This is a genomic window from Hymenobacter terrenus (assembly GCF_000972495.1).
GTDB lineage: Bacteria > Bacteroidota > Bacteroidia > Cytophagales > Hymenobacteraceae > Hymenobacter > Hymenobacter terrenus.
Map to the genome: position 1 here is coordinate 1 of NZ_LATM01000019.1, position 57,671 is coordinate 57,671.

Below are 57,671 nucleotides of genomic sequence, written 5' to 3' on the forward strand. Positions count from 1 at the left end.
AAGGTATGAAAAACTTTTCGTGATACAAGCAAAAGAAGAAAAATAATTTTGCTTGCCTCTGTTGGTTTTGCCGCCTCATTCACATCAGGCGACGAATCTAACAGCAAGTAGCTGCTTTTTTTGTTCGCTCCCTTTCTCAATTTTTTGCTTCCGATTGAGGCAGTGTTTCAGATTGGGAGTGCAAAAGTACGGAAAGGTTTTTGAAAAGCAAGAAACACGAAGAAAAAAAATTGCTTTTCATTCAGCACACTTGGCTCAATTTAGGTACAAAAGGAGTGCAACTTAGAAGTAGAGTGAGAAGGTGCTGTTAGGATAGTCTATAAAGCTGAATGAGCATTGCGAGGAAGGAGCGACATTGCTTTTGGCGATGCTTGCGGAAGCAGGCTCATTAGTGGCCTTTGTTCGCTTAAATGTTTATATGTTCATGGGTTGAAGTAGCTCGTTAGTGATGCTGGTAGTGAGGTTTTGATCGAGGAGTGTACAACTACCACAGGAATATGTACTGAATTATTCAATGTAAGTATCTGGTATAGTGTAGAATATTCTGCCAGAAGGGGCGGAATGTTATCTCAATTGCTATTCAAAAACAAACATTCGTTAGTTTTATGGTTGTATAAACTTTGCTGCTGTCTGTTTCCTTCCTATCTATGCTTTCCAATTCTGCTATTGAACTAACGTCGCTACTGCGGTGGTGGGCGCTGCAGAGTGTTCTACGGGAGGAGATGGTTTGTGTGAATGCGCGAATGCTTTTCTCTGGGAGCCTGCAGAGGGGGTTGTTAACTCGGCCACCTCTTGGGGGCTGAAAAATATACATGAGCTAAGCCCTATTGAAAAGGCGGAATCGCGGGATAGTTATTCTCTTAGAAGCTGTTTGAATTAATTGAAAATCCTGTTGAAACGGTCATGCTTCGACAAGCTCAGCATGACCGTTTTTGCTAACTCAAACAGCTTCTTAGTCACTTCAGAGGCATTGAAAATAAATTATGTTGTATAGACGATTATGATTCTATCAAGGGTAAGGCTATGGCGGTGGTGTATATAACTTATGACCTGATGCTTTTTGCTGAAGTAGGAGCGTGCCGTGGTAGCCTCGATGAAGTGGCAGTAACAGATTCGTTGTTGCGTGAGTTAGTCCTGCATAAAGCGTTGATTGACGAGCTAGTGCAACCGCATAATTACTTAGTATACTTGAGGGATACTCTCGCTAAGCGAGTAAGGGATGACATCAGGCCTAAGTATGTTGGGCACTCTATTGGGCTCTGGCCAATTGCTACGCATGAGCTACGTAGAAGATGTACGTGATTTAAAGTAAAAACAATTAGACGAAAAAGAACATCCTTCCTTAGTAAACTCAACAGGACGAATAGAGTAGCAGATAGAAAAATGAGCCGGTTTCATAAATTAAAGATTAAGAACATCCGCCGTGAGACGCCCGACTGCGTATCGCTCGCGTTCGAGGTGCCGGCTGAGTTGCGTGAGGCTTTTCGCTACACACCGGGCCAGTACCTAACGTTGCGTCGTGAATACAGAGGGGAGGAACTGCGGCGTTCCTATTCTATATGTAGCAGTCCGTTGGATGATGAGTGGCGGGTTGCCATCAAGAAAGTGCCCGAAGGCCGTTTCTCGACTATGGCCGTGGAGGGGTTGAGCATCGGTGACACGCTGGATGTGATGCCGCCACAAGGGCGTTTCACTGCTAACTTACATTCGGCGCATGCGAAGAGCTACGCGTTGTTTGCAGCGGGCAGTGGGATTACACCTATCTTGTCCATCATCAAGACTATTCTGCTAACTGAGCCGGGTAGCCAGGTGTATTTGGTGTATGGTAACCGGGGACGCAACTCGATTATTTTTAAGGAAGCAATTGAGGGCCTGAAGAATAAGTTTTTGAATCGGTTGAGTGTATTTCATGTGCTGAGTCGTGAGCAGGGCGACAGCGACTTATTTTTTGGCCGACTCGACTATGATAAGACGACGCAGCTTTTGCAAAAAGTGTTGCCCGCTGCTCAACTTAATGAGTGTTTTATTTGCGGGCCGGAGGAAATGATAATGGGCGTAAAGCAGGCGCTGACTGAAGCTGGAGTAACACCGGAGAAAATTCACTTCGAACTATTTGCCTCGACTAGCGGGCAGGCAGCAACGGCCGTCGTGCGCCAGCCAATGGGCAGTGACGACCAGAAAAGTCAGGTGACGGTGCGCCTCGACGGTCGGGCTTATTTGCTGGATATGTCGTATTATGGAGATACCGTGCTTGATGCCACGTTGGCGGCTGGTGTTGATGCGCCTTATTCGTGCAAAAACGGTATGTGTAGCACCTGTCGCGCCCGTGTTACCGACGGCACGGCGATGATGGATGTAAACTTTTCGCTCGATGACCGCGAAGTAGCCGCCGGTTACATTCTCACCTGTCAGGCCCGGCCGACCACGGCGGCGGTGACCGTGGATTTTGACCAATAATGAGGCACTTTTATGGCCGCTCACCTCTTCTATACCTATTCACTTTAATAATTCCCACCCCGTCATGGAAACGCTCGAACAAGTCCTCACTCCAGAAGAACAGTTTCAGGCCCATATCGACGCGGACATTCGCATCGAACCGAAGGATTGGATGCCCGACGCTTACCGCAAGACGCTCATCCGCCAGATTTCGCAGCACGCGCATTCGGAGTTGGTGGGCATGTTGCCGGAGGGCAACTGGATAACCCGGGCTCCTTCGCTCAAGCGCAAGGCCATTCTACTGGCCAAAGTGCAGGACGAGGCTGGACACGGCCTTTACCTTTACAGCGCGGCCGAAACTTTGGGAACTTCGCGCGACCAGATGCTCGCTGACCTGCACTCGGGTAAGGCCAAGTACTCCAGTATTTTCAACTACCCCACTCTGAGCTGGGCTGATATGGGCTGCGTGGGCTGGCTGGTAGATGGGGCGGCCATTCTGAACCAAGTGCCGCTGTGCCGGACTTCTTACGGGCCTTATGCGCGGGCCATGGTACGGGTGTGTAAGGAAGAGAGCTTCCACCAGCGCCAGGGGTTTGAAATTATGCAGACGCTTTGCGAAGGCGCGCCGGCTCAAAAGGAGATGGCGCAGGAAGCCCTCAACCGCTGGTGGTGGCCCACGCTGATGATGTTCGGACCGAAGGATGCGGACTCGCCGAACACGGAGCAGTCGATGAAGTGGCGCATCAAGCGCTTTACTAATGATGAGTTGCGCCAGAAATTCGTGGACATGATGGTGCCCCAGGCGGAGTTTTTGGGCCTGACGGTGCCCGATGAAAAGGTAAAATGGAACGAAGCTCGCCAAGCCTATGATTTTGGGGAGGTCGATTGGAATGAATTCTGGGCAGTGGTGAAAGGCAATGGCTTATGCAACCACGAGCGTTTGCAGGCGCGGGTGCAGGCGCACGAGGAAGGCGCTTGGGTCCGTGAGGCGGCGCTGGCGCACGCGGCCAAACGCAAGGAGCGGGCAGCGGTGACAGCATAGCTTTTTAAATTATGCTGAGTGGTGGTGAAGCATCCCGCGTGCTTCGTTCGACGATAATTAAGGGTAGAGCGTGCGAGATGCGGCGCTCGGCATGACAACAGGAACTCATGAATCAATCAGAATGGCCTCTTTGGGAGGTATTTATTCGTAGCAAGCAAGGACTTGACCATAAGCATGTAGGTAGTTTGCACGCCGCTGATGCAGCCATGGCGGTGCAAAATGCCCGCGACGTGTATACCCGGCGCCTCGAGGGAGTGAGCATCTGGGTGGTTGAGTCGAAATATATTCACGCCTCTAATCCGGATGAGGCGGAGGCTTTCTTCGACCCGGCCGCCGATAAGGTGTATCGACATCCCACTTTCTATGAGGTGCCCGACTCAATCAAGCACATGTAATTCTGGTTGTTTATGTCAGCTACTTTGCCTGAGACTTTAGCCGGTATTGTCCCGGCGGCGCCTAATCTGTTATTCCCTTTTGTGTTGCAGCTGGCAGATACCAGTCTTATTCTAGCTCACCGCTTGTCGGAATGGTGCGGGCATGGTCCCGTGCTGGAGCAGGATTTGGCACTGGCCAATATTGCACTCGACCTGCTGGGCGAGGCCCGCAGCTACTACCAATACGCCGCTGAGCTGGAAGGCCAGGGGCGTACCGAGGACGACTTGGCCTATCTACGAAGTGCCGTGGAATATCGTAACCCGCTGTTGGTAGAGCAGCCCAACGGCGACTTTGCCCACACCGTGGTGCGGCAATTTCTATTTGATAATTTCCACTACCACCTGCTGCAGGCGCTGAAGGAAAGCGCTGATGCGCAGCTAGCCGCTATTGCTGAGAAGTCACTGAAAGAAGCCGCTTATCACCTTAAATGGAGCTCGGAATGGGTGATTCGTCTGGGGGATGGCACTGCTGAAAGTCGGCAGCGTCTGGACAAGGCAATTGCCGCGCTGTGGCGGTTCGCCGGTGAGCTGACTACGCCTACTACCACCGAAACCTGCTTGCAGAGATTGGGGCTGGTGCCTGATTATGCGGCGCTGCTACCCGCGATGGAAGCACACGTAGCGCACGTGTTGGGAGAGGCTACGGTGCCGGTGCCCGAAGCGGTTTTCGCGCAGCAGGGGGGCAAGATGGGCCGGCATTCCGAGCACTTGGGCTACCTGCTGGCGGAACTGCAATACATGCAACGGTCGTATCCGGGTTTGACATGGTAGCGCCCACTATGGCACCAACGGAGGAGCGCATCTGGCAGCTGCTGGAAGAGGTATCGGACCCGGAAGTGCCAGTGCTCAGCATTCTGGATTTAGGTATCGTCCGCGCCGTGCGTGTGGCGGACGATGCGGTAGATGTTACCATCACTCCCACGTATTCAGGCTGCCCGGCTATGAACGTTATTGCTACCGAAATTCGGCTGCGACTGCTGGCGGAAGGCCTTACCAACCTCACCATTCATAATCAACTCAGCCCAGCCTGGACTACGGACTGGATGTCGCGGGCGGGCCGGGAGAAGCTAGAAGCCTACGGCATCGCGCCGCCAGTAGACGGCACCGCAACAGGACATCTGCTCAATTTATTTGGCGAGGACACTGCCGTGCGCTGCCCGGTTTGCAAGTCGGAGCATACGCATCTGGTTAGTCAATTTGGCTCCACAGCTTGCAAGGCACATTATCAGTGCGACGACTGCTTGGAGCCGTTTGACTATTTTAAATGCCATAGCTGATAACGGCCAAGAGTGGTGCTGCTGGTGCGAACTGAGCGGTAGGTCCTCGATTTCAGCATCTTCCACCCTTGCCATATTATAACTTCAGTTTTACGAATGATTATCGGAATTATCGGGAGCGGCGCCATGGGGGCGGGCATCGCACAGGTAGTAGCCACGGCGGGCCACACTGTTCGCCTGCTCGACCAGGACGCTGAGGCATTGCAACGGGCGGGAACCGCTATTCAAGCCAGCCTGCATAAGCTAGCGGAAAAGGGGAAGCTAACTTCAGCCACGGCCGAGGCTATTTTTGCTAATCTGCATTTCACGCAGGCGGTGGCCGATTTTGCCGACTGTGAACTCGTGCTGGAGGCCATTGTAGAAGACCTAGCGGTAAAACAGCAGTTATTTCGGGAGGTTGAGCTAATAGTGTCAGCTAACTGTACTTTGGCAAGCAATACGTCGTCGCTGTCGATTGCTTCCATTGCGGCGGCTTGCCAGCGGCCGGGGCGGTTTATCGGCATTCACTTCTTCAACCCAGCGCCCATTATGCAGTTGGTAGAGGTCATTCCGGCGGTGCAGACGCGGGCGGGGCTGGCCGAAGAAGTGCGGGACTTGGTGCAAGGCTGGGGCAAGCTACCGGTACTGACCAAGGACACGCCAGGGTTCATTGTGAACCGTGTGGCGCGCCCGTTCTACGGTGAGGCAATCCGCATTCTGGAAGAAGGCATTGCTGATATGGCGACCATCGACTGGGCCGTGACGGAGCTGGGAGGCTTCCGGATGGGGCCGTTCGCGCTGATGGACTTTATTGGTCACGACGTGAATTACCGGGTTACTGAATCGGTATTTGCCTCATTTTTCTACGACCCGCGCTTCAAACCATCCTTTACCCAAAAGCGGCTGTTTGAGGCAGGGTACTATGGTCGTAAATCAGGCCGTGGCTTCTACGATTATGCGGCCGGCGCCGTGCTGCCCGAACCAAGCCGTGACGAAATCCTCGGCCGCGCCGTGCTGCACCGCGTTGTGGCCATGCTTATTAACGAAGCAGTGGACGCGCTGGCCCTGAACGTGGCTTCGAAAGAGGACCTGGAACTGGCCATGACAAAAGGCGTGAATTACCCCAAAGGTCTGTTGGCTTGGGCCGACGAGTGGGGGCCTGCTAACGTGCTGACGACTCTCGACGACCTTTATAACGAGTACCGTGAAGACCGATACCGCGCTAGTCCGCTACTGCGCCGCGTGGTGCGAAATAACCAGTATTTTCTCCAGCATGAGCCAGCCACGAGCCAGCAATAGCCTCGCTGAGGCCGTGAAAGAGCACATGCTTAGGGATGATGCCTTTAGTAAGCTGCTCGGCCTGGAAATCGATGAGATTGGCGCGGGCTACTGCCGTTTGCATTTCACGGTGCGCCCCGATATGCTCAACGGTTTTCGGGTGCTGCACGGCGGTGTCACGTTTTCCGCCGCGGATTCGGCTTTTGCTTTTGCCTGCAACAGCCACGGCCGCCAGAGCGTGGGGCTGACGGTGACCATCGACTATCTGGAGGCCGGCGAACTTGGCGATGTGATTACGATGGAAGCGCAGGAGGAGAGTTTAAAACATAAAATCAGTGTTTACCAGATACGTGCTACTAACCAGCACGGGAACCTGCTGGCCCTGTTTAAAGGAACTGCTTACCGCACCAGCAACGAAATTCTGAGCCTTCCTAATCAATAATAAACGCTGTGAAACAAGCCTATTTAGTTGATGGAATCCGCACGCCGATTGGCAACTTCGGCGGCACTTTGGCGACGATTCGACCCGATGATATGGCCGCGCTGGTCATTCAGGAGCTGTTGAGGCGCAACCCAACGGCCGATCCAACGGGCATTGCCGATGTAATACTAGGCTGCGCTAACCAGAGCGGAGAGGACAACCGCAACGTGGCCCGTATGGCATTGCTATTAGCAGGCCTCCCGGCCTCGGTGCCCGGCGAAACCGTGAATCGCCTCTGTGCTTCGGGCTTATCGGCCAGCATTGCGGCAGCCCGCGCCATCCAGAGCGGCGACGGCGACTTATTTGTGGCGGGTGGGGTGGAAAACATGACCCGTGGCCCACTGGTAATTTCCAAAGCCAGCTCGGCTTTCGGCCGCGATTCGCAAATGTATGATTCCAGCTTCGGCTGGCGCTTCATCAACCCCCGGATGGAGGAACTCTATGGCACCGATGCCATGGGTGAAACCGCTGAAAATCTGGCCGAGCGCGACCATATCAGCCGCGAAGACCAGGACCAGTTTGCCTACGATTCGCACCAGCGCGCCGCGGTAGCACGAGATTCCGGCCGCTTCGCCCAGGAAATTGTGCCCGTACCGATTCCCCAACGCAAGGGCGAGCCGCTGCTATTTGAGCACGATGAGTTTATCAAGGCGAACACGACGTTGGAAGGGCTGACCAAATTGCGGCCGGCTTTCCGCAAAAATGGCTCGGTGACGGCCGGAAATTCCTCGGGGCTGAATGATGGGGCGGCGGCCTTGTTGCTGGCTTCCGAAGATGGTCTGAAGCGACACCGTCTCACACCGCGCGCCCGCATCGTGGCAATGGGCGTGGCCGGTGTGGAGCCACGTTTCATGGGCATCGGCCCGGTGCCAGCCAGTCAGCAGGCCCTAAAAAAGGCAGGCCTGACCCTCGACCAAATAGATCTGATTGAGTTCAACGAAGCCTTTGCCGTTCAAACCCTTGCCTGTGTGCGCGGCCTGGGCCTGGCGGGCAATGACCCACGCATCAACCCCAACGGCGGGGCCATTGCGCTAGGCCACCCGCTGGGTATGAGCGGGGCCCGCATTCTGAATACGGCCGCCTTGGAGTTGCATCAGCAGAACAAGCGCTACGCGCTGGTCACGATGTGCGTTGGCGTCGGGCAGGGCTATGCAGTAGTTATCGAGCGGACATAAGCTTACTATCTCCGGTCTCGCCGCTTGATACGCGCAAGGGACTCTTGTTTTAATAAACGCTGTTATCACTTTCAACTAAATCACTGACGCACCTCCAAAGCTATTTGCTATACTAAATAGAAATAGCGGTTTCTCCTCTCCGCGGGAGAGGAGACCAAGGGGTGAAGCACCAGCACTGCCATGACTCCTACTCTCGAAAACTACACTCTCGGCCGCTGGACACCCGGAGCCGCTTCTCCGCAGGAATTGCTCGATGCCAGCACCGGCGAGGTCATTGCTCTGGCTAATACTGAAGGCTTTGATTTCGAAGCCATTCTTGATTACGGCCGCCGCGTGGGTAACCCAGCTTTGCGCAAAATGACTTTCCACGAGCGCGGTCGTATGCTCAAAGCCTTGGCTCTGCACCTGATGGATAAGAAGGAGCAGTTCTACGAGTTGAGCTACCGCTCCGGGGCTACCCGTGCCGATTCGTGGGTTGACATTGAAGGCGGCATTGGTAATTTGTTTGCTAATGCCTCGCTGCGGCGCAAGTTTCCGGACAAGCCTTTTTACGTGGAGGGCGAGCCGGTTGGCCTTTCGAAGGGCGGTACCTTCATGGCGCAGCACCTGATGGTGCCCCGCGAAGGGGTGGCGGTACACATCAACGCCTACAATTTTCCCGTTTGGGGCATGCTCGAAAAAATTGCGGTGAACCTACTGGCTGGGATGCCTGCCGTGGTGAAACCAGCCGTTCCCTCAGCTTACCTAACCGAAGCCGTGGTGCGGGAGATTATTGCCTCTGGCATCCTGCCCGCCGGGGCCTTGCAGTTGGTTGTGGGCTCGGGCCAAGGCATTCTCGACCACGTGACTTACCAAGATGTCGTGACATTCACCGGCTCGGCTATCACGGGGCGCAAGCTGCGGGCGCACCCGCGTATCATCAACGAAGCCGTGCCGTTTACGGTGGAGGCCGATTCGCTCAATGCGGCCGTACTGGGGCTTGATGCCGTGCCCGGCACACCAGAATTCGATTTATTTATCAAGGAAGTGCGCAAGGAGATGACGGCCAAGTGCGGCCAGAAGTGTACCGCCATCCGCCGCGTCATCGTGCCTAAAAATTTGCTGGAAGACGTACAAATTGCTCTGGGCAAAGCGCTGAAGCAAACAACTATCGGCCACCCGCTGGCTGAGGGCGTGCGCATGGGCGCACTGGCCGGACGCGACCAAATGCAGCAGCTGCGCAAACGGGTACAGCAGCTAGCCCAACACACGCCCATCGTGTACGGTGACCTTGAAAATGTGGAAGTGCTGGGCCAGGAGCGCGGCGCGCATGCCAGCAAGGGCGCGTTCATTTCCCCCATCGTACTGCTCAATAACGAGCCTTTCCGCCACCTCGACACGCACGATGTAGAAGCCTTTGGCCCGGTGGTGACACTAATGCCCTACCGCGACAATGACGAAGCCGTGAAGCTGGTGAACATGGGCAAAGGCTCGCTGGTGTGCTCCATTGCCACGAACGACCCGCGTACGGCGCAGGATTTTGTGCTGGGCGCCGCCACGCACCACGGGCGCATCTTGGTGATAAACGAGGAAATGGCCAAGGAAAGTACCGGCCACGGCTCACCGCTGCCGCTGCTCATTCACGGCGGTCCCGGCCGGGCCGGGGGCGGCCAGGAGATGGGCGGTCTGCGCGGTGTGGAACACTTCATGCAGCGGGTAGCCTTGCAGGGTTCACCAAGTATGATTACGGCCATCACCGAGGTGTATCAACCCCATGCAAAGAAGATTGAGAAGGATGTGCACCCCTTCCGCAAGCACTTCGAAGAACTGGAAATTGGGGAGACGTACGTGACGCACAAGCACACCGTGACGGAAGCCGATATCAGCAACTTTGCTAACGTATCGGGGGATAATTTCTACGCCCACGTTGATGCTACCTCACTGGAGGGCACACTATTCACCGGGCGGGTGGCGCATGGCTACTATATTCTCAGCAAGGCCGCCGGCATGTTCGTCGACCCCAAGAAAGGACCAGTGCTACTCAATTACGGGCTCGACGAATGCCGCTTCACCAAGCCGGTTTACCCCGGTACCACCATCGGGGTCACGCTCACGGTGAAAGAGAAAATCGGGCAGGAGAAGCGCGATACGGACGATATTGCCAAAGGCATCGTGCGCTGGTATGTGGAAATTACTGACCAGACCGGTGAAACTGTGGCTGTGGCTACTATTCTGACGATGGTGAAGAAGAAGAACCAGCAGGGTTAATTATGACCAGCCGCACAAATTGTCGAGCCGCGCAAGCTAGCAATGAAGAGTGGTGTGCTGTATAAGCAACCGTAACTGGAATTAAGTAATCAGCTCCTCAAGTAGCCCACCGTGCTACTAAAGAATAGCTTTACTTGGTTTTGCGGAACAGGTAACGCGTCATGAAGATGCCTTGTTGCGACTGCCCGCCCGTGCCCTGAATAGTTTGGGTAAGGGGTGTGGTTTGGTAAAGCTCCCAGCCATCGTTGGTGATGTCTCCCAGGTAGCGTAAAATCAGCTCCTCGTTGCTGCGCACGTTGCCCATATTGATGCCGACCAGCGAAAATAGATTTTCCATGTTCGACTCCTTTGTGCCTTTCCATTCCGGCGTAAAAAGCACCCGTGAGCGTCCTAGGCCGCCCGGTACGATGCTCTCGATGGTGGTCATTTGCAGAAACTGATAGCCGCCTTTGGTTTGAGCGTGGGTTGGGAAGCTAAAACTGAGGCTGGCCAAGAGGAATGAGGCTGCCAGTGCCCAACGAGTAAAAAAGGTTGACATTTATAAAGGAAACCCTGTGGTAAAACAGTACGAATATACTTGCGTAGTTGATTAAGTCCAAGAGTATTACTTCGGCACATGTCCCATACCCACACTTTTACCACTCTGTTGGGCTGCTTTATTGCACGTGGTGCACGCTTCCGCCGCCGCTATGCGAACTGGTTACCTTAGCAGCACCCTTATAGCGCACATCGCTACCACCCGAAGCGCTGGAAGACAGTTCTCCGTCGACGGATACGTTGACGTCGGAGCCGCCACTGGCGCTCACGGTGGCCTTGGTGCTTTGCAGGGCAAAAGCATTGTAATCGGAGCCGCCGCTTACTTGCACAGTCTGGCGCTCGACTCGGCCAGATAGGTCAAGGTCGCTGCCACCGGAAGCCACGCTGGTGAGTGATTTGGCGGTCAGCGTCAACTTCACACCGGAGCCGCCGCTGGCTTCAATCTTAAAGTCATCGACCGTGAAATTCGATTCACCTTTGGCATCGGAGCCACCACTCAGGCTCACGCCCGTGAGCTGCGCGCAGGTGATGTACACGTTGGCTTTTCGTTTGCCGCTGAGCTTACTTCTCCACGAATAATTCGGTTCCCAGCCTATTCTTAGGGTCTCGCCCCGTACTTCAGTTAGCAGGTGGGACTGGGTTTCTGATGGGGCTTCTACAACCACCGAAGTAGTAGGACCTTGGGTCAAAAATACATCAATGCCGCTGCTGGAACTGACCACACGAAAGTTGCTGAGCTGGCGCGGCTGCTTCACCTGGGCCTGTGCCGAGCAGGATATAAGAGCGACAGCGGCCGTAATAGCAAACAAACGAGAATAGTCTTTCATGGCTGCAAGTAACAACATGAATGGCAATGTCCCGACAGACGGCTGGCCCGCATGTGGTTGCCTAGCCATATAGTTTACTTGTTACTTGGCTTTGCGAAACAGGTAGCGCGTTGTGAATACGCCCGTATCGGAAACGGGGTATACGTGCACCAATTCCCACCCTGCGGCGGTCAGCGCTTCGAGCTGTTGCGTAATCAACAGAGAGTTGCCTTTATATTTTTCTAGATTTTTGCTGGTTGAAAATCCGCCAAAAGCCTCTAATTGAATGTCAGACTTGCCTTGAAAATCTGGTGCCAAAAGTATATGTGACAACGATTTAGATTGCGACTCTAAAGTGTTCATCGTCATGAATTCATAGACTTTGGGGGAAGACGTTTGCGCGTGCGCAGCTAAATCTAGCCCAACTACCAAGCCGAAGAATAGCAAAAATCGTTGTGGCGAAATCAGATTAGTGGTGAGCCGGGAAAAACTGCGAGCCATGCGCATAGGGGCAGAAGGTGTAAAAAAGCTGGGAAAAGCAGCTTACACTTTTCCCAGCCAAATCTACTGCCGAGCCGCACATATGAGGCCCTACTCCCGCTTCCCCTTGAGCATGGTTTTTAGCGCCGCTAGTTCATCGCGCAGCTTGGCGGCTTGCAGGAAGTCGAGCTCCTTGGCTGCGGCTTCCATTTGCTTTTCGGTTTGCTTGATGAGCTTCTCCAGTTCCGGCCGGGTCATCATAGCCACCACGGGCTCGGCGGCCAGGGCCAGCGCGCCGCCATCACTATCCGGCCCGGCGTAGCCTTGCGGCTCGATGACGCGGTAGTCCGACAAAGCAGTTTGGCCCAGAATTTCGGCGTGGCTCTTGCGCACCGTGCGCGGTGTGATACCATGCTCCTGGTTGTAAGCCAGCTGAGTAGCGCGGCGCCGGTTCGTCTCATCAATGGCCCGTTGCATGGAGCCGGTGATGCGGTCGGCGTACATGATGACCTTGCCTTTGTCGTTTCGGGCTGCCCGGCCCATGGTCTGAATCAGGCTGCGCTGGTCGCGCAGGAAGCCTTCCTTATCGGCGTCGAGAATGGCTACGAGGCTCACCTCTGGCAAGTCGAGGCCTTCGCGCAGCAGGTTTACCCCAATGAGCACGTCAATTTCACCCAGCCGCAGCTTGCGCAGGATTTCCACCCGGTCCAGCGTTTTCACGTCGGAGTGCACGTATTCTACTTTGATGCCGAGGCGGTCCATATACTTGCTCAGCTCCTCGGCCATGCGCTTGGTCAGAGTTGTCACCAGTACCCGGTCGCCCTGCTTTACCCGCTCGTCCACTTCATCCAGTAGGTCGTCAATCTGGTTGACGCTGGGCCGGATATCAATTTCCGGGTCGAGCAGGCCAGTGGGGCGAATTATTTGCTCCACAATAATGCCGCCGCTTTGCTCCAACTCGTAATCGGCCGGCGTAGCCGACACGTACACGGCCTGCCGGAACATGCTCTCGAATTCGTTAAAGGTCAGCGGCCGGTTGTCCAGGGCAGAGGGCAGACGGAAACCGTACTCAATAAGGGCCGTTTTGCGGCTGCGGTCGCCACCCCACATAGCCCGGATCTGGGGCATGGTGGCGTGGCTTTCGTCCACTACCAATAGGTAGTCATCCGGGAAATAATCGAGCAAACAGAACGGCCGTGCGCCAGGAGTGCGCCGGTCAAAGTAGCGCGAATAGTTCTCGATTCCCGAACAGTAACCTAATTCCCGAATCATTTCGAGGTCAAACTCGGTGCGCTCCATAATGCGCTTGGCCTCAGAATCGCGCCCTTCTTTCGCGAAGTAGGCGTGTTGCTGCACCATGTCATCCTGGATTTCCTTGATGGCGGTATTCAGTGTTTCCTTGCCCGTTACGAATAAGTTGGCCGGATACAGAGCCACGCCGCTGGTCTCATCACTGAGCTTCTTGCCGCTCACGGGGTCAATTTTCTGCACCGACTCAATTTCATCGCCGAAGAAGTAGATGCGAAAAGCGTAGTCCGCGTAGGCCGGAAAGACGTCCACTGTGTCGCCTTTCACCCGAAACGTACCGCGCGAAAACTCCACCTCCGTGCGCGAGTACAGAATCTGCACAAACTGATAGAGCAGGTTATTACGCGTGTAGCGCATGCCCGGCTTCAGGAAAATAACATTTTTAGCAAACTCCTCGGGGTTGCCAATGCCGTAGATGCACGACACTGAGGCAATGACAATGACATCGCGCCGTCCGCTAAGCAGAGTAGAAGTGGTATGTAGCCGCAGCTTCTCTATTTCCTGGTTGATGGCCAGGTCCTTCTCGATAAAAACATCGGTGCTGGCAATGTAAGCTTCTGGCTGATAATAATCGTAGTAGCTGATGTAGTACTCGACAGCATTATTTGGAAAGAATGCCTTAAACTCGCCGTAGAGCTGTGCGGCGAGGGTTTTGTTGTGACACAGCACCAGGGCCGGCTTGCCGGTTTCGGCAATGACGTTGGCCATAGTAAACGTTTTGCCAGTACCAGTGGCGCCGAGTAGCACCTGGGCGGGCTCCCCATTATTCACGCCCTCCACGAGCTTGGCAATGGCCGTAGGCTGGTCGCCGGTCGGCTTAAATTCAGAGGTCAGTTGATACTCCATGCAACAGGAAAGATAGGCCGAAAAGGTCAGCCTACCTTAACCATGAACCAGGATTTTCGGTTTCGTCAAAAGGGAAAAGGGGGCTGAATGAAAGGGGGAGAAAAGGATAACAAAAAAACGTCCTGCTAATCCGTAGAAGCAAGACGTTTTTAAGCCAAAAGAAGAGAAACCCGACTACTTGCCGAACTCTACCCCCATTTCTAAACCAAAGCCGTAAGCGCGGCTCTGGGCCAAATAGCTCTGCGCTGGGTGGGCATTCAGCGGCACAAGGTCCATTTCAGCCACCGGGCCCAGCTTGAAGGCCCAACTGCCAGTGCTGGGGCGATACTGAGCGCCTGCGCCGCCGCGCACACTGGCCAGTAGCCGACGGTAGGGTGCCCCAGCCGACATAAACGAGTAAGTGCGAGTTGCTTCGGGACTGCCTTCTACTTCACTGCGCACGCCGAGTAAGGCACTCACCACACTGCCGAGGCGGCCGTAGAAGCTCCAGCCGCGTTTGACTGGGTTGCTGTAGCTCACCTCAACCGGGATGCCAGCCATGCGGTAGCGGAAGTTGGTAGTGCGCAAGGGACCGGTGCTGGATTGGCCCAGGTCGAGAATTTGCTCGCCCACAAACGCCGACGCTGAGGCTGACTTTGCTGTGGCCTGCGTGAATTGGGCCCCGGTGCTCACGGACCAATGTCCCTTCAGGTGGCGCGTAGCTAGTAAGGCAATGCGCTGACTCAAGCCAGGGCGCAAGTTTTCGCGGTACTGAGCCGCCGCCGCTTCCGTTAGGGCCGGCGAGCCAGCACCGAGCGCGGGGTTATAACCATATTTGGAAGCGATGCCGGTCCGTGAAAAATTGATATTGGGGTTGAAAACACCAGCCGTGTAGCTGGCACCATAACGCCACTTGTGAGCAACGGCACCTGGTAAAGGCTCGGCATCGGCAGGCAGCGACAAAGTGGCCAAACCGTTAGGCAAAGCAGCTGCATCGGTTAGGTTCAGCGCCGCCGACCGTGCGGCCAACGTACCTAATGATTCCGGAACTGTGGTATCCAAAGCCGGCGTATCTGCGGCACTGGTCAGTGCATTCTTGGCCACCGTTACCGAAGCAGGGGCATCTGCCGTTTCAGTAGCTCCGAAAACCCGTCCGGCACTGCCTGTTGGGCCAGCCAAGTCAGTACTCCCAGTTGTTGAAGATTGGGCCGTGCGAGCAGCCAAAGCTGCGCTACTAACACTGCTCATTTCGCCCACCACCCAACGATTAGCGCGCCGCGTGCCCTGAGCCGTAACTAAACCATCTGTCAAGCCGCTACTAATGACTGATACTCGATTCCTCGCGTTTCGCGTTGCAGAGTTTGCCGCTACCATTGGCCGAGTTACTGAGTAAGAAGCATTAGTAGTAGTCTTACGGTTGGCTGCACTACCATTTAACCCGTCATTTGCAGGAGTAGTGGCCGAAGTAGCCGGGGAAGTAGCCGTAGCAAGCGCTTGGGTCGATTGCCTGCCTGACACGCTTGCATGGCGTTCATTTATGGCCGGTAAGGTGGTTTCACTCATGGCTGAGTCGCTCGTGCGCGCATCTGCTGGCCGACTGACCACCGCTACATTGTTGCCACCGAGGCTGGCATCGCGCTTGGCCCACCAGCCCGTACCCGCGAGTGTAGCCAGCAACAGGCTGGCCGCGGCCACCCAGCGCGTGGCTGCAAGCCGGCGCCGGTAGGTTTCGTTCTGGCGGATGAGCAGCGAGTTGTCAATCTGGTCCCACAACATGGGGCGTGGGGGCACGGCGGCCTCCTCGCCCAAGTGGTGGCGGAATAATTCCTCCAGGCTACCGGTGGTTTTAGGCGTAGAATTTTGGTCGATAGGATTAACTGACATGGCGGGTTGCAGTGCCGAGGCGTTCCAGTTTAGTTTGTAAGATGACCCGGGCACGGGAGTATTGCGACTTACTCGTGCCTTCGGTGATACCTAATAATTCTCCGATTTCTTTGTGCGTGTATCCTTCAATAGCGTATAGGTTGAATACCATGCGGTAGCGCGGTGCCAATTCCTGCACCATGTTTAACAGTTCCTGAAAGTTATAATTGCTGAGGGTAAATTCCTCGCTGGCTAGCGTTTCGGGATATTCTCCGTCGCTCACCGCTACCAACGAGGCGTTGCGGCGATGCTGGCGGAGGGCCGCGTTAATCATAATACGGCGAATCCAAAATTCCAGTGGGCACTCGCGCCGGAAGCTGGCCAAGGTGCGAAACACGGTGAGGAAGCCTTCTTGCAATACGTCTTCTGCCTCGAAAGTGGTCTGGGCATAGCGCGAGCATACGGCCATCATTTTGCCCGCGTACTTATCATAAAGCAGCTTATGAGCCAGTTGGCGGCCGCGCAGGCAGCCATCAATAAGCTCCGCTTCGGTGGGGGCGCCAGTAGTCACCGTGCGGCTGGCTGTGAGGCGCGGGGCCGTAGGCGTTTGGTTAGGCAGCACGTCATCGGCACCGAAAGCAAACCAGCTAGCAGCGCTCATGTCAGCAGCCGGTAACCCGTGCCGGTAGGGGAGAATGTAATGAAGGTCATTTTCTGCAGCATAGAAAGGAAGTCAACCTGATAAATACCGGCCCGGAGGCGGCCCACTTCTAGTGGAGACACGTTGACTCCAAAAGGTTGCAATCAATCCGCAAACACATTGGGTAGGCAGGAATAGTAGCCACCACCTACCGCTTTCAACCCCAGCTTTTCATTCCCGGGCTGTCACGGAGCTACTACAAATGTGTCGCCGCGATGCGGCTAACCCATGGATGCTAGCAGCCAAATGCAGATGTTTCGCAGTTGATACGATAAGCGTCCAAAATAATAAGCGCCCAAACAACTGACTGTTTGGGCGCTCTGGTTTTAAAGCATGTGCACATGATTACTGCGCGTGCCAAATCTTCCATGCTTCTTCTGCTTGCAGGCAGAGCATCTCAAACCCGTTTTTCACCTGTGCACCCGCCTCCTTCCCTTTGGCCATGAACTTCGTCTCAGTGGGGTTATACACTAGGTCGTAGAGGTAATGATGGTCTGTTAGCGCTTCGTAAGGCAGGCTGGGATACTCCTCAATGTGAGGAAATGTACCCACCGGAGTGGCATTGATAATAAGTGTGTGCGCGGCAATTAGCTGCGGCGTGAGGTCTTCATAAGCCAAGCCCGCGCCCAGTGGGTTACGCGTTACCGGCCAGTGCGGGATGCCCAATTCCTGCAAAGCCACGCCCACCGCTTTGGCTGCGCCGCCGGTGCCTAGCACCAGGGCTCGAGCAGTGTTATGGGTAGGGAAAAAAGGGCGTAGTGAATCCCTGAATCCTACGTAGTCGGTGTTGTGACCTCGCAGCAGGCCATCGGCCGTCCGCTCAATCACGTTCACAGCTCCCACGCGTTGAGCTGAAGCTGCTAAGTCATCAAGATAAGGCATTACGGCCTCTTTATAGGGCACGGTCACGTTCAGACCAACCAAGTCGGGATTTGCCGCCAGCAAGTCCGGCAGCTCGCTCACCGACGCCAACTCAAATAAGTCGTATTGATGCTCTATCAGATTCAGCGAGTAGAACTTCTGATTGAAATACGTCTGCGAAAATGAGTGGACGAGAGTACGGCCAATAAGCCCAAACTGACGCATGCTAGTGAAAGATTGGTGAGAGAGGAATGCTAAAAGTAGCATAAAAAAACCGCCCTGACCGTAAGTGACGGGGGCGGTTTTAGTGGCAAATGCGTGAGTGATGGAGGATGAAAAAGCGACAGCTTAACGGGCTTCTGCGGCCGACTGCGAATTCATTTTGCTTTTCACAAAGGACCATATCGGCGGCAGGACTGATAGCAGAATGATGCCCAATACCACCAATTCAAAATTCTTCTTCACGACCTCGATAGCGCCAAACAAGAAGCCGCATGTTGTGAGCAACGCTACCCAAAAAATGGCTCCCACGATGCTGTAAGAAGCAAAGTAGCGATACGTCATGGTGCCTACCCCGGCTACAAAGGGGGCAAATGTGCGAACAATAGGCACAAAGCGCGCCATGATGATGGTCTTGCCGCCGTGCTTGGCGTAAAAAGCCTGGGTCTGGTCCAGATACTTGCGTTTCAGAAATTTGAAATCCTCACGGAACACCCGCGGCCCCAAGTAGTCGCCGACCAAATAATTCACGTTGTCGCCAATGAAGGCAGCGGCAATCAATAGCGGAATCAGGACCCACAAGCTCAGGCCAGTTTCGGGACGGGCGGCCAGCGCGCCGGCTGCAAACAGTAGCGAGTCGCCGGGTAGAAAAGGGAAGATGATGATGCCCGTCTCGGTGAAGACGATGAGGAACAGCACAAGATAAGTCCAGGTGCCGTAGTCATGTACTACATCCACCAGGGTCTTGTCGAGGTGGAGAAATAAGTCGAAGAAATGCTTGATGGTTTCCATGCCAGGCGTAAGTGAACCACAAAGAAAACCGGTTGTCGCCGAAGTGTCCGCTCTTTCGTGGGAACAACTGCGGAATTACGACAAGTTTAAGGGCTCTCCGCTAGCTTCAAGCGCTGGCTGCTCTGGAGTAGCAGCCAGCCTTATGAAGTGTTACGTCGTATAAATTTCGGTTACTGCTCTGGCACTAGCAGCTTTTACCATTTGCTAAACAACCAGTCACAAGAGGATTTATAAGTGTTTAAATAATTGCTTATTCAGCGAATAATATTGCTCTGTGAAGGTATGCATTGTTTGAATGCTAAATAGTCGGGCCTACTGTAAATATCTCAGTTGAGTCAGCGTAGATATTCATTACCGAAGCATAGCACAGCCTGTGATAGGGGAGCAACAAGGTTAGCGGCTTGCTATCATTTAAAGAGGTCATAGTTAGGTTTTAGATAGCCTAACCTCTGCTAGCGCTTTGTCGTTGCAGGATCTTAATTTTTACTTGTTTCAATGATAGTTTACCAAGGTGGAGACTGGTGGAAAGCCTTGTGGCATTTCCACACTTCAGCAGTAATTCGTTTGCTGCTAAAAAGAGTGGCCTTAGTAGGACTCTACGGCTGTGTTATTGCTGTAGTAAGCATTGATTTTCATACGCTTAATATTAAAATTGGCAGAGAATATCTGTCTATTTTAGGTATTCTGCTCAGCTTGCTGCTTGTATTCCGGACCAATACGGCTTATGACCGGTACTATGAAGGCCGCAAGGTGTGGGGCATTTTGGTATCGCAATGCCGGGGGCTAGCCATGGAGATGAACGCCCTGCTGCCCCGCGAGGCCAAATCCAGTCGCCGATACTTCGCCGCTCTCATCTCCAACTTCCCCATTGCTGTTGAGGGCAGCCTGCGCAACCGGGTGCGCTTCGATAAGATGGAAGCCACGCCCGATATCATCGAGCGCCTGCAAAAAGCTGAAAGCGTGGCTTCTACTATAATTGCTGTGCTCATGGAAAGTGTTGAGCAACTACGCCAAGTACAGATTTTTGACCCCATTCACCTCATCAATATCAAGCAGCACTACCTGGCTATGATGGCGGTGAATGGAACCTGCGAGCGCATCAAATCAACGCCAATTCCTTACTCGTATAGCTTTTTTATCAAGTGCTATATCACGGTGTTTATCATGATAATGCCCCTGGTATTAGTCGATTCCTGCGGTTGGTGGATGGTGCCCATCACCATGATTGGAGCTTATGCGATGCTGGGTTTGGAAATGATTGGAAACGAAATTGAGAACCCGTTTGGCTACGATAGCAACGACCTTCCCATCACCCAATTATCTAATAAAATACGGGTAAGTGTACACGATTTGCTCGGTGTGGAGCTTCCGGCTGAAAAAAAAGCATTAGCCAGCGTTCCGTACAGCATTGTGCATTAATCGGACAACTAAGGCAGTTCAACGAGCAGATATTAGGGTCTAACGTGATATAGCCAAAAATCTGCAAAACACTGTTTTTGAACAGAATCAACATGTTTTTTAATTATTAGCTAAGCAACAGACCTTTTTTTTAACTCTGCGTATATGCGGCTCATTACTACACGCCTTTAATGCGTTTTAACCTTTTTTACATCCAATTCCTACGTCCATGAAAAAGCTAATCTTTACCCAGAAGCTCTTCCGACAGCGTCCTTACCTAAGTTATTTATTTGCTCTTCTTGTGAGCCTCGGCGCCTCACATTCCGCGTTAGCACAGCAGACATACCTTTTTTCGAATGTTACTATTACCGCGAAGACGACGTCCTCAGCTTCTTCAACAACGAGTGTGTTGTATGGTAAACGGAACATGGTGGGCCAAACGGCATTTAATGGCGCCAAGCTTGGTGGGCCAGTTGGTGCCGGAGCAGCTATCAAATTTGATCCAGCTGATGGAGCTGTCTTAACCCTCGATGCTTCAAGCGTTCAAGTTTCGGGTTTTGCTGCCAACTCAATAACCTCGTCAAATCTTTTCTACCGGGTTTATCTTGTTGGTACGTCGGTAGGGAACCAGCCTAGCTTCTCTGTGCTGAGCCTAGCCGACCAAGGTAATAAGTCAGATTTTGCTAACGCCGCGGCTGGTATCAATCTGCTTAAGCAGCCTGCGGTGTTAGGTGGAGGAGACTATGTTGTTGAAATCTATTTTGCGACTGATTACAATGACACCTTTAGTGGTCCTTCGTCTGTCAGAGACGGTGGCACCAACTACATTGCTACATTCAGTGTAGTAGCCCCCGCTATAACTCCTCCTGGTGGCTCGACTACGTGGATTAGTACTTCGAATAATGACTGGACTGTTGCCTCAAACTGGAGTAATGGAGTTCCCACGCGTTTTTCTGACGCCATTATCCCCGAAAAAAATAGCAGCAACACCAATACCGTTACGCCGGCTCTCCTCGATTCAGACCCTAACCTGTACGAGGTTAGAAGCTTAACACTAAATGGTACGACTAATGCAACACGAGCGCTGCTCCGGATTGGCCAAACTACTGGGGCCGGCCCCAGTGGAGCAACTCTCAACGTGTATGGTGATTTGAATACCTTTGGCGGCGGCATTCTGGCGGCTACTAGTGGTACGAATGGCACGCCCGACCCCACGACAAACTCTACGATTGTACTCAAGGGCGATAACCAAGTAGTAAGGGGCTTGTTGGCAGTCGTTGATTTCCGTGTAGAAGGAACTGGTATCAAAAGCGTCGTCAACAGCATTACCCCGAGCAATACTTTTGTCTTTGCTCCAGGAACCAGTGCCATCGTTCGTACGGTGAGCGAAACCCGAGATGCAAGTACTGGAAACCCTATTTTCACTCTGAATACAACTAAGACATCGAACGTAGACCTGAAAGGTTCAGGAGTGTTATTGGGGGAAACCAGGACAGCCTATATTGAAGGGGTAACACTCGCTCAGCGTAATCTATCGGCTGGCGTGATGCAGAAATTTGGCAACATTGGTATTGATATCACCCCCAACCGTGACATTACCGGGCCTCCCGTTGAAATCACCCGCACAGTCAACGACCCTCTAAATGGTCCTACCACTGCTTCTGTCAACGACCCAGTAAACCCAAGTGGTGGCGTTGCGGGTGCCAAGCCGGTTCGGCGTCAGTACGGGGTTTCGGGCGATATCAATAATGCGCCTAATGTTTCGACCGTTGTTTTTCACTACTTAGACTCGCCCAGCGAATTGAATGGCATTGACGAGCCAGATTTGCTAATATTCCGGACAACAAACAATGGTATACCATATAATTTAGTCGGCGGAGTTGTTGACGTCACAAATAACACTGTGACTCAAACCGGCGTTAGGAGCATCAACACGGTTACTTTAGGTGACAGAAACAAGCCTCTCCCCGTGACCCTGACCTCGTTTGATGCTAAGCGCGTCGGCGCAGATGCCCTGATAACCTGGCAAACCGCTTCGGAGATAAACAGCAAAGGCTACAACGTGCAGGTGTCAGCCGATGGGAAGGAGTTCCGCACGTTGGGTTTTGTTGGTAGCTATTTGCCCAACAGCTCGCGCCCCACAAGCTACAGCTACACCGATGTCGAAAAGAACAAAGCAGGCTTGCGCTATTACCGTTTGCAACAAATAGATGTTGATGGTAAGACGGCCTACTTTGCACCCCGTACCGTTTCCTTCGATGGAAAAGCCCCTGTCTCCACCGCTGGGCTACTGGCTTATCCTAACCCATTCAGCAGCGATGTTCGCTTGAGCCTGCAATCCTCCGTCGAAGGACAAGGCTTGGTTCTCATCACCGATATGATGGGCCGTACCATTGGCCAGCGCCAATTTGCGCTCACTGCCGGTGATAACGACGTAGCGCTTTCCAACCTGAGTGACCTGAAAAGCGGTTCCTACCTCATGAAGGTTTCATTGCCGACGGGCGAAGTAAAGACTTTGAAAGTAGTGAGACAGTAAGCCTGGCTCCCGCAAAACAAAACGCCGGTCTCTCTACAGAGGCCGGCGTTTTGCATTGATAGCTACGCATACTATCGGCTCTGACGTACGTCATATTAGCCGCGGGGCATGGAGGTACCCGGCTTACCCGTCTTAGCTGCTGGATGAAACATCGGGTCCACCTCATCCATATCGAGGAAGTGGGTGAAAGTATCGCCGCGCAGGCCCAGCCGAATGGTTTCGAGGCTCACCACTTCATTAGGGGCGATGTTGCCCAAATTCACGTTGGCACCCAACAGCTTGATAAACCACACTTGCTGCGCCTTCTGGGGCGCTTCCCAAAGGATTTTCTCAGAAGGAATTTTAGTCAGAATTTCCTCTACCAGACCTGAACGTACCTCGCCGGTGCTCCGGAACAGGCCTACGTTGCCACCTTCGCGGGCCTCGCCGATTACCTTAATAGCCCCGGCTTCCAGTTCGGTTTGCATCTGCAAAATCCATTTGTAAGGCGGAATGATTTTCTCGGCATCCTTCGAGCCTACTTCGCTTAGCACCCGCACCTCCTTACTCAATTCACGGATGTACTCACACTTCCGCTCGTGGGGGAGGTCAATGCTGCCATCGGATACTTCGGCGTACTCCATGCCGTAGATATCCAAGAGGCGACGATAGTCGTCGAATTGATTACGGATGATGAAAGCCTCAAACAGCGTGCCGCCAAAGTACACCGGAATGTTGGCCTCACGATAGATTTCGAGCTTGCGCTTGAGATTGGGCACTACGTAGGAGGTGGCCCAGCCCAGCTTTACCACGTCGGTGTAGCTGCTGCCTACTTCCAGAAAGTCCTCCACTTCGCGCAAGCTCATCCCCCGGTCCATGACCATGGTGTAGCCTTGTTCACGGGGCTTGTCAGTGCGCTCGGGGAGCTTAGAAAGGTCGTAATTCATCGATAATCAACTAAAAAAGAAATGAAGGAGGAAAGGTAGCCAGCAGCAAAGAGGGGTGGGGCCGACAAAGAAAAACCGCCCGTCGGATGACGGGCGGCTACAAAAGTAATCCAATGCGAAATGTTATTTCCGAAACTGTTCAATCAGTCTCTTCAAGCCGGGCTGTTCCCGTAGTTCTGGGAAGTAGTCGAATAGCAGCACATGCTGCTCATAGTTGAGCGTAAGGGCCGTTTCCAGCGTGGTATACGCTTCGCGCAGGCGGCCATCGGCCAGTAAATAAGCGCACAGCATATAATGAAAGTGAGCTTCGTGCGGATGGAGGTTGACCGCGTGGCGCACTAGATCTACGGCTTCGGCAAAATGGCCCTGCTCGTAGAGAATGGCACTCCAGTTTACCCAGCCCTGCACATCGTCGGGCGCCACCTCGGTGGCTTTTTCGTATGATTCGAGGGCGCTGACCACATTGCCCACATGGTTTTCGGCGGCTCCTAGCGCCGACCAGTACTCGCCGCTCTCCGCATACAGTTCGGTGGCCTTACGGAAGTAGTGGATGGCCTCAAACCAACGCCCTTGCTCCTGAAGCAGCACTCCTTGGCCAAACCATGCCTCGTCCATTTCGGGGTTTAGTTCCAGCGCTTGGCGGTAGTACCGCCGCGCTGGCTCCCATTCCCGCAGCTTCTCGTAGCACTCGCCAATGTTGCACAGGGCCTCATCGGTGGGTTCGCCGGGTGGGTAGGCCAACTCAAATTCCGCAATAGCCTTCTGATATTCCTGCTGGCATACAAACGTATCAGCCAGCCAGTGGTGCGCATCGTGGAAATCAGGACTGATGACCACCGCAAAGTCGAAAGCCTCGGCTGCCTTTATAAATTCCTCACGCCGGTACCAGTATTGGCCCAGGTTGTACCAAGCCGTGGCGGAGTACGGGTCATCGTCGGTAAAGCGCTTGAAAAATTCTTCGTGCTCCTCCAGCCGACCCGTAATGTCGAGGCAATGCAGCAACTCTTGCACACCGGTTTCATTGTCGGGGTTCAGGCGTAGGCTTTGCTTATAATGCTTGGCCGCGCTCTTAAATTTCTGCCAGCTCTGAAACGCCAGGCCAAGATTGAAATGAATGTCTTCGCGCTCCGGTTCCTGTTCCAGCCCCGCCCTGAAAAACTCGACAGCCTGCGCGAACTCGCCCCGTTGGGTGCTGATGATGCCTCGCGTCACGGCGACGTCAGCATTGGTGGGGTCAAGGTCGGCCACGGCGTCAATCTGGCGCTCAGCTTCGGAGTAATCGCCGCGCATGGCTGTTACCTGGGCACGGTCAATCAGCAACTCGGTCGAGAAAGGGTATTGGCCCAGCGCGGCTTCGCAAGCCTGCAGGGCCTTATCGAATTCTGCACCCGTGACGTAGTGGTCGATGATATTCTCAAAGTCCTCCAAGTCAAAAAAAACAGGCTCCTGTTGGGCGACCATGCGCTCGAAGCGGCGCACAGTATCCAGCACAGCCCGGTGGTTTTCAAAATGTTCGTTCATGCGCATAAAACCGCAGTTAAGTGGATTAATTTGGTTTTGTGGATTGCCGAAACTGGAGGCTAACTCTTGTTGTCAAGCCGCCCAATTCCGCCGTTCCACTCCACTTCATCAGTACTGTATCAATAATAACAAATCTTATCCAAAACCGTGCAATCCGGCTGTTGCTAAGATACGATAACAGCCGCGGAGCCGGTTGAATTTGCCGCTAATTCTGCCGCACACCACGCCAGTGTTTCTGCTAATGGCCGGAATTCGAGGCCAGTAACACTTTGTACTTTATCGTGCGCATAAACTACTGGCTGACGCCCGGCCCGAGCCGTATCCTTAGTGATAAGAGGTCGGGCGCCAGTGAGTAAGGCCCGGGCGTGTTCCAGGCGCCAAATAACTTCGGCGGCCCAGTTAGGCACGGCTATTGTGGGAGGACGGCGCTGCATCGCCACTGCCGCCTGCTGAAAAAAATCGGCCAAGGGCACCGCTTCCGCACTCAGAATGTAGCGCTCGGCGCTTAGCGTCGGCTGGTCAAGTGCCAGCGTGAGTAATTGGGCCACCACATCACGCACGTCCACAAAATTGATCAAGCCACGAGTGTAAAAGCGGTGCTGCTGATGAGCATATCGGAGTAGGCGGGTGCTGCTTCGGTGCCAGTCGCCCGGCCCGAGCACCACCGAAGGATTAACGATAACGGCCGATAAACCCTCCGCAATGCCCCGCCACACCTCTAACTCGCCCAAATACTTAGACGTAGCATAGGCTGAGTGCGCCGCACCCAGGTCCCAGGTAGCCGTTTCGGTCACTCTAATAGCATTGTTGGGGGCAGCCCGGTTACTGGCAGTGGGCCCACCAAGCGCGGCTACCGAAGACACGTGCGCCAGCCGAATACCCGGCCGTTCCAGGCAGGCATCTACGACGGCCGCCGTACCCTGCACATTCACGTTTAGTAATAGATCTTCGTCTTGCGGAGCATAGGAAACCAGCCCTGCACAGTGGAACACGTGCGTAACTTCGGGGGTAAGGGCAGCCCGCAACAAGTTTGTATCAAGCAAGTCGCCAGCCAGCCACTCCACACCCGGTGCCGCGTCAGTAGGCTGTGCTCCCCGGTGTAGCGCCCGCACTGCCAACCCCCGCGCCCGTAGCGCCCGCAACAGAAAAGAGCCAATGAGGCCGGTGCCGCCGGTAACGAAAATCATGCGTGTATTCAGTTGTCAATTACAGATGGTCGGCTGTTGATTGATTTGCAAGCGTATGATTAAGTAAACAGCTAGTCACCACTATTGAACAACTTCAGAGGGTATTGTTCAGGAGCGGCAGTTGAAGCAGCCTTTGCAGGTACGGCTGGGGTAAAGTCCGGCGCAGCAAGGTATCGGTGTGACGCAGGTGATGAGTGTCAGTACCCACAAAGTCGACTAAGCCAGCTTCAATTAGCTGTTCGGCCACCTTTTTAGCCGCTGGCGAATAATATCCAGCTAGGGAATTCAGATTAATCTGAAGCAACACGTCGTAGTTGCGACGCAGCTTCTCAAGCTCGGCAAAACGCCCATATAGATAGGTATAACGTTCGGGGTGAGCGAGTACTGGTAGATAACCCTGGGCTTTTAATTCGAATATTATTTCAAATAAATTGAGCGGCTCATTCATGTAGGAGGTTTCGAACAGTAGATAGCGCTTATCGCCGCCGAAGGTGAGCATTTCGGTACCAGCAGCCAGCTTGCGTCCCAAAAACTCGTCGAGGTAGTACTCAGCGGCGCAGTCAAGTTCCACATCTCCTAAGCCGGCGCTGATAGCAGCAGTGCGTAATAGTTGTAGGGCCGCCCTGATGCCCTCGGGTGTATTTTTATAAAAGTCGCCCATGATGTGGGGCGTCATTATCAGCTTTCGAAACCCCATATTCCGTAGTGCACGGAGTAGATCCAAGGAGTGCTCCACGGTTTCGGCACCGTCGTCGAGGCCAGGCAGCAGGTGCGAGTGCATATCGGCGCCTAGCGTTGCCAGTGTGAGGCTAGGCATTGGCGCGGCTGCGCTTCCGCCAAAAAGCCGTTGCCAAAGCGAAGCCATCTATAATAAATTAATTAGGTGAAAAACTTCTTTAGCTTTTCGCCAAAAGTCAAGGGTTTGGCGGTCGGTTCTTCGTAGTAGCCTTGGCCATAACTGCCATAGCCGTAGCCGTAGCCATAGCCATATCCGTATCCATAGCCGTAACCACTGTTAGCGTTGGCATCGTTGAGAATAGTACACATCCGCGTGAAATTATTGCTGCGCATCAGGCGGTTCATATTCTTAATGAAGGCTTTACGGGAGTAATCAGCCCGCACAATATAGAGCGGAATATCCGCCTTGCGCATAATCAGGATTCCATCGGTAACCAGTCCCACAGGCGGTGTATCAATCAGCACGACATCATAGGTCAAAAACAACTCCTGAATCATCAGGTCGAACCGGTCGCTCAAAATCAACTCGGAAGGGTTGGGGGGAGTGGGTCCCGCTGAAATAAACTGTAGTGATTCAATGGTGGTTGGTTGAATGCACTCCTGCACGCTGTGGCGCTCAATGAGAATGGTGCTTACTCCCCGGGTGTTTTCGGCTCCAAAGGCCAAGTTCACCTTGGGCTTGCGCATATCCAGGTCCAAGATGATGACTCGCTGCCCGGAGAGGGCAATAATACCGCCCAAGTTGACTGTCACAAAGGTTTTGCCTTCACCTGAGATAGTCGACGTTACCGAAATAAGTCGCTTTTTCTTAGTAGAGCTAATGAAGTCTAAGTTGGTGCGGATGGAGCGGATTGATTCAGAAATGGCTGATTTGGGGTTCTTATCTACTACCAGCCGCGATATCTCCATCTTCTCCTTATCGTAGGTGGGGATGATACCTAATACTGATGCTTTAGAATTTCGCTCCAGTTCCCGCACATTGGTGATTGTATTGTGCATAAAGTACCGCACTGCAATCAGGCCCAAGCCCAATATGAGGCCGCCAGCTAAGCCCACGGCATATACAAGTAGCTTGTTGGGAGAGATGGGAGCGGCAGGGGGTGAGGCAGGAGATAGTATCTGGAAATCGGCAGTAGTACCGGCTTGCTCAATATTGAACTGCACCTTCTTGTCCATCAACTGCAGAAAGAATTTATTATACAGTTCCAGGGGCCGTTGCAAGCGTTCTAGTTCCGTTCCTTTTGCGGGGAGGCCTGCTAAGGCGGCCGTAATTTTGTCACGCTGCTGATTAAGCTGCTCTAACGCACTGTTCAGTAGTTTTTGATTTTGCTGCAATAGGCGCTTGATGCTGGTGCGGGCAAAATCAATTTTGGCTTGTTCCGCCTGAACGGTTTCCGTTTTATTAGTATAGGAGCGTGAAAGACGGCGCAGGTTCCATTGCAGACCATTCAGGTCGCTCAGCTGTGCGTTCAGTAGCGGGTCTTCGATAGTAGCTAGCGCTGGAATGCTCTGCTCAACCGTCTGGTTTTCATCGCTGGTCAAACGGCCCTGACTGGCCATTTGGGCTACCTGTGCCAACAAGCTGAGCTTTTCACTTATTTTAAGCCGGTCCTGCTCCAGCTTTTCCAGCTTTTCGCTCATGGTACCTAGCTCACTCTTCACATCATAGGTTCCAGAACTTTGTACGAAACGCTGCAGGCGTTCCTCAGCCTGTTGCAGGCTCTTACCATTCTCGTCCAGGATTTGATCCAGAAAGCGCAGTTGCTTCCGCGTAACCTCTGATTTCCGAGTTAGTTTTTCCTCCAGATAGACGGAGTTAATTTTATTAACAATGTCCTGGGCCTTACTAGGGTTGAAATCGGTAAACGCAATCTGAATGGTGTTGGCATCAGGATTAACTACCTCTACAGTCAGGTTTTTATCCAAATAACCATTAACGGTATTATCATCCTGTATCGTGAAGTGGTAGTTAGAGTCCGTGATATTATCCATCGGCATTGCCGTAGGTAACACCTGCAGACTAATGCCGGGGAGCGCAACATTTTGTCCCAAAGTATACTCCCCGCCTTGTGGGCTACCTTGACTAATAAAATCGAGTTTAAAGCGCTGGCTATCTACAAAGGTTAGGTCAAATTTACGGTTGTACAGGGCGGGGTCAGTAATCTTATAAATTACCCGAAAAGGAGCCGTTCCATACATCTCAGATTCCAGTACCGTGCCTTGAACATAGTAATTGACATCCAGCGCCAAAGAGTCCTTGAGTCGCCGGTAAATAATGTTGGATTTAATCAGTTCTACCTCTCCGGCCAGCTTGGCGCCGCGGCCTTTATCAGCGCCAGGAACGACTTCGCCGGCCAAGCCGAAAGCGCTGCCCTCATTGCGCTCATCAATCTTCAGCAGTGACGCAGATTTATAAATTGGCTTGGTATAGCGTAGATAGAGCCAAGAAGCTGTTGTTCCGAGCGCAACAAGTAGCAACAGCCATAGGAGACTACGCCGTGCTACCAGTACGAGTGTGGCAATATCAAGCCCGGCCGAATCCTCCTCGGTATCGTTGCTGCCGCCTATCGGTGTTTCTGGGGGAGTAGCTCCGCCGCCGGTGGCGTTGCGGATGAGTTCTTCCAGCTCCGTATTTTCGTTTATGGCCATTGCAATGATATTACCAGCTTGAGCTATAGTCTATTAATTTATAATCTTTGATAGGATCCTGTGATTTTTATTCCCTAAATAGATTGATGACGAGGTAGGCGGTGGTAAGTAAGATTGAAGATAAACTCAAGATAGGGCCAGCATCAACCAATGCATCGAGCAATGGGCGGCGTATGGGTTCTACATATATAACGTCATTAGGCTCTACTTGCAAATTCGCGCGGCGCATGCCATCCAACGTAGATAAGTCAATTTGTTGAACTCGTGGGTTCTTTAAGTCGCCCCGAATAATACGAATATTGTTAGCCTTGCCACCGTTGCGATACAGGTTAGAGGAGCCGTTGCTGCCGCCATCGATGCCACCAGCTAAAGCAAGTACTTCCAGCAGGTTCATGTTGTCATTGTTGAGAGTAATGACTTGACCACCAGTTGCTCCTAGTACAATCACCCGATTGTTTGTTACGCGGGTAGTCACAAAGGACTCCTTATAAAATTCGTTGTAGCGCAAGGCCAGCATGCTGTCAGCTTCTAGTAAAGTCAGGCCGCTCACTTGCACCCTATTCACCAGTGGCAGTACCACGGTACCATCAGCTTGCACCAAAAACTCTGACCCAGAGGAAACCACACCAGCACCTTGGCCAGTAGCAGGGCGCGTTGTAGTACGACTGCCACTTGGAGAACTGTTGCTGCGGTTAGGCAGGCTGCCACTGGGTTGGCCAAACTGCAACTCACCATTAGGGTCCAAAATTCGCTCGCCTTTGTTGGTATTCACTCGAACATCTAAGATGTCATTAGCCTGAATGACATAATTCCGCTCTGACCGGTTCATGGCAATGCGGAGCTTAGTGCTGTCAAGTTGCCGTCCTTTGCTGTCGGTAAGCTGGAATAAGGTGCGCTGATTGTAGTATTTGGTCGAGGCACACGACGAAAAAAGCAGCGCTACTGACAGGGCTAACAGCCACACTCGTCTGAAGTGACGAAGAAGAAAATTCGGCATGGAGGCCAATAAGGGCAAATTCAAAAGTGAAAACGCGGAAAAACTCAAATCGCTCCGGTCGGGTTCCTCCTAAAAAGCCTCAAAAGTAACGCTTTTGCCGGGCCCGTTCAAAAACAAGCCGTTACGGTGGTTGGGTGAAGCAGCTTTTCTCACTACTTAAATCGTACTTTTACGGAGCCAAAATCAGCAGCCATTGGTTGTTATAATCAGCGAACGTACTTTCTCTCATATCCCATCCAGTTCTTTTTTCCATGGAAGCAGTAGCCACCGAAAATCAAACCATGATTGCGCAAATGGTGCGTGACTTTGGCGCCCAGCACATCAAGCCCAACATGATGAAGTGGGATGAAAGCCAGGAGTTTCCTGTTGACATATTCCATAAGCTGGGTGAACTGGGTCTGATGGGCGTGTTGGTACCGCAGCAGTATGGCGGCTCTGGCTTTGGCTACATGGAATATGTGACGGCCATTGCCGAGCTAGCCAAGATTGATGGCAGCATCGGCTTGAGCATGGCGGCTCATAACTCTCTCTGTACTGGCCATATCCTACAGCATGCTTCAGAAGAGCAAAAGCAAAAATACCTCCCCAAGCTGGCTTCCGGTGAGTGGATTGGCGCTTGGGGCCTCACCGAACCGAACACTGGCTCCGACGCCGGTAATATGCGCACCACCGCGGTGCTCGACGAGAGCGGCGATTATTATATCATCAACGGCGCTAAAAACTTTATCACCCACGGTAAGACCGGTAATGTAGCCGTCGTAATCGTGCGCACCGGCGAGGTAGGCGACTCCCACGGCATGACGGCCTTCATCATTGAGCGCGGCACACCTGGCTTCGAAGCTGGGCGCAAAGAAGACAAACTCGGGATGCGGGCTTCCGAAACCACAGAGCTGATTTTTACTGATTGCAAAGTGCCTAAGGAAAACATTATTGGTAAGGTGGGCGATGGGTTCGTCCAGTCGTTGAAGGTGCTCGACGGAGGGCGTATCAGCATTGCGGCGCTTAGCCTTGGCATTGCGCAAGGGGCCTTCGAGGCGGCTACGCAATACAGCAAGGAGCGTCAGCAGTTCAACCAGCCCATTAGCAGTTTTCAGGGCATTGCCTTCAAGCTAGCCGATATGGCCACCGAGATTGAGGCCGCTAGCCAACTCACCTATCGCGCTGCCGACATGAAAGACCGCGGCTTGAATGTGAACCTAGAGTCGGCCATGGCCAAGCTTTACGCTTCGGAGGTGAGCGTCCGCGTGGCCAACGAAGGCGTGCAGATTTTTGGCGGCTACGGCTACACCAAGGACTATCCAGCAGAGAAGTACTATCGCGACGCCAAACTGTGCACCATTGGTGAGGGCACCAGCGAAATCCAAAAGCTAGTAATTGCTCGCGCTCTACTGAAATAGAACCACAGATTTAACAGTTTTTTGTGATTTCAGTTGGTTTAGATTAATCCCCCAAAAGGCCCTCACTAAGGCGTCAGGCGCGGAACCGCAAAAAATCTGTTAAATCTGTTAGAATCTGTTAAATCTGTGGTCTATCTTTGCGGCCCGTTTATAGCGTAGTGTACCTGCTTTGCTTACGGCCTCCCTCCTGAAAATCTCCCTCATTCCCTGATATGATTATCATTCAAATCAAAGACAACGAATCGGTTGACCGTGCCCTGAAGCGCTTTAAGAAGAAGTTTGAGCGCACCGGCGTACTGAAAGAGCTGCGTCGTCGCACCTTCTTCCAGAAGCCCAGCATCACCCAGCGCAAGCAGAAGCAGAAGGCCGTGTACAAGCTTGCCACTTACGGCCAGCCGAACGAATAGCCGAAACCTCAGTTTTCGCTAGCGTCGCTAAAACCGGCTGGTTTGCCAACTAGGGCAAACCAGCCGGTTTTTTCGCGTCCATTAAGCAGCGTTTGCTTGTTGGGAAATAAAAAACCATTACTTTGGATGCCCGGCCCATACGTCGGGCATTTTTGGTGTTGGTATGGATGCTTTTCTTGATTTTTTACGTTTTGAGCGGCGCTACAGCTCCCACACGGTTACCTCGTACCAAACGGACCTGGGCCAGTTTACGGCGTATCTGAAATCAGCTTATGACCTGGCTGACCCAGGGCAGGCCACGCACCCGCTCATCCGTGCTTGGGTGGTGGAACTGATGCAGCAAAACCTAGACCCGCGCACCGTGAACCGGAAGGTGGCCTGTCTGCGCTCTTTCTATAAGTTCCTGCTGCGAGCGGGCCATATCGCGGCCAACCCCATGCTGCGCATCAAAGCGCCGAAAATGGCCAAGAAGCTGCCCGAATTCGTGCCAGAAGAGGCTTTGAACGGGCTCCTGAACTCTTTTGAATTCAGCGACGACTTCGCCGGGCAGCGCGACCAGCTGGTGCTGGAAATGCTGTATGGCACGGGAATTCGCTTGTCAGAGCTCATCGGTATTCAGCCTGAAGACGTGAGCCTGGGTGCCAGCACTGTGCGCGTGACCGGCAAAGGCAACAAGCAGCGCCTAGTGCCCTTGAACCCCACGCTCAAGCTGGTGATAGAGCACTACCAGGCTCGGCGGGCCCATGAGTTTGGTCCAGTGGGTGGGCCGCTGTTGCTCACCGATAAGGGCGAGCCGATGTATGAGAAGTTCGTGTACCGCACAGTGAAGCACTACCTGAGTCAGATTACGACTTCGGCAGCGCAACAGCACCCACACGCCTTGCGGCACGCTTTTGCAACTCATTTATTGGGCAAAGGAGCCGATCTCAATTCCATTAAAGAACTGCTGGGCCACGCCAGTTTGGCGGCCACTCAAGTCTATACTCACCTGTCCGTAGACCGGTTAAAATCCGTATTTGAACAAGCCCATCCACGGGCTTGAGTTTCTTTTACCCTTTTACCTTCTTAATCAACTGCTTTATGAAAGTACAGATGCATTCGGTGCACTTCGACGCCGACAAAAAACTGCTTGACTTCGTGCAGCAACGCCTCAATAAGCTCGAGACTTTTTATGATAAAGTAACCGGCGGTGAAGTTATCATGCGCCTTAACAATAAGGACGGCAATGAAAACAAGACCGTTGAAATAAAGCTGTTGGTGCCTGGCACCACGCTCTTTAGCCAAGAAGACGCTGCCTCATTCGAAGCGGCTGCCGACGCTGCGGCAGAGAACTTGCGCCGTCAAATCACCCGGTACAAGGAAAAAACGTTGAGTCATTAAGTCATCCTTCGGCTATTAGCTGATAGCTAGTAAATTTTTGTAGTGTTTAAAACGAGAGTGCCCCACCTGATACAGCAGGTGGGGCGCTCTTATTTCAATAGCTTATCAGCTCAAATCTTCTATAGGCTGAACTCGGCTTTGATTTGAGGTACGTAGTCGAGCTTTTCCCAAGTGAAGGTTTCGAAAGTCTTGACTGCACCATCCTTCATGGTTACTTGCACGGTGCCGGGCTGGCGACCCATATGACCGTAAGCTGCGGTCTGGCCGAAAATCGGGTTTTGAAGGCCGAAGCGCTGCACGATGGCATACGGGCGCAGGTCAAAAAGCTTATTTACTTTCTCTGCAATTTCGCCGTCGGTAAGGGCGCTGCCACTGGTGCCTTTGGCCTTGGTAGTGCCATAGGTAGTCACGAATACACCCACGGGTTGGGCCACACCGATGGCGTAGGCTACCTGCACGAGCACTTGGTCGGCGACACCGGCGGCCACCAGGTTTTTGGCGATGTGGCGAGCGGCGTAAGCGGCGGAACGGTCCACTTTCGAAGAGTCTTTGCCGGAGAATGCGCCACCACCATGAGCACCTTTGCCACCATAGGTATCCACGATAATTTTGCGGCCGGTGAGGCCCGAGTCGCCGTGGGGACCCCCGATGACGAACTTACCCGTGGGGTTGATGTGGTAGGTAATCTGGTCGGTGAACAGGGCTTGAACATCGGTGCTCAGGCCAGCTTTCACGCGGGGGATGAGAATGGACAGGACATCTGCTTTGATGCGGTCCAACATCACGCTTTCCGAGGCATCAAACTCATCGTGCTGCGTGCTGATGACGATAGTGTTGATGGCCTCGGGGTGGTGGTCGTCGGAGTACCGAATGGTGACCTGACTCTTGGCGTCGGGCCGAAGGTAGGGCATGTCGCGGCCTTCGCGGCGAATGGCGGCCAGCTCTTGGAGCAGGCGATGCGACAGGTCCAGGGCCAGCGGCATATAGTTAGCCGTCTCGTGGCTGGCGTAGCCGAACATCATGCCTTGGTCGCCGGCACCTTGGTCTTCATCTTTGGCGCGCTCCACGCCTTGGTTGATGTCGGGTGACTGCTCGTGCAGACGGTTCATCACCTCGCAGGTATCGGCGTTGAAAAGGTATTCGGGCTTGTTATAGCCAATGCGGCGGATAGTTTCGCGGATAATGGGCTCTGCATCGACGTGGGCCGTGGACTTGATTTCGCCAGCAACGAGGGCAAAATCCGTAGTTACGAGTGTTTCGCAGGCTACTTTGGCGGTGGGGTCCTGGCGCAGGTACTCGTCGAGGATGGCGTCAGAAATCTGGTCGGCAACTTTATCGGGATGGCCTTCCGAAACCGATTCGGAAGTGAACAGATAGGGCATTGAAAGCGCGAAAAGAGCGGAAAAAACAAAAAAATACACCCGTCAGGCCGAAACCGGCAGGCGGGCGCAGGGCAAAACTACGAAAATCTAGGCTACTGAGAAGTGCGGAAGGCTCAGGTAGATAGGGCACCGCACAATTACTAGTCAGTTCAGTACCCGGAGGCTCGTCATTGCGTACCACGATTGCACCACTCAGGCCCTATCGCTCTATCCCATTGAACGTATCGAAAAGCTGGCGGCTTGCTCTGGCTGTTCCCATGAAAGAAAACTGATCAAGGCTGCGCGGTGACATCAGCCGCTGGGGCAGGCAGCTTCTCACATACCAACACTACGGGCCGGCCACGCAGGTCGGTGGTGGCAAACAGATACACTTCACCGCCTTCGCGGATGCCCGTACGGCGTCGGAAGTCGGCCACCGAATCGGGGAAATTGCGGGTAGTAACGTGAGCACGAGCTTCGGGACCGAGATAGGCCTTCAAAGCGGTGCCATCGGCCTTTTCCACCGCCAATACCCGGAAAATACGACCCGGGAAATCAGTCCGAAGTACATCGGAGGTATATAGGTGGCTATGTTGATGCAACTTCAGCAGTTCGAACGCCGTGCCGATGCTGCGGAACGCGCCCGCTTTAAGCACGGCGGCATTGGGCTCGTACAGGAACTGCTGGGCTTCGGCATAGCGGGGAGTGGCGCGGGCTTCGCGGGCACGATTGAGGCGAAATTCCTGCTGGCTGCCGTCGCGGCGTAGGTTGAGGGCGTAGCGCTCGGGGTCGATGGCTGGCTCTTGCCCCAACTCGTAAAGCACTTCCTTCACCTCGTTGTCCACGGCTATTACCCAGAGGCGGCGGACGTGGCCGAGGCCCTGCACGGCATGCTCAATATCAAGCATAGGCGAGGTTTTGAGCAGGATTTTATTGGCCCTGTGCAGGAGCAGAGGCAGCAGTTTCACCACGTCGGGCTCGCAGTCGCGGAGCAAAAAGATTTTGCGGGCGGCGGTATCACGTCGGGCGGGGTCAAGATATAGCCAGTCGAAGTGGTGTGGCGTGCTTTTGAGAAATGCCACAGCATCGGAGGCGTGCACTGCCACATTAACAAGTCCCAATTGAGCCATGTTATAGCGAACAATAGCCGCCAGCTTAGGCTCGCGCTCCACATAATCGACTTGCGCTACGCGAGCGGCAAAGTGGGCGGTGTCGGCCCCGAAGCCACCGGTAAGGTCGGCCAGCCGCTGCCCATCTACTAAGCCGGCCTTGAAAGCCGCCGTGCGTGCCGACGACGCTTGTTCGACGGAAAGAGAGGGAGGGAAAATCAAGTCAGGATTATCCGCCCACTGGGGCAGCTTGGTCCGGGCTTTCTGACGAGCCTGAATCTGGCGTACCAGCTCGGGAACGGGCAGGCCAGGATGGCGGCGGGCTTGGAGGGCCAGGTGGGCGGGGTCGTCGTGCAAGTGCGCGGCCACGTAGCGCCTGGCCGCTTCGGGCAAAGGGTAGTCCATGGATGAGACTATACGGAAAAAAGCAACGTTTAGCGCAAAGCCCAGCGTATGGCGAGCAGCGGCTGCCCCGCAGGTGCGGCGCCAAAGCCCACGCCTGCAGGCCGCAAGCGTGGCCACACGCTACCGCGTGCAGGCCCGGCGTTGTAAGCCGAAACTGCGCGAAGCAAATGCGTATTGGTGTTGCGGTTGATAAAAACGGTAGCTAAAAGGCTGGTGGCGAACACGCCGATGGCAACTTTCTGCGTATTGTTAAAATACTGCCGGTCGTCTTTGGCAAGTATTTGCTGGCCATAGAGCCCGAATGAGCCAACGGCCACCAAGCGGTCAATCAGGAAAAGGGTTTTCTGGCGGCGATAATTGTTGAGATGGGCCAGCGCCTCGGCATTGCCGGCCAAGTATGGGCGTAGCTTTTGACCGAAAAAGCCAGCGGTTTGATAATTATCACCGCTCGCACCCGGGGCTAGGAAGTCAAAGTTATGCTGTGGGCCATTCAGGCCCCGCTGCGCATCTTCGGGCAGCAAACGAATGGTAGCGGGGGCCTGCTGCGCCAGAATAGGGGTGAAGATGCTAGTAGACAAGGCCATAATGGCCGCGCCGCGCAGCCACCACCGTAGTGGGACCAGTCGGTTAGTTAGATGCATAATAGCAAAGATAGTAGGGCTATTGAAGGGGCGCCGGCAAGCTTGGCTTGATTTTTTCTGGCTGCTGACTCAACAAAGCGACCTGCTTACACGTTCAGGCCGAGCCAGCCGGGATTTCCTCGACGGTATCTTTCACCACCAAACTGGGTTTTTATGCAAACATCTTTCATCCTCCGCCGTGCCATTCAGGCTATTCTGCCGGCCACCCTACTGCTGGCCGCGTGCGACAAAGACGACAAGCCAGCGCCTCCTGCGCCTGACCAAGGGAGGGTACTGATTTCGCATTCCGCCGCTGCTGCCAACACGCAGGTAACGGCGTTTGTGAATGACCAACAAGTAGGCCAATTGAACTACGGTCAAGCGAGTGGCTACCTTAATGTAAATACTGGTACCGCAAAATTACGCATCAACAGTGGTGCTAATACAGTTGCAAACCAAGACCTTGTAGTGGCGAAGGACCAGAATTACTCGGTATTTGCTTACTCGCCAAATGCTACTATCGGAAGCGTAGCGCTTCTTCAGGTACCTGACGACCTGACTGTCCCAACCACGGGCACGGCAAAAGTACGCATCGTGCATTTGGGTGTTGGGGCAGCTACGCCGGTTCGGCTATCAATTCCCTCCGCCACCCCGACGGGCGCTCCTAACGACCTAACTACTGATGTTGCGTTCGGAACTGCCTCTAGCTTTGTTGTAGTCAACGCTGGTCCACTTAGCTTGTCTGTTACATCTGCAGCCACACCACGCACGCAGGTCGTAGCTGTCGGCGACGGTACCGGTGCAGGCACAGCTACTACAAAGACATTTGAATCTGGAAAAATCTACACTGTTGTGGTGCGTGGAATTGCTGGTAGCAGCGTTCCAACGGTTCAGCAGCCTCAGGCCGTAATCATTCAAAACAATTAGTTAACGGTAATCTCAGTTTTTTCTTACTAAAGCCTGGACCGTAAGGTCCGGGCTTTTTGCATCATGAGGCGAACAAATACAGTACCTTTGTAGTTGAAACACGAAACTATAATATAACCTGCATCATGGTGGAAACCACGACGAAAACGTACGTTCCGTACAAAGTAAAGGACATGAGCCTGGCCGAGTGGGGCCGCAAGGAAATTCGCCTCGCTGAAGCCGAAATGCCGGGCTTGATGAGCCTGCGCGAGGAGTTTGGCGCTGCCCAACCCTTCAAAGGTGCCCGCATTGCTGGTTGCCTGCACATGACCATTCAAACGGCCGTACTCATTGAAACCCTCAAGGCCCTGGGTGCGGAGGTGACGTGGTCGTCGTGTAACATCTTCTCGACCCAAGACCACGCTGCTGCAGCCATCGCTGCCGCTGGCATCCCGGTGTATGCCTGGAAGGGCATGAATGAAGAAGAGTTCAACTGGTGCATCGAGCAGACGTTGTATTTCGGCGAAGACCGTCAGCCGCTGAACATGATTCTCGATGACGGTGGCGACCTGACTAATATGGTGCTGGACCAGTACCCGGAGTTGGCTGCGGGCATTAAAGGCGTTTCGGAAGAAACTACCACGGGGGTACTGCGCCTCTACGAGCGGGTGAAGAATGGCACGCTGCCTTTCCCCGCCATCAACGTCAACGACTCGGTGACGAAGTCGAAATTTGACAACAAGTACGGTTGCAAAGAGTCGGCCGTGGATGCCATCCGTCGGGCTACCGATGTGATGATGGCTGGTAAAGTAGCAGTAGTAGCTGGCTATGGCGACGTAGGAAAAGGCACCGCGGCTTCGTTGAGCGGCGCTGGTGCCCGCGTTATCGTGACGGAGATTGACCCCATCTGCGCCCTGCAAGCGGCCATGGATGGCTACGCGGTGAAGAAGCTGGCGACGGCCGTAAAGGAAGCCGACATCGTGGTGACGGCTACCGGAAACTGCGACATCCTCACCGAGGAGCACTTCCGCAGCCTGAAGGACAAAGCCATCGTCTGCAACATCGGCCACTTTGACGATGAAATTGACATGGCGTGGCTGAACCGCAACTACGGCCACACCAAAGACACGGTGAAGCCGCAGGTGGATATCTACACCATTGAGGGCAAAGAGGTCATCATCCTCGCCGAAGGCCGCCTCGTAAACCTGGGCTGCGCCACTGGTCACCCTTCGTTTGTGATGTCGAACTCCTTCACCAACCAGACCCTGGCCCAACTGGAGCTGTGGGAGCGGGCTGACCAGTACGAAAACCAAGTATATACGCTGCCCAAGCACCTGGACGAAAAAGTAGCCCGCCTGCACCTCGCCAAAATCGGCGTGGAGCTGGATGAGCTGACGCCCAAGCAGGCTGACTACATTAAAGTATCGGTAGAGGGTCCGTTCAAGTCGGATTTGTACCGCTACTAAACATAGAGTAATAGCTAATAGAAAAAGCCGCTGGCCCATTGGGCCAGCGGCTTTTTTGTTGTCTGCCTATTTTGAAAGCTGTTTGCGGCTCTATGCGTTTCAGCTACTGTAAACACCTTGGTATTGCCAGCGCTCTCGGACTGGCAGATGCCTATGCCCGTACCGTTCGTACCACTTCAAACTTGCGCTTCAGGCGGAGTATCTGCTTCTCAAACAATTCATACGATAAGGCCGCGACGCAAATAGTGAGTCCTATTATCATAAGCAAACGGAGAATCTGATTATCAGCGAAGAAGTGAGGATGGGTGTCAAGTACGTATATGATGGGACAATGGTACATGTAGAGGCCATAGGATATTTTCCCCAGATAGTTTACTGTCTTGCCCATAGTAGTAGGAGCCGTCGTCGCTTGTTCTGCATTATTGAATAAAATCATGCAAAAAATAAATGCCAGCGGTAAAAGAGGGAGGTATTTTTTAAATACAGCAAAAGTTAACGATGTAAAATCTGCCATGTCGATGATTGCGAGTAGGAGAGTCAGATATAATAGGGCCGCAAATAATGTCCAGCGCGGTAGTTGCAGGTTGATGGGATTGTTGAAATGCCTCCAGGCCAGCCAGCCACCTAGTGCTAATATATCGCACCGGCTAAGCGTGTGACAGTAGATAATCATCCAATTGTATTGAACTGTTATCGTTATATAAGCCCGGAAAGCAATGCTCAGTACTACGATGCCTCCGAACAACCAAGGCAACCGACGGGTAGGAATAAGCAGTATTAAGAGAGGAATGAGAAGATAAAACTGCTCTTCAATACAGAGCGACCATAATGGGTTGAGAGTGGCAACAGTCCAACTGTGGTCGACCATCCAGAAATTGCCGGCAAAGTAGAGGAAGCTGTAAAAATTAACCTCTGGATTGGAGTGGTGATGCAAAACCCAGGCTAGCGCAATAATGGCATAATATAACGGGAATATGCGTAATGAGCGGCGTATGTAAAACCGGCGCAGACTGATACTTCCGGTATTGTCTTTCTCGGCTAGTAACAGGTAGGTAATAAGAAACCCGCTGATAAGGAAAAAAAAATCGACACCTATTGGCAAGTTGTGCAATAACTCTGTGAGAGCTTTGGGGAGAAAAGCTTTGAAATTGAGGGTGCTATGATAAACGACTACAGCCAGTGCCGCGCAGCATCTAAGAACATCAAGTCCCCTGAACTGCACAGTAGAGGGGACAGGGCGTGAGGTGTGCATAATATAGAAAGAAGGAGTAAGCTGAGAAGTAAAAAGCTCAACAGGTTATAAAGGTAAGCATCCCAGCCAGAGCCGCTGTCAATAGAGTACGAGGGAGAAGAGGTATTAGCGTCGTGTTTTAGTGTCACATAGCATTATGCCTGATGAAGCTGTGGGAGCGGGCTGACCAGTACGAAAACCAAGTATATACGCTGCCCAAGCACCTGGACGAAAAAGTAGCCCGCCTGCACCTCGCCAAAATCGGCGTGGAGCTGGATGAGCTGACGCCCAAGCAGGCTGACTATATCAAAGTATCGGTAGAGGGTCCGTTCAAGTCGGATTTGTACCAATACACTGCTGCCAACAAGTAAAAACCCGCCTGACGTAATGCCAGGTGAGTTTTTTAGCTAATTTCGGTTTAGATTAAAGAGGTGTCGATGCGGCAGGCATGATTCCCTCGAATACCTCGCCGCTGCTTGTGAACATGTTGGTGCCAAGCAATTGCCACTTATGATTCACCATAGCCATGTAGCGTACTTGCGGCCCAAGTGGTGTCAATGCACCGCTCACTGGTTCCCACCGGTGACCTAGCGTGAGCCCCGATATCGTGGCAAATAGACCCCGTGGTACGATAATGCCATCTGCTGTGCGGTACTCGGCCAACAACGTTAACTCATTGCTGCCACCAAGTGCAATACGCTGAATGGTGCTAGCATTTCCGAGAGGCATATTTGCCGGAACGTTTGAAAGCAAGTTTTTGGAAGGAACAGAGGGGGTACTTCCTCTGCTGCAAACTATTAGTAATCCAAAGATAAAAAACAACGCAGCACCTAATCCAATGTGTTGTTTAACTAATCTTGCCGCTCGAAAAAAGACATAAAACAAACCAATTAACAGTGATATGTTCAGAATGGACCAAAGTAGATTGAGCATGGAAAGGTGAGAAAAAGGACCTAGTTTGATGCTAGGGGTTTAGCGTTTTGACTCGCATTACCGAGCGCCTTCCGCACTGCCGGAGCTACCTGAGTTCCGAAAAGTTCCGTTGACCGCACCACATTGGCGTGCGAAATACCTTCTACTACGAGCTGCGCTATAAAACGCGTGTTGTTGAATAAACCGTGCAAGTATAATAGCTTGGCAGTGATTTCTGCCGGCGTGCCCACAAATAGCGGCCCTTCGGGCCCACGTAGGAAGTCGAAGTGTCGCCGGTCCATGGGTGACCAGCCTCGTTCGCGGCCGATGCGGTTCATTAGCTGTGAGTAAGGCGGAAAAAACTCATCGGCGGCTTGCTGGGAGGTGTCGGCGATGTGGAAGTGGCAGTTGAGGGCAAGGGGCAGTTGGGCTGGGTCGTGGCCGGCTTTCTCGGCCGACTCGCGGTAGAGCTCGGCAAACCGTAGGTACTGGGCCGGGGCCCCGCCAAGGATAGCAATGGTGAGCGGCAGGCCCAGTCTCCCGGCCCGGATCACGGAAGCGGGCGTCCCACCTACGCCAACCCAAATGGGCAATTGGGGCTGTGCGGGACGTGGGTATACGCCTTTCTCAATAATGGCGGCGCGGTGCTTGCCCTTCCAGGAGACGACTTCATTCTGATTGATTGCAAGCAATAATTGCAGCTTTTCAATGAACAGCTCGTCATAGTCTTCCAAATCGTAGCCAAACAGCGGGAACGACTCAATAAAAGACCCACGCCCGGCAATGATTTCAGCCCGACCACCAGATAATAAGTCCACCGTAGCGAAGTTCTGGAAGGTGCGCACCGGGTCGGCGGAGCTAAGGACCGTGACGGCGCTGGACAGGCGGATGCGTTTAGTGACGGCCGCTACCGCTGCGAGGATAACCTCCGGGGCGGAAATGATGAAGTCCGGCCGATGGTGTTCGCCCAGGGCCAGTACATCGAGACCAATTTCATCAGCCAGCCTGGCTATGGCCAGCAGTTCTTGCATGCGTTGCTCGGCAGAACGGTCGGCACCTGATACATGAGCGGGAGCGACTTCGCCGAATGAGCTAATTCCTAATTCCATAATGAATTTCGTTCTACCTAATCAATATTGGAAGCGCAGGCGAGGCAGAATGTTTCCGAATAGAAGGGCAGCCGCAAAGCTGCGCCATAGTCGTAGAGAATGGTATAAGCAGAACTTTAAGTAGCAAAGCGGCGGTGCCCGGAGCGGTTTCGGAGTCGCTGTACCATAGCGCGAACTCTGTAGTCGCGTCCTCGAACGAGTCGGTCAGCGCGAGAACGCGAACTACAGAGTTCGCGCTACGGCTCGCTGTACACTGGTACTGAAGCCGCTTTAAGCAGAGATGCTACCTGACTCATCAGCATAGGAAACGCGGGTTGCTCTTTTTATGGTGATACTAGAGACATTGGTTAAATTTTCCCTAGTCTAGTGTTTTGTGCGAACAGGAAAGCCTGGCCAGATGCTGCAAATACAATCCGGATGTGCAGTTGGGTGCAATTGCCAGCCATAAGAGTGTACGATAGAGCGCCGCCGCTTCGCGGCTCGTAATTAGTCAGGTTATTATGCTACCAACGCGGCGCTGCGGCTTCCTTACTGCTTCACAGCTGGTGTCACCCCCATGTTGGCGTAGCAGAAGCTCCATACGTCGGCCCACTCGGCTATCTGGAGCCTGGTGCTTTTGCCGGCGCCGTGGCCGGCGTTTACATCCACGCGAATCAGAGTCGGGTGTGGGCCGGCGTTGGCGGCTTGCAGGGCGGCGGCGAACTTGAAGGAGTGGGCGGGCACCACCCGGTCGTCGTGGTCGGCGGTGGTGATGAGGGTGGCGGGGTAGGCAGTGCCGGGCCGGAGGTTGTGCAGGGGCGAGAACTGACGCAGATTTTCGAACTGAGCCGGGTCGTCGGAGGTGCCGTATTCGGGGGCCCAGTTCCAGCCGATGGTGAACTTTTGGTAGCGCAGCATGTCCAGCACACCCACGGCGGGCAGGGCTACTTGGCACAGGTCGGGGCGCTGGGTCATGGTGGCGCCCACGAGCAGGCCGCCGTTCGAGCCGCCGGCGATGGCGAGGTGGGCGGTGTCGGTGTAGCGGTTGGCTTTGAGATATTCGGCGGCGGCAATGAAGTCGTCGAATACATTTTGCTTGTGCGGCGTCATGCCGGCCTGGTGCCAGGCTTCGCCGTACTCACCGCCGCCGCGCAAATTGGGAATGGCTAGGATGCCGCCGTTTTCGAGCCACAGCATGCGGGCCACCGAGAAGCCCGGCGTGAGGGAGACGTTGAAACCACCGTAGGCGTAGAGGTAGGTAGGGTTCCGGCTGTTCAGCTCCACGCCTTTTTTATGCACGATGAACATGGGAATTTTCGTGCCGTCCTTGCTGGAGTAGAACACCTGCGTGGTTAGGTAGTCCTGCGGGTTTACATCTACTGTGGGGGCGCGAAATACGGTGCTGGTATTGGTAGCAATGTCGTACTGATAGATGGTCGTGGGGTAGGTAAACGACGTGAAGGCGTAGTACACTACCTGGGCATCGCGCCGGCCGCCGAAGCCGCTGGCCGTACCAATGGCTGGCAGCTGCACATCGTGCTGAAACTCGCCCAGCTCGGAATATACCTTCACCTGTGAGCTGGCATCGTTCAGGTAATCGGCAATGAGGTGGCCGCCCACCTGGCTCACGCTTTCGAGTTTGTTCTTGCTTTCGGGCAGTACATCGTGCCAGTTAGCTTCCTGCGGCTGCCTGGGGTCGATGCGGACGACGCGGTAGCGGGGAGCCTGGTAATTGGTGTAAACCAGCACCTCGCCGCCCACGTTGCCGATAACAGTGTTGTTGAACTCGTACGACTCGATGAGCGTGGTCCAGGTGGCGGCTTGCTTGGGGTCGGTGAGGTCGCGCACCTGCAGGCGGTTGCCGTCCGACTTGCCATCGGTGAGGTATAGGCACAGGAACCGCTCGTCCTCGGTGGCGCTGGCAATGCGGAAGCCGAGGGGCATTTCCGGGTTTTCGTACACCAGCCGGTCGGCGCTCTGGGGCGTGTTGAGCTGGTGGAAATACACCTTGTGGTACTCGTTCATGCCGGCCAGCTTGTCTTCGCCAGCTTTGGGAGCGTCGTAGCGGCTGTAGTAGAAGCCGTTTTGGACCCACGACGTGCCGGAGACTTTCACCCAATTCAGCTCTTCGGGCAGCAGCTCATTGGTGGTCAAATCCAGGATGCGGACCTGGTGCCAGTCGGAGCCACCGCCGCTGGTGGCGTAGGCCAGGTAGCGGTGGTCGTTGCTGAACTCGGTGCCGGCCAGGGCCGTGGTACCATCAGCCGAAAACTGGTTGGGGTCGAGCAGCACTTTCGGCTCCGTGTTGCCGCGCTGGCGGTAGACGACCGCCTGGTTTTGCAGGCCGTCATTTTTGCTGAAAACCAGGTCTGAACCTACTTGCTCGGGCACGCTATAGCGCTCGTAATTCCACATGGTGGTGAGGCGCTCCCGGATTTTATCACGAAACGGAATCTGGTCCAGATATCCGAAGGTGACTTCGTTTTGAGCCGTTACCCAGGCCTTGGTTTCGGGGGCGTCGAGGGCTTCGAGCCAGCGGTAGGGGTCGGGTATTTGCACGCCGAAATAGGTGTCGGCGAAATCAGATTTAGGGCTGTTGGGATATTGCACGGCGGGAGGAATCGGGGAGGGCAGGGCCGGGCTGGCGAGTAGGTTCGGCAGTTTCCGGAGACGTCGTTTCGGTCAGGGCTTGGTGGCGCGGCATGGTGTTGCGCGCTGGTGGCGTGGTAGTGCGGCAGGCGGTAAGGGCCACCAATACGGTAAATAAAGGCAGGGCAGCTTTCATAGGGAACGGGGAAAAGGCCATTGCCCACCCGAACATCCGTCGGAGCAGCAACCCAGTACTACCGAAAGTTAGTCCATTTGAACGTCATCGGCAATGCTCCCCGCCGGGCCATCGGGCGCGGGCTTCGTGGTGGGCGCGGCCGGGGCTACTGTCACGGGAGATTGGGCGGCCACGGCCGCTACCAGCTCCGGCAAGTTATTACGTAGCCATTGCAGCTCTTCATCTACCCGTTGGCTTACCAGGCGCTCTACTTCCAGGCGCTGGGCCGGGCTGAGCTGGTCGGCCACCGGGGCCGCCGTGGTGGTGCCAGGGGTTGGTGCGGCGGCCAGTACCAGGGCTTCGGCGCGCTTCACGCGGGCCACCGAGTCGGCAACGGCGGCGCTGGTTTCGGCCGCGGCAGCCTGAGCAGCAGTAGCGGCCTGCTTGGCGGTGAGGGTTTCGCGGCGCTGCTGCCGGCGCCATTGGCCCAGCGTTATGCGCAGCATGATGTAGAGCACCAGGCTCAGGATGCCCAGAATCAGTGCCAGGGGGGCGGCAAAGCGGTTGAGCAAGCTGCCCGCGCCGGTGGCGGATTGGGTGGGGGAGGGGAGGCCCGCGGCGTCGCGCTCAGCAGCAGCCTGAGCTTCGGCTGCTTCGACCACGCCGGGGGCACCGCTGCTGGTGGCTGCCGTGTCGGCGGTTTCGGGAACTATGGCGGCGGGCACATCACCGGGGGGCGTGCCGCTTACCACGTAGTTGGTCAGGGCGGTTTCGAGGGCGGCTACGCGGGCCATGCGGGCCGGGTCTTTGCGGCGGGCCGGCGAGCTTTTTAGCTTGCTGATAATGGCCTTGGCCAGGGCTGCCAGTCGGGCGGGGTTGTCTTTTTTGCCCTGATAAATGCTGCCCTTGCCTTCGATGGGCTCGTACAACAGGCTGTACACGCGCAGGCTATCGGGCCGGATGCTAGTGGCCAGGCCTGGCAGGTTGCCGCCTTCGCAGCGCACGGTGCTTTTGAGGTTGGGCCGGCCGGCATCGTCGTACACGAAGCGCACGGTGGCGCACCAGATTTGCACCTTGGCTTCATCGAGCGAGGGCTGGCCGAGGGGCGTTTGGGCGCGGAGCGGGCTTGCAGTTGCTAGTAGCACAGCGGCCAAAAAGGTGGCCAAAGCAGGGCGAGAAATCATAAGCAGCATGGTTTTTACCGGAAAGTACGCGGTTGGGCTCAACTTATTGTGGGGCCGGTACCATGCGGCGAGACTTGGCGAGCGTTTGGAGGCTGAAATTTCGGAGGCGGCGCGGTGGAGGGACCTCACCTCCAGCCCCTCTCCCAAAGCGAGGGGAGCCTAGCATCAGCACAGGGCTAGTGCTCCCTCTCTTTGGGAGAGGGGCCGTGCCCGGTAGAGGACAGGGGAGATGCTTCGGTTGCGCTCGGCATGCCTCGTCTCTTACTGCATCATTTTCACATCATAAGGCTTGTAAACTATCCTGTGCTTCACGATGACCTTTTTCGACCATTAGACGGGGAAGTTGGCAGCCCGTCATCCCGCACCAGGACGGGGTGCCGAAACGGTCGCACCCGGATAATTGCCTGCCAGCCCGCCGGAAAAGCATCGGTCCCGAACACGCTCCCCGTCGGCGTGGCCACCTCCCTGATGTCCCAGGCGTCGGCCGGGTCGAGGTATACGAACTTGGAATGCAAGGGCCGGGGCACCGCCGGGACGTGCAGCGGCCCAGTTTGGTACATGTAAGTTGCATCGCGCACGAACGCTGCGTTCGTGCTGTTAGTGGCCGATGGCCGGTAGCTTGGCGGTAGGGTACTCAAAACCAGTTGTAAGGCTGGCCGTTGCTGGCCGCGTATTGGGCCAGCAGGTGCTTGGTGGGCATGGGTGGAGCCACGAAGGCAATACCCGTTTCGCGGTTGACCACAATGGGCCCCACGCCGATGGCCATGGCGCGCACGTTGCCGGTATGCACGTATTCGCGGGTGTTGAAGGGAAACAGCCAAGCCAGGTCCGACTCCACTACCAGCGGTTCGATAAGGACTAGGTCGAGGGCGTCATTGCCGGGCAGCTCCCCAATCACGCTCAGCGTGGTTAAGGCAATTTTTCGGGCTTCTTGCTTGGTCAGCATCTGCGAAAAGGAAGTTAGGTGGGCCAGGAGAGAGCTAGGGCACGGGCACCGGGTTGGGAATAATGCCGAGCTTGAGGTCGACCTCGGAGCCGTAGCGTTCCTGTGCCTCCGCCGGGCTGGTCATAATGCCCTGCGGGTACTGCGGGCCCCAGGTTTGGCCTTCGATGATGGTGGGCACGCCGTCGTGGTTGGTGATGATGACTACGTGCGCATTCACGTCCTTCTGGCCCAGGATGAGCAGCAGGGCATTGGTGCCCGGCGCGTAGCTCGCTACTACGCGGAAGGCTTCAAGCCAAGAACAGGTAGCTTAAATTGGAGGTGCACTTGCGCCCATTACCGACCAGCAAGTGATTGGAACAGGGTCTGCTCTACCCAAAGTTTGTCCCGTTTATGCGCTCGCCATCTGCTTCAGCCCCAAGGCGTCCACTGGCCAGTGCTGGGCTGTCGGGCCGGGCGCCCGTCATCCAGCACCGGAACTGAGCCTTGGAACGGCCCCACCCGAATAACCTCCTGCTCACTCTCTGGAAACGCATCGGTCCCGAACGCGCTCCCCGCCGGCGTGGCCACCTCCCTGATGGCCTCGGCCGGGCCGAAGCTGACATACCCGAGTTCGAAATGCAGGGGCCGAGGCACCGCCGGCACATTCGGCGGGCCGGCTTGGTACATGTTGTTGAGCTGCAACGGCAGGGCCAGCTCCACAGTTTCCTCGTACGCGGCCCCCGGCTCCACCCGCGTCATGAACGGGATGCGCAGCGCTTCCACCATCAACCCGGGGGGCACGTCGGTCACCTTCTTGCTCACCGTCACGGCTTCGGGACTCACCTCAACGTTGGCCAAGTTGGGCAATACGCCGAACAGAACTTGGTTGCGGCCGGGGTCGCGCCAGGCCCTTTTCCAAAGCTGGTTCAGGAAGTAGAGCGGCTGCGCGCCGGTGTTGCGCACGCGGTAGTGCAGGCGCAATGCCCCGGCGGCCGGGCCGTCGGTCGAGGCCGTCACCGTCAGCGTGCAAGCATCGGTTTCGGCCGTCAGGGTTTCGCTGGTCAGAAAGTCTGCTGTCGTCATGAGAACACTGCGAATGGGAAAAGGCATAGCCAGTGTGCTGGCGTTAGTAATGCTCGCGGAGGGGCTGCGGCGGATTCCACTCTGCCCGAATCTTGTTTTCTGTAATCGGGTATTTGTCGTACGGCGGTACGCCTACGGTTTCCAGTTCGTACACATGGACTTCAGCCTGCTTCTTAGGCTTTTTCACTTCTTCGGCATCGTCCGGTTTCTCAGTCTTTTCTGGCGCCTGGGTATTGTCCCGTTTCTCGGCGTCCTGCGGCTGCTTATCGTTGTCCGGCTCGGGCTGCCCGCCGTTAGGCGCAGAGCCCCGCCGCATTCGGCCGTGGGCTGCCTGCTCGGCATGAATCAACTCGTGCGCCAAGCCAATTCCGGGCGGCCGCTCCTGCCACGCCTTCTCGCCACCGATGCTGTTGAAGGGATTGTAACGGATGCCCATCGCGGTGCCCGCGCCCGGAGTTTTACCGTCTTCGTCATAAAAGGCCGGGGGCCAGTAGCCGTGAGGATATTCCTTGCTGGCATTGGGAAAAGCAGCACCGTTTACTTCTCCATAAAAGATTTCTATTCGCTTGCCTGACGCTTGCAAAGACTCTAGCAATTTCCGGCCTGTTTTTGTGTCGTAGAGCGCTTGCAAATCTGCCATCACCGCCTCTTTAAAGCCAGCCGGAACGGGGCCATCGTTTACGGGCCGCGAAGTCACGTCAAACGTGTGCCTGAGTAACTCGGTCACGGCCGGGCTTATCACCGCCGTGGTGGGTCGAACGAAGTACGTGGATGGGTCGTTCACGTCGAAAGCCGAACTCTTGGCCAAGGTTTCTCGCAGCACACCGGAGACGGGCGAGCCGGCAGCTGCCGCTACCGCCGCCAGCGCTTCGGCCGGCCCCGCCGTGGAGGTGGCTGCTACGGCCGCGGCCACCGCCGCGGGTCCGCCGGCCCGCAGCTCAAAGGTGGGCGCGGTGATAGCGAGTAGGCACACGTAGGAGCCATCGCCGTCCGCGCCGCTTTCGAAGGCCTCATTGTACTGCACGCAGTCGCCTTCGGAAAAAGCAATGGTTTCGTAGGCAATGCGCTGGGCCGAGTCGTAAAAGACGACCTCGCCGGCCAAGGGTTTGCGCGGCGTATTCGCCCAGTTCAGAAGGGCGTCGTCCTCGGGCACGTCAAGGACGAGCTGTAGAGGGGAGTGGCGGACCTTGGCCGTTACCCGGCCGCGGGCATCAACATTTTGGTGGCATGAGTAGTTGCAGCGCACCACACGATAACTGTGGCCCTCAACGTGCAGCTCGGCATAGAACGACGCCATGGAGTGGATTGAAAAGAGGAAAGTACTCTTTGAGAAAGCTAAAGTACTCGCCGACGCGGACATTCCCTTAAATGCAGCCCCAGAACTTGAGGCGAATAAGGGGTGCTACAGCTGCTCAGCTGCCCCGTGCCGCTGCTCAACGCCTGCCACATCGTGCCCTGGGCCACAAGCCACGACGACCCCCTGCCCAACGGTGTGGCCCTGGGTCCCAACCTGCACCGCGCCTTCAACCATCACCTGTTTATTAATATGCAGGTGCCTGCGGGCTTCAATGAACCCAGCCGCGGTGGCTACGGCGTGCGTCGCTTCGGGGGCAGGCGCTGCGGCTGCCCCGGCAGCGAGAGTGGTGGCTGAAGGAGGAGAATCTAACGCAGCAGCGGGCGCGTTCCGAGGCCTACGTTTGGGCTGCTGGCTGCCTCGTAGTTCACTGATTACCCGCCCGTATTCTGGCGTGATGAACCCAGTCCCGCTCTGCTCTAAGGCCATCGGAAGACCCACGCGCAATTATCTTCGGCGGCCATGCTCGCCATCTACCTCCGCCGCTTCCAGAAACTCCGCGTCGCCCGCAGCCGTCAGCACGGCGAAGCGCCCTACAAGCCCGCCCTGCTGCTGGCAGTGCTCGAAGGCATCGCCGACGGCTCTATTGCCGACAACCGCATCGAAATCACGCCCGAGCTCATCGCGGCCTTCAAAGCAATTTGCGCCGACCTGAGCACCTCGCCTCTGTTCACGGCCGCCAACTTCGCCCTGCCCTTCTACCACCTGCGCTCCGACGGCTTCTGGCAGCTGCACACTTGGCCGGGCCTTGAAATTCTGCTCACCACCTCCAACTCCGTCCGCAGCTTCCGCCACTTGCGCGACGTGGTGGCCTACGCCTCGGGTATTCAAACGAAGAGGAAATTATCAATTAAACTCTGTAGTAAATCCCGGACTTATACATACCTTTCACACCTATTCTTACCTATCAATTATACGTAGTTCATGGATTTATTCTCTACCCAACAACCTGACCTTAAGAACCTCTTTCTGCAACTTTTTCACTGCTCTGAAGAGCAGGCCATAGACAATCTGATTGGGAAATATCCTAGCGTTTTCGCTTCAAGCGACAATTGGAAGCCACTCGGCGGCAGTGCGAATATGTACGGGGTTATCGAAAACCAACAAGCTTCGCCGATTGCGGCGCTTGTGGAGAAGATAACTAACTCCATCGACGCCACGCTCATGCGCAAATGCTATGAGGCGGGCGTTGACCCAAAGGGTGCGGATGCACCTAGAACGATGGAGGCTGCCGTAAAGCAATTCTATGCAGGCCAAGCCGAGCAATGGGATTTGCCCTCTTTTCGTAAAAAGCAGGCTGAGAACATCCAAATCATAGCATCGGGGCCGCGCATGAATACTTCACTGACTATCTATGATAGCGGCGAAGGGCAGCACCCAGACAAGTTCGAAGACACCTTTCTTTCCTTGTTGCGAGGCAATAAGAATGAAATTCACTTCGTGCAGGGCAAGTACAACATGGGCGGCAGTGGTGCCATTGTGTTTTGCGGGAAGCGTGGATACCAATTGATGGCCTCGCGACGCTACGACGGTAGCGGCCCATTAGGATTCACCCTGATTCGGGAGCACCCCCTGACGAAGCAGGAGCAAGGTTCGCTTAAGAACACCTGGTATGAATTCCTGGTATTGGACGGTAAGATTCCCTCCTTTCCAATCACTGAGCTTGATTTGGGCTTGGTGGGACGCTCTTTTACGACGGGCTCTATCATTAAGCTGTACTCCTATAGCCTGCCGCCGGGTTCTCGCTCCGTTATTTCCCGTGACTTGAATCAGAGCCTTAATGAGTTTCTATTTGAGCCTGCGCTGCCTATCCTAACAGTTGACACCAAGGAGCGGTATCCAGATGATAAAAACCTAGAACGCCCGCTTTTTGGCCTGAAACGCCGGTTGGAGCAGGATGATAAAGCCTACGTGGAGGAAAATTTCGTGGAGGACTTCACTGATGCGCTATTTGGGAAGATGCGCGTGGCGGGGTATGTCTTCAATACCAAAGTGGGCGGTAAGTCAGCTAAGGATTCCATTCAGCGCGAGTTTTTCAAGAACAATATGACCGTGCTGTTCTCCATGAATGGGCAGGTGCACGGCCACTACACTTCTGAGTTCATCACCCGCTCGCTGAAGCTAAACCTGCTGAAAAACCATCTGCTGCTGCACGTCGATTGCACGAACATGAGCTATGAGTTCCGCAAGGAGCTGTTCATGGCTTCGCGTGACCGGCTCAAGGGCAGCGATGAAACAACCAAGCTGCGCCAATTCCTGGCCACGAAGCTGGGCAAAGCCGGCGGGCGACTGGCCGAGATTGAGAAGAAGCGCAAGGACTCTATTGCGGTGGATGGCGGCGACTCCAAAGAGCTGCTGAAAAACGTCACCAAGAACATCCAGATGAACCCGGAGCTGCTGAAGCTACTGGGTAGCACGTTCAAGCTGGAGGAGAAGAAGCCCCAACCTGACAAGCACGACAAGCCGGAAAAGAAAGTCCCCTCGAAACCCGCGTCGGAGCCATTCAAGCCGCAGCGCTTCCCCACGTTTTTGAAGGTGCGGGGGCACCACGACGGCGACAAGGCCCTAACCGGCATTCCCTTGGGCGGGGAGAAAACAGTGCGTTTCGATACCGACGTGGAGAATCAATACTTCAACCGCGTGGAAGAACCGGGCGAACTGAAAATTGCGCTGCTCGGCGTGAAGCGGGCGGCGGGCAAAAACACCAACGGCAGCAGCACGAGCAGCGGCGGCAACTTAGACGCTACCGCGTGGGCGGTGGAAGACGTGCTGAACGTGAACGTGAGCAGCCCGCAGGACGGCACCATCCGCGTCACGATGAACCCGCAGAAAGACGCGCAGGTAGGCGATGCCGTGCAACTGAAAGTGTCGCTGACCGCACCCGGCGAGGAGTTGGAAGAAATATTCTGGGTGAAGATTGCCGATAAGGACGCGCCGCCCAAGCCCATGCCCCAGCCCGAAGAGGAACCGCTGCAAGGCCTACCCGAGCCCGTGTTTATGTACAAAGAACCCAAAGACAGTGCGCTGACTTGGGACCAGATGGAAGAGGCAATTGGCGTATCGGTAAACCACGACACCGTGGTGCACCCAATGGCCTCCGGTGAAAACCTCGAAAAGATTTACATCAACATGGACAGCAAGGTGCTAAAGAGCTTCCGCTCCAAGCACCGCAACATCACAGAGGTTCAGCTAGAAATATCCGGGCGCAAGTATTGGACGGCGGTTTATATGCACACGCTCTTTCTGTACAGCATCACCAAGAACCGGAAGTACCAGATAACCCAAACAAAAGCCGGCGAACAAGACCCGGTAGACGTGGCCGACTACATCAAGGACTTATTCGAGAACTTTTATTCAGAGTTTATTTTGAACTTCGGCGGAATGGAAGAAATGATGCAAGGGCTAGGAGAATAATTTTTCAAACCAAATTTTTCAAATCGTGATTCAGATTGAAGACGCTTTCAAAACAGAGGGGAGCAGTGTTTATGCTCATTTTCAGCGCCCAGGAGTTGGTTTTTATATTCCGCTCTATCAGCGTGAATATAGTTGGGATATTGAAAATGTAAAGCAGCTCATTGATGACATTGCACGAGGGGTCGAAACCCTTTGTGAAGAAGATAATGAAATAAGATTTTTAGGTACAATTATTACAGTTCGTGAGAAGGATTTAAGTAAGATTGACCCACAAGAGCCTAAGGGCTTACCACAAACAATAGAAATAATAATAGATGGGCAGCAGCGCTTATCAACCTTAGTATTGTTTGCATCACAGTTATACCTAGCAATACTTGAGCACGAAGCTTCTTTAAAACGCCTAGGTCAATACTTCGAAGAGTTAGAAGAAGTATGTGAGTTTTGGAAAAGTAAAATTCAAGAAATATTCTCCTTTAATTTGGGAGTAGGTGCACATAGAATCAAACCGAAGATTATTCGTGGGCAAGCCGATAAATGGATAAAGGAAGGCAATATTGATGATGCCTATAACTCTCCTGAGGCTCATTATACCGCGCAATTCATTCGATTTGTTGAAAGAAACAAAATCAACTCTCAACACAACGACACTGTAGCCTTTCCTAAAAATAAGGTTGGTAAGAATATAAAGTTTATCAAAAACTGGCTAAGCTCAATTGTTGCGAAAGCTCATATTGACGACAGTGAGTTTCCATCTGCAAAAAGTATACTCCAGTCAATCAATCAGAAACACATCTGGAATTACAAAAGGGATGATTTAAAGGCAGTTACTGGCCAAACGGATATAAACAATCCAAAGAATGCATCATATCATGTTTGTTCATTAGTACAGCTCTTTTCTGTAGCTTATTATGTACTAGAGAGATGCTGCTTCACCGTCATCAAACCCATTGATGATAAATGGGCTTTCGATATGTTCCAGTCATTGAATGCCACCGGAACACCTTTAACAGCTATTGAAACATTTAAACCACTTGTTGTAAATACGCTTGAAAAGAAAGAAAGCAAGGTATTTAAGAACTCCGTAGATAGTGTGTTCTTTTCTAAGGTAGAAGCTTTGTTCTCTAACTCGAAAACCGCGAGTGAAAAGAACAAAATGACCAGTGACTTCATTACATCATTTGCACTGGTTACTGATGCTGAAAATGAGGGACAAAAGCTGCCTAGTTATTTTAGTGCTCAACGAGGCTGGTTGACCAGAATATATTCTGAGAAAATACCAAAGAGGTTTCCTGATGAACAGGATTCTCGGCAGGCGCTAGACATGCAGCATGCATTCGTCAAGTACCTTGGTCAGTACGCAGAATTTTACAAAACCGTATGGATTGATTATCCCTTGGGCGCTAATTCTGTTTTGCCAGTACTTGCTGGATATAAAGACGCTGAAAGTGCTTCAGTTGTTTTGCTTTTCTTGAAAGAAAGCAACCATAGGATGGCGCTTTCTATTTTGTCTCAGTTTTACATAGCTATTTTGAACGCCAATGAGAGCAAAAGAGCTGCTCGCATCACTGATTTCATTGAAGTATGTAAAGCAGTAGGAGCCTTTTACACTATTTGGAGAAGTGCTCAATCTAATTCTACACTTGATGCAAAATATCGTGCGTTTTTCAAAGGAAGCGACACTTCTGAAATTTACGCTTGGTTGCAGAGGGAAGAAAAACCTTCGGTTGAGAAGTTGAAACAATACCTAAGTCAAGTACTCAACGGTGAAGAACTTCTTACGAAGGAAGTATGGCTTAGGAATGCTAAAAGTTTTTTAAGTTATAAGTCGCGAACTATAGTTGAGTTCCTTTTGCTATTGTATTCGCATGATACGATTGAAGATAAAGAAAGCACTGGCTTAGCAATGCCAGGGGTACCTAATTCCAATCCTTATCTAACTGTTGCAAACTGGACCTCACCTGATTTGGAAACAGTGGAGCATGTAGCTCCTGTCAAGAAGAGTTTTGGTTGGGATGATGCTATTTACGCTGATAACATCTTCAATTCAATAGGGAATTTGATTCTATTACCGGCTAACGTTAATACATCAGCCGGTAATAGAGGGTGGGTCGAGAAACTAGTTTATTACAAGCATATTGGAGAAAATAATCCTACTATCTTGGCTGGGCTAGCAGCAAAGGCTTCTCTAGCAGGTATAGTTCTCGCTGATAACCCTAGCACACTGAAAATTCTTCAAGGTGTCACTCATCAACAACATATGAGTATAATAACCTCAATGGAAGACGCTCGAGAATGGGATAGAGACTTTATAGAAGCACGTACTGAAAGGATACTAGATATAGCTTGGGAAAGACTTAAAGAGTGGCTTAAGTAATTGACTACCATATTAGCATCATCCTGAACTTTCCTAACTAATTCATCACGCCGTGCATAGCAATATTTGTGCTATGCACGGCGTGATGAATTAGTTAGGAAACGATGAATTATATGAAACAGGAAGCACACCCTACCTCTTCCTCATCATCGAGGACATCAAGCAAGTAAGCGCTAGTGGAAAAACTGCTCTTTTGTTGTTTCGCCAACGCATCCAGCTTAATTCGCCGGATGCGTTCTGGTTTAATGAGGTCACTGAGCGACTCTTCCATCCAAGTATAGCCGTCTTTTTCGTAGGCTTGGGCGAGGGCAAACTTATCGGGATGCTGCTCATATAGCCACACCCATTCAATCTTTTGCTGGAAGAAGCAGAAGTAGCAGCCGGAGCGGCTACGGGCGTATTCGCCCTGTTGGCCGTCTACTTCGAAGGCTATCTTCTCATAGTAGGCCGGCACGCCTACACCACTTTTGCGCAGCAGATTGAATATATCAGCACGAACCAGGTTCTCGTCGTTGTCGAGCAACGAGAACTCGGGCGCCTGGGCCAGTGGGTAAGTCGTGTCGCGCATCAGGGCAAACACCACGCGGTTGAACAACCGCACGTCGGCATCTAGCAAGGCATTGAGCTTCTGCGGCTGGCTGAAGGTGCGAGACAAGGGCGCATTTACCACTGGGAGCAGGCGGGCGTGCTGGGCGGGCTCACTTAGCTCCTCGTAGAGGCTGCGGAGGCGGGGCAGTGCATCGGCTTGCAGCACCTTCTGTATCACGTCCTCGCTCCAGATGTTGCGCCGGAACGGGAAGATGGATTGAATGTTGGGCTTGCGCGAGATGTATCCTTCGCGGTCTTCGTCGCCCCGGATGCCCACGTAAGACACCACCGGGTCGTTGCCCACAAACTGCTCGAAGGGTTCCAGCTTGAGTTTCTTGGTACACCACCGGGCGCTCGACGAGGGCAGGTAGCCCCCGTACACCTTCACGAAATGGTCGAACGAGTCTTCGGGGCTATCCGGCGCGGCTTCGAGGCGCGTTATCTTCTTCCCCAGGTAGTTTTCCAGGTTGCTGATGAGCGTGTAGGTTTCTGGCAGCTCTTTTCCGGTGTCGCTGAAGTAGTATTCAATGTCCAGCTCAGGGTGCTTGTTGCGCAGGTAGATGGCCAGGGCGGCGCTGTCTTTGCCGCCGGAAATGCCCATTACGTGCCGGAGAGGCTTGTTCTGCATGATAGGTTATAAGTGCTCCTGTAGTAGGCGAGCCAAGATAGCCAAGCTGCGCGATTTGTTGCCTTCCAGCAGGACGCGAATTTGGCTTTCTAACTCTTTCTCCTCGGGGCTTGTTTGCTTGGGCCGCCGAATCACGCGGGCCCGCTCCTTGGTGCCGAACGTGGAAATGCCCACGCGCAGGATGTCTTCGGCTTCGGGGTCGATAACGGTTTTGGTCAGCTCACACAGGTTGTCCAGCTCGTGGATGCGCTGTTGGAACCGGTCCTGGAAAATCCGTTCGTCGGCATCGTCAAATTTTTTCAGGCTTTTGCTCAGCAGCGCGTTGGCCATTGAGTTCAGCCACGCCTCGCGGTCGTCCAGCTGCGACATAATGCGCTCCCGAA

Annotated in this window: 51 protein-coding genes and 1 pseudogene (1 of these 52 running past the window's edge); 22 read left to right on the forward strand and 30 right to left on the reverse strand. The window is 53.9% G+C overall.

Going from position 1 to position 57,671, the window contains the following annotated elements; genetic code table 11:
- Window positions 1-1,383 precede the first annotated feature (1,383 nt).
- The 9 genes from paaE to paaZ all read left to right on the forward strand — a co-directional run bounded on the left by paaE (window position 1,384) and on the right by paaZ (window position 10,349).
- The gene (paaE, locus tag WX88_RS18850) at window positions 1,384-2,457 is read left to right on the forward strand and encodes a 1,2-phenylacetyl-CoA epoxidase subunit PaaE (RefSeq protein ID WP_046245966.1); all 1,074 of its coding nucleotides are present in this window, start codon (window positions 1,384-1,386) and stop codon (window positions 2,455-2,457) included.
- A gap of 64 nt (window positions 2,458-2,521) precedes the next feature.
- Window positions 2,522-3,478, forward strand: coding sequence for a 1,2-phenylacetyl-CoA epoxidase subunit PaaA (gene paaA, locus WX88_RS18855; RefSeq protein ID WP_046245967.1), 957 nt, complete (start codon window positions 2,522-2,524; stop codon window positions 3,476-3,478).
- 107 nt (window positions 3,479-3,585) lie between these two features.
- The gene (gene paaB / locus WX88_RS18860) at window positions 3,586-3,873 is read left to right on the forward strand and encodes a 1,2-phenylacetyl-CoA epoxidase subunit PaaB (RefSeq protein ID WP_046245968.1); all 288 of its coding nucleotides are present in this window, start codon (window positions 3,586-3,588) and stop codon (window positions 3,871-3,873) included.
- 24 nt (window positions 3,874-3,897) lie between these two features.
- The gene (paaC, locus tag WX88_RS18865) at window positions 3,898-4,683 is read left to right on the forward strand and encodes a 1,2-phenylacetyl-CoA epoxidase subunit PaaC (RefSeq protein WP_197076849.1); all 786 of its coding nucleotides are present in this window, start codon (window positions 3,898-3,900) and stop codon (window positions 4,681-4,683) included.
- A complete protein-coding gene (gene paaD, locus WX88_RS18870) occupies window positions 4,677-5,189 on the forward strand; it encodes a 1,2-phenylacetyl-CoA epoxidase subunit PaaD (protein ID WP_046245969.1) in 513 nt (170 codons plus the stop codon). Before paaC ends, paaD begins: the two co-directional genes overlap by 7 nt.
- Window positions 5,190-5,285: 96 nt before the next feature.
- Complete coding sequence (locus WX88_RS18875; RefSeq protein WP_046245970.1) at window positions 5,286-6,467, forward strand: 3-hydroxyacyl-CoA dehydrogenase NAD-binding domain-containing protein; 1,182 nt, start codon at window positions 5,286-5,288, stop codon at window positions 6,465-6,467.
- Entirely contained in the window at window positions 6,442-6,888 is a 447-nt protein-coding gene (paaI, locus tag WX88_RS18880; RefSeq protein WP_046245971.1) for a hydroxyphenylacetyl-CoA thioesterase PaaI, read from the forward strand. The genes WX88_RS18875 and paaI overlap by 26 nt, the downstream gene beginning before the upstream one ends.
- Before the next feature lie 8 nt (window positions 6,889-6,896).
- Complete coding sequence (gene pcaF / locus WX88_RS18885) at window positions 6,897-8,102, forward strand: 3-oxoadipyl-CoA thiolase (RefSeq protein ID WP_046245972.1); 1,206 nt, start codon at window positions 6,897-6,899, stop codon at window positions 8,100-8,102.
- 180 nt (window positions 8,103-8,282) lie between these two features.
- A complete protein-coding gene (paaZ, locus tag WX88_RS18890; RefSeq protein WP_046245973.1) occupies window positions 8,283-10,349 on the forward strand; it encodes a phenylacetic acid degradation bifunctional protein PaaZ in 2,067 nt (688 codons plus the stop codon).
- Between the two features lie 130 nt (window positions 10,350-10,479).
- Here the strand turns inward: paaZ and WX88_RS18895 are convergent, their stop codons facing one another.
- From WX88_RS18895 to WX88_RS18935, 8 genes are all read right to left on the reverse strand, one after another.
- A complete protein-coding gene (locus WX88_RS18895) occupies window positions 10,480-10,842 on the reverse strand; it encodes a hypothetical protein (RefSeq protein WP_197076850.1) in 363 nt (120 codons plus the stop codon).
- Window positions 10,843-11,005: 163 nt separating this feature from the next.
- Window positions 11,006-11,713 carry a head GIN domain-containing protein gene (locus WX88_RS18900; RefSeq protein ID WP_046245975.1) on the reverse strand — a complete coding sequence of 236 codons (708 nt, stop codon included), beginning with the start codon at window positions 11,711-11,713 and terminating at the stop codon, window positions 11,006-11,008.
- A gap of 81 nt (window positions 11,714-11,794) precedes the next feature.
- Window positions 11,795-12,193 (reverse strand): hypothetical protein, encoded by a 399-nt coding sequence (locus WX88_RS30265; protein ID WP_156176270.1) that lies wholly within the window; start codon window positions 12,191-12,193, stop codon window positions 11,795-11,797.
- A 90-nt stretch (window positions 12,194-12,283) separates the two neighbouring features.
- Entirely contained in the window at window positions 12,284-14,326 is a 2,043-nt protein-coding gene (gene uvrB, locus WX88_RS18910; protein ID WP_046245977.1) for an excinuclease ABC subunit UvrB, read from the reverse strand.
- Window positions 14,327-14,500: 174 nt separating this feature from the next.
- Window positions 14,501-16,189, reverse strand: coding sequence for a hypothetical protein (locus WX88_RS30270; RefSeq protein WP_156176271.1), 1,689 nt, complete (start codon window positions 16,187-16,189; stop codon window positions 14,501-14,503).
- Entirely contained in the window at window positions 16,179-16,829 is a 651-nt protein-coding gene (locus tag WX88_RS18925) for an RNA polymerase sigma factor (protein ID WP_082116149.1), read from the reverse strand. The genes WX88_RS30270 and WX88_RS18925 overlap by 11 nt, the downstream gene beginning before the upstream one ends.
- 384 nt (window positions 16,830-17,213) lie before the next feature.
- The gene (locus tag WX88_RS18930) at window positions 17,214-17,954 is read right to left on the reverse strand and encodes a shikimate dehydrogenase family protein (RefSeq protein ID WP_046245980.1); all 741 of its coding nucleotides are present in this window, start codon (window positions 17,952-17,954) and stop codon (window positions 17,214-17,216) included.
- A 123-nt stretch (window positions 17,955-18,077) separates the two neighbouring features.
- Window positions 18,078-18,740 carry a DedA family protein gene (locus tag WX88_RS18935; protein ID WP_046245981.1) on the reverse strand — a complete coding sequence of 221 codons (663 nt, stop codon included), beginning with the start codon at window positions 18,738-18,740 and terminating at the stop codon, window positions 18,078-18,080.
- Between the two features lie 495 nt (window positions 18,741-19,235).
- Between WX88_RS18935 and WX88_RS18940 the strand changes: the two genes are divergently transcribed.
- Window positions 19,236-20,159, forward strand: a complete 924-nt coding sequence (locus WX88_RS18940) for a bestrophin family protein (RefSeq protein ID WP_046245982.1) — start codon at window positions 19,236-19,238, stop codon at window positions 20,157-20,159.
- 208 nt (window positions 20,160-20,367) lie between these two features.
- Window positions 20,368-22,674: a T9SS type A sorting domain-containing protein gene (locus tag WX88_RS29575; RefSeq protein ID WP_082116150.1), complete on the forward strand. Its 2,307-nt coding sequence runs from the start codon at window positions 20,368-20,370 to the stop codon at window positions 22,672-22,674.
- 95 nt (window positions 22,675-22,769) lie between these two features.
- On the opposite strand, the gene WX88_RS18950 is transcribed toward WX88_RS29575, so the two are convergent.
- The 6 genes from WX88_RS18950 to WX88_RS18975 all read right to left on the reverse strand — a co-directional run bounded on the left by WX88_RS18950 (window position 22,770) and on the right by WX88_RS18975 (window position 30,692).
- Window positions 22,770-23,600 carry a phosphosulfolactate synthase gene (locus WX88_RS18950; RefSeq protein WP_046245984.1) on the reverse strand — a complete coding sequence of 277 codons (831 nt, stop codon included), beginning with the start codon at window positions 23,598-23,600 and terminating at the stop codon, window positions 22,770-22,772.
- Window positions 23,601-23,723: 123 nt separating this feature from the next.
- On the reverse strand, window positions 23,724-25,121 hold the full coding sequence (locus tag WX88_RS18955) for a tetratricopeptide repeat protein (protein WP_046246051.1): 1,398 nt from the start codon (window positions 25,119-25,121) through the stop codon (window positions 23,724-23,726).
- A gap of 164 nt (window positions 25,122-25,285) precedes the next feature.
- On the reverse strand, window positions 25,286-26,308 hold the full coding sequence (locus WX88_RS18960) for an NAD-dependent epimerase/dehydratase family protein (RefSeq protein ID WP_046245985.1): 1,023 nt from the start codon (window positions 26,306-26,308) through the stop codon (window positions 25,286-25,288).
- A 94-nt stretch (window positions 26,309-26,402) separates the two neighbouring features.
- Window positions 26,403-27,125 carry a tyrosine-protein phosphatase gene (locus tag WX88_RS18965; RefSeq protein ID WP_046245986.1) on the reverse strand — a complete coding sequence of 241 codons (723 nt, stop codon included), beginning with the start codon at window positions 27,123-27,125 and terminating at the stop codon, window positions 26,403-26,405.
- 62 nt (window positions 27,126-27,187) lie between these two features.
- The gene (locus WX88_RS18970) at window positions 27,188-29,695 is read right to left on the reverse strand and encodes a polysaccharide biosynthesis tyrosine autokinase (RefSeq protein WP_046245987.1); all 2,508 of its coding nucleotides are present in this window, start codon (window positions 29,693-29,695) and stop codon (window positions 27,188-27,190) included.
- A gap of 67 nt (window positions 29,696-29,762) precedes the next feature.
- Window positions 29,763-30,692 carry a polysaccharide biosynthesis/export family protein gene (locus tag WX88_RS18975; protein ID WP_082116152.1) on the reverse strand — a complete coding sequence of 310 codons (930 nt, stop codon included), beginning with the start codon at window positions 30,690-30,692 and terminating at the stop codon, window positions 29,763-29,765.
- A 251-nt stretch (window positions 30,693-30,943) separates the two neighbouring features.
- Here WX88_RS18975 and WX88_RS18980 point away from each other — a divergent pair, with 251 nt between their 5' ends.
- The 4 genes from WX88_RS18980 (at window position 30,944) to hpf (ending at window position 33,876) form a co-directional block, all read left to right on the forward strand.
- A complete protein-coding gene (locus WX88_RS18980; protein ID WP_046245989.1) occupies window positions 30,944-32,089 on the forward strand; it encodes an acyl-CoA dehydrogenase family protein in 1,146 nt (381 codons plus the stop codon).
- Between the two features lie 212 nt (window positions 32,090-32,301).
- Window positions 32,302-32,496, forward strand: coding sequence for a 30S ribosomal protein S21 (gene rpsU, locus WX88_RS18985; protein ID WP_046245990.1), 195 nt, complete (start codon window positions 32,302-32,304; stop codon window positions 32,494-32,496).
- Window positions 32,497-32,659: 163 nt separating this feature from the next.
- Window positions 32,660-33,538 (forward strand): tyrosine-type recombinase/integrase, encoded by an 879-nt coding sequence (locus tag WX88_RS18990; protein WP_046245991.1) that lies wholly within the window; start codon window positions 32,660-32,662, stop codon window positions 33,536-33,538.
- A 38-nt stretch (window positions 33,539-33,576) separates the two neighbouring features.
- Window positions 33,577-33,876: a ribosome hibernation-promoting factor, HPF/YfiA family gene (gene hpf / locus WX88_RS18995; RefSeq protein ID WP_046245992.1), complete on the forward strand. Its 300-nt coding sequence runs from the start codon at window positions 33,577-33,579 to the stop codon at window positions 33,874-33,876.
- 119 nt (window positions 33,877-33,995) lie between these two features.
- On the opposite strand, the gene metK is transcribed toward hpf, so the two are convergent.
- From metK to WX88_RS19010, 3 genes are all read right to left on the reverse strand, one after another.
- Window positions 33,996-35,258 carry a methionine adenosyltransferase gene (gene metK, locus WX88_RS19000; RefSeq protein ID WP_046245993.1) on the reverse strand — a complete coding sequence of 421 codons (1,263 nt, stop codon included), beginning with the start codon at window positions 35,256-35,258 and terminating at the stop codon, window positions 33,996-33,998.
- Between the two features lie 272 nt (window positions 35,259-35,530).
- Window positions 35,531-36,751 (reverse strand): class I SAM-dependent methyltransferase, encoded by a 1,221-nt coding sequence (locus tag WX88_RS19005; protein WP_046245994.1) that lies wholly within the window; start codon window positions 36,749-36,751, stop codon window positions 35,531-35,533.
- A 29-nt stretch (window positions 36,752-36,780) separates the two neighbouring features.
- A complete protein-coding gene (locus tag WX88_RS19010; RefSeq protein WP_046245995.1) occupies window positions 36,781-37,392 on the reverse strand; it encodes a hypothetical protein in 612 nt (203 codons plus the stop codon).
- A gap of 153 nt (window positions 37,393-37,545) precedes the next feature.
- Between WX88_RS19010 and WX88_RS19015 the strand changes: the two genes are divergently transcribed.
- Together WX88_RS19015 and ahcY are read left to right on the forward strand one after the other, a co-directional pair.
- Complete coding sequence (locus tag WX88_RS19015; protein WP_046245996.1) at window positions 37,546-38,298, forward strand: DUF4397 domain-containing protein; 753 nt, start codon at window positions 37,546-37,548, stop codon at window positions 38,296-38,298.
- Window positions 38,299-38,423: 125 nt separating this feature from the next.
- Window positions 38,424-39,743 carry an adenosylhomocysteinase gene (gene ahcY, locus WX88_RS19020; RefSeq protein ID WP_046245997.1) on the forward strand — a complete coding sequence of 440 codons (1,320 nt, stop codon included), beginning with the start codon at window positions 38,424-38,426 and terminating at the stop codon, window positions 39,741-39,743.
- 151 nt (window positions 39,744-39,894) lie between these two features.
- Here the strand turns inward: ahcY and WX88_RS19025 are convergent, their stop codons facing one another.
- A complete protein-coding gene (locus tag WX88_RS19025) occupies window positions 39,895-40,995 on the reverse strand; it encodes an acyltransferase family protein (protein ID WP_046245998.1) in 1,101 nt (366 codons plus the stop codon).
- A gap of 134 nt (window positions 40,996-41,129) precedes the next feature.
- Between WX88_RS19025 and WX88_RS19030 the strand changes: the two are divergent.
- Window positions 41,130-41,345: pseudogene (locus tag WX88_RS19030) on the forward strand (adenosylhomocysteinase); the annotation flags it as partial.
- A 52-nt stretch (window positions 41,346-41,397) separates the two neighbouring features.
- Here the strand turns inward: WX88_RS19030 and WX88_RS30275 are convergent.
- The 10 genes from WX88_RS30275 to tssD form a co-directional block, all read right to left on the reverse strand.
- A complete protein-coding gene (locus tag WX88_RS30275) occupies window positions 41,398-41,907 on the reverse strand; it encodes a hypothetical protein (RefSeq protein WP_156176272.1) in 510 nt (169 codons plus the stop codon).
- Between the two features lie 20 nt (window positions 41,908-41,927).
- Window positions 41,928-42,995, reverse strand: coding sequence for an LLM class flavin-dependent oxidoreductase (locus tag WX88_RS19040; RefSeq protein WP_046246001.1), 1,068 nt, complete (start codon window positions 42,993-42,995; stop codon window positions 41,928-41,930).
- A gap of 528 nt (window positions 42,996-43,523) precedes the next feature.
- The gene (locus tag WX88_RS19045; protein WP_231590746.1) at window positions 43,524-45,584 is read right to left on the reverse strand and encodes a prolyl oligopeptidase family serine peptidase; all 2,061 of its coding nucleotides are present in this window, start codon (window positions 45,582-45,584) and stop codon (window positions 43,524-43,526) included.
- Window positions 45,562-45,759, reverse strand: a complete 198-nt coding sequence (locus WX88_RS19050; protein ID WP_156176273.1) for a hypothetical protein — start codon at window positions 45,757-45,759, stop codon at window positions 45,562-45,564. The genes WX88_RS19045 and WX88_RS19050 overlap by 23 nt, the downstream gene beginning before the upstream one ends.
- Before the next feature lie 68 nt (window positions 45,760-45,827).
- Window positions 45,828-46,922: a hypothetical protein gene (locus WX88_RS19055; protein ID WP_156176274.1), complete on the reverse strand. Its 1,095-nt coding sequence runs from the start codon at window positions 46,920-46,922 to the stop codon at window positions 45,828-45,830.
- A 308-nt stretch (window positions 46,923-47,230) separates the two neighbouring features.
- Window positions 47,231-47,560: a hypothetical protein gene (locus tag WX88_RS30280; RefSeq protein WP_156176275.1), complete on the reverse strand. Its 330-nt coding sequence runs from the start codon at window positions 47,558-47,560 to the stop codon at window positions 47,231-47,233.
- A complete protein-coding gene (locus WX88_RS19060) occupies window positions 47,557-47,868 on the reverse strand; it encodes a YrhB domain-containing protein (protein ID WP_046246005.1) in 312 nt (103 codons plus the stop codon). The genes WX88_RS30280 and WX88_RS19060 overlap by 4 nt, the downstream gene beginning before the upstream one ends.
- 34 nt (window positions 47,869-47,902) lie before the next feature.
- On the reverse strand, window positions 47,903-48,085 hold the full coding sequence (locus WX88_RS19065; protein ID WP_046246006.1) for a hypothetical protein: 183 nt from the start codon (window positions 48,083-48,085) through the stop codon (window positions 47,903-47,905).
- Between the two features lie 191 nt (window positions 48,086-48,276).
- A complete protein-coding gene (locus WX88_RS19070; protein WP_046246007.1) occupies window positions 48,277-48,930 on the reverse strand; it encodes a hypothetical protein in 654 nt (217 codons plus the stop codon).
- Between the two features lie 43 nt (window positions 48,931-48,973).
- Window positions 48,974-50,227 (reverse strand): type VI secretion system tube protein TssD, encoded by a 1,254-nt coding sequence (gene tssD, locus WX88_RS19075; RefSeq protein WP_046246008.1) that lies wholly within the window; start codon window positions 50,225-50,227, stop codon window positions 48,974-48,976.
- Between the two features lie 102 nt (window positions 50,228-50,329).
- On the opposite strand from tssD, the gene WX88_RS19080 reads away from it, so the two are divergent.
- The 4 genes from WX88_RS19080 to WX88_RS19095 all read left to right on the forward strand — a co-directional run bounded on the left by WX88_RS19080 (window position 50,330) and on the right by WX88_RS19095 (window position 56,072).
- Window positions 50,330-50,581, forward strand: coding sequence for an HNH endonuclease signature motif containing protein (locus WX88_RS19080; protein WP_046246009.1), 252 nt, complete (start codon window positions 50,330-50,332; stop codon window positions 50,579-50,581).
- 165 nt (window positions 50,582-50,746) lie between these two features.
- Window positions 50,747-51,205 (forward strand): hypothetical protein, encoded by a 459-nt coding sequence (locus WX88_RS19085; protein WP_052732857.1) that lies wholly within the window; start codon window positions 50,747-50,749, stop codon window positions 51,203-51,205.
- Window positions 51,206-51,208: 3 nt separating this feature from the next.
- Entirely contained in the window at window positions 51,209-53,698 is a 2,490-nt protein-coding gene (locus WX88_RS19090; RefSeq protein WP_197076851.1) for a hypothetical protein, read from the forward strand.
- A gap of 25 nt (window positions 53,699-53,723) precedes the next feature.
- The gene (locus WX88_RS19095) at window positions 53,724-56,072 is read left to right on the forward strand and encodes a DUF262 domain-containing protein (RefSeq protein ID WP_046246010.1); all 2,349 of its coding nucleotides are present in this window, start codon (window positions 53,724-53,726) and stop codon (window positions 56,070-56,072) included.
- A 109-nt stretch (window positions 56,073-56,181) separates the two neighbouring features.
- Here WX88_RS19095 and WX88_RS19100 read toward each other — a convergent pair whose 3' ends face one another.
- Complete coding sequence (locus tag WX88_RS19100) at window positions 56,182-57,288, reverse strand: phosphoadenosine phosphosulfate reductase family protein (protein ID WP_046246011.1); 1,107 nt, start codon at window positions 57,286-57,288, stop codon at window positions 56,182-56,184.
- A 6-nt stretch (window positions 57,289-57,294) separates the two neighbouring features.
- Window positions 57,295-57,671: the final stretch of a hypothetical protein gene (locus WX88_RS19105; protein WP_046246012.1), read on the reverse strand. The gene runs 2,854 nt beyond the window's last position; only the last 377 of its 3,231 coding nucleotides appear in the window; the start codon falls outside the window, past its right edge — the gene reads right to left on this strand; it ends in the stop codon at window positions 57,295-57,297.

What these genes read in the sequence shown, in the direction of transcription:
- paaE (WP_046245966.1), top strand. Translation starts at nt 1,384, where the DNA reads ATGAGCCGGTTTCATAAATTAAAGATTAAGAACATCCGCCGTGAGACG.
- paaA (WP_046245967.1), top strand. Translation starts at nt 2,522, where the DNA reads ATGGAAACGCTCGAACAAGTCCTCACTCCAGAAGAACAGTTTCAGGCC.
- paaB (WP_046245968.1), top strand. Translation starts at nt 3,586, where the DNA reads ATGAATCAATCAGAATGGCCTCTTTGGGAGGTATTTATTCGTAGCAAG.
- paaD (WP_046245969.1), top strand. Translation starts at nt 4,677, where the DNA reads ATGGTAGCGCCCACTATGGCACCAACGGAGGAGCGCATCTGGCAGCTG.
- WX88_RS18875 (WP_046245970.1), top strand. Translation starts at nt 5,286, where the DNA reads ATGATTATCGGAATTATCGGGAGCGGCGCCATGGGGGCGGGCATCGCA.
- paaI (WP_046245971.1), top strand. Translation starts at nt 6,442, where the DNA reads ATGAGCCAGCCACGAGCCAGCAATAGCCTCGCTGAGGCCGTGAAAGAG.
- paaZ (WP_046245973.1), top strand. Translation starts at nt 8,283, where the DNA reads ATGACTCCTACTCTCGAAAACTACACTCTCGGCCGCTGGACACCCGGA.
- WX88_RS18900 (WP_046245975.1), bottom strand. Translation starts at nt 11,713, where the DNA reads ATGAAAGACTATTCTCGTTTGTTTGCTATTACGGCCGCTGTCGCTCTT.
- WX88_RS30265 (WP_156176270.1), bottom strand. Translation starts at nt 12,193, where the DNA reads ATGGCTCGCAGTTTTTCCCGGCTCACCACTAATCTGATTTCGCCACAA.
- uvrB (WP_046245977.1), bottom strand. Translation starts at nt 14,326, where the DNA reads ATGGAGTATCAACTGACCTCTGAATTTAAGCCGACCGGCGACCAGCCT.
- WX88_RS30270 (WP_156176271.1), bottom strand. Translation starts at nt 16,189, where the DNA reads ATGTCAGTTAATCCTATCGACCAAAATTCTACGCCTAAAACCACCGGT.
- WX88_RS18925 (WP_082116149.1), bottom strand. Translation starts at nt 16,829, where the DNA reads ATGAGCGCTGCTAGCTGGTTTGCTTTCGGTGCCGATGACGTGCTGCCT.
- WX88_RS18930 (WP_046245980.1), bottom strand. Translation starts at nt 17,954, where the DNA reads ATGCGTCAGTTTGGGCTTATTGGCCGTACTCTCGTCCACTCATTTTCG.
- WX88_RS18935 (WP_046245981.1), bottom strand. Translation starts at nt 18,740, where the DNA reads ATGGAAACCATCAAGCATTTCTTCGACTTATTTCTCCACCTCGACAAG.
- WX88_RS18940 (WP_046245982.1), top strand. Translation starts at nt 19,236, where the DNA reads ATGATAGTTTACCAAGGTGGAGACTGGTGGAAAGCCTTGTGGCATTTC.
- WX88_RS29575 (WP_082116150.1), top strand. Translation starts at nt 20,368, where the DNA reads ATGAAAAAGCTAATCTTTACCCAGAAGCTCTTCCGACAGCGTCCTTAC.
- WX88_RS18950 (WP_046245984.1), bottom strand. Translation starts at nt 23,600, where the DNA reads ATGAATTACGACCTTTCTAAGCTCCCCGAGCGCACTGACAAGCCCCGT.
- WX88_RS18955 (WP_046246051.1), bottom strand. Translation starts at nt 25,121, where the DNA reads ATGAACGAACATTTTGAAAACCACCGGGCTGTGCTGGATACTGTGCGC.
- WX88_RS18960 (WP_046245985.1), bottom strand. Translation starts at nt 26,308, where the DNA reads ATGATTTTCGTTACCGGCGGCACCGGCCTCATTGGCTCTTTTCTGTTG.
- WX88_RS18965 (WP_046245986.1), bottom strand. Translation starts at nt 27,125, where the DNA reads ATGCCTAGCCTCACACTGGCAACGCTAGGCGCCGATATGCACTCGCAC.
- WX88_RS18970 (WP_046245987.1), bottom strand. Translation starts at nt 29,695, where the DNA reads ATGGCCATAAACGAAAATACGGAGCTGGAAGAACTCATCCGCAACGCC.
- WX88_RS18975 (WP_082116152.1), bottom strand. Translation starts at nt 30,692, where the DNA reads ATGCCGAATTTTCTTCTTCGTCACTTCAGACGAGTGTGGCTGTTAGCC.
- WX88_RS18980 (WP_046245989.1), top strand. Translation starts at nt 30,944, where the DNA reads ATGGAAGCAGTAGCCACCGAAAATCAAACCATGATTGCGCAAATGGTG.
- rpsU (WP_046245990.1), top strand. Translation starts at nt 32,302, where the DNA reads ATGATTATCATTCAAATCAAAGACAACGAATCGGTTGACCGTGCCCTG.
- WX88_RS18990 (WP_046245991.1), top strand. Translation starts at nt 32,660, where the DNA reads ATGGATGCTTTTCTTGATTTTTTACGTTTTGAGCGGCGCTACAGCTCC.
- hpf (WP_046245992.1), top strand. Translation starts at nt 33,577, where the DNA reads ATGAAAGTACAGATGCATTCGGTGCACTTCGACGCCGACAAAAAACTG.
- metK (WP_046245993.1), bottom strand. Translation starts at nt 35,258, where the DNA reads ATGCCCTATCTGTTCACTTCCGAATCGGTTTCGGAAGGCCATCCCGAT.
- WX88_RS19005 (WP_046245994.1), bottom strand. Translation starts at nt 36,751, where the DNA reads ATGGACTACCCTTTGCCCGAAGCGGCCAGGCGCTACGTGGCCGCGCAC.
- WX88_RS19010 (WP_046245995.1), bottom strand. Translation starts at nt 37,392, where the DNA reads ATGCATCTAACTAACCGACTGGTCCCACTACGGTGGTGGCTGCGCGGC.
- WX88_RS19015 (WP_046245996.1), top strand. Translation starts at nt 37,546, where the DNA reads ATGCAAACATCTTTCATCCTCCGCCGTGCCATTCAGGCTATTCTGCCG.
- ahcY (WP_046245997.1), top strand. Translation starts at nt 38,424, where the DNA reads ATGGTGGAAACCACGACGAAAACGTACGTTCCGTACAAAGTAAAGGAC.
- WX88_RS19025 (WP_046245998.1), bottom strand. Translation starts at nt 40,995, where the DNA reads ATGCACACCTCACGCCCTGTCCCCTCTACTGTGCAGTTCAGGGGACTT.
- WX88_RS30275 (WP_156176272.1), bottom strand. Translation starts at nt 41,907, where the DNA reads ATGCTCAATCTACTTTGGTCCATTCTGAACATATCACTGTTAATTGGT.
- WX88_RS19040 (WP_046246001.1), bottom strand. Translation starts at nt 42,995, where the DNA reads ATGGAATTAGGAATTAGCTCATTCGGCGAAGTCGCTCCCGCTCATGTA.
- WX88_RS19050 (WP_156176273.1), bottom strand. Translation starts at nt 45,759, where the DNA reads ATGAAAGCTGCCCTGCCTTTATTTACCGTATTGGTGGCCCTTACCGCC.
- WX88_RS19055 (WP_156176274.1), bottom strand. Translation starts at nt 46,922, where the DNA reads ATGATTTCTCGCCCTGCTTTGGCCACCTTTTTGGCCGCTGTGCTACTA.
- WX88_RS19060 (WP_046246005.1), bottom strand. Translation starts at nt 47,868, where the DNA reads ATGCTGACCAAGCAAGAAGCCCGAAAAATTGCCTTAACCACGCTGAGC.
- WX88_RS19070 (WP_046246007.1), bottom strand. Translation starts at nt 48,930, where the DNA reads ATGACGACAGCAGACTTTCTGACCAGCGAAACCCTGACGGCCGAAACC.
- tssD (WP_046246008.1), bottom strand. Translation starts at nt 50,227, where the DNA reads ATGGCGTCGTTCTATGCCGAGCTGCACGTTGAGGGCCACAGTTATCGT.
- WX88_RS19085 (WP_052732857.1), top strand. Translation starts at nt 50,747, where the DNA reads ATGCTCGCCATCTACCTCCGCCGCTTCCAGAAACTCCGCGTCGCCCGC.
- WX88_RS19090 (WP_197076851.1), top strand. Translation starts at nt 51,209, where the DNA reads ATGGATTTATTCTCTACCCAACAACCTGACCTTAAGAACCTCTTTCTG.
- WX88_RS19100 (WP_046246011.1), bottom strand. Translation starts at nt 57,288, where the DNA reads ATGCAGAACAAGCCTCTCCGGCACGTAATGGGCATTTCCGGCGGCAAA.